The 41,210-nt window shown below is 70.8% G+C and carries 14 protein-coding genes; 1 reads left to right on the top strand and 13 read right to left on the bottom strand.

Annotated elements, in window-relative coordinates; translation table 11 throughout:
* The 13 genes from D7V80_RS18680 to D7V80_RS18625 all read right to left on the bottom strand — a co-directional run.
* On the bottom strand, positions 1-409 hold a 409-nt coding region (locus D7V80_RS18680; RefSeq protein WP_147447137.1), incomplete at its 3' end, for a hypothetical protein.
* On the bottom strand, positions 406-26,574 hold the full coding sequence (locus D7V80_RS18675; protein ID WP_120589439.1) for a non-ribosomal peptide synthetase: 26,169 nt from the start codon (positions 26,572-26,574) through the stop codon (positions 406-408). The genes D7V80_RS18675 and D7V80_RS18680, both read right to left, overlap by 4 nt.
* 316 nt (positions 26,575-26,890) lie before the next feature.
* On the bottom strand, positions 26,891-27,808 hold the full coding sequence (locus D7V80_RS18670) for a 5'-nucleotidase (protein WP_199738747.1): 918 nt from the start codon (positions 27,806-27,808) through the stop codon (positions 26,891-26,893).
* A gap of 66 nt (positions 27,809-27,874) precedes the next feature.
* Positions 27,875-28,009 (bottom strand): hypothetical protein, encoded by a 135-nt coding sequence (locus D7V80_RS43480; protein ID WP_255417389.1) that lies wholly within the window; start codon positions 28,007-28,009, stop codon positions 27,875-27,877.
* Positions 28,009-28,878 carry a tetratricopeptide repeat protein gene (locus tag D7V80_RS18665; RefSeq protein ID WP_120589438.1) on the bottom strand — a complete coding sequence of 290 codons (870 nt, stop codon included), beginning with the start codon at positions 28,876-28,878 and terminating at the stop codon, positions 28,009-28,011. The genes D7V80_RS43480 and D7V80_RS18665 overlap by 1 nt, the downstream gene beginning before the upstream one ends.
* A gap of 76 nt (positions 28,879-28,954) precedes the next feature.
* Positions 28,955-30,193 carry a protein-glutamate O-methyltransferase CheR gene (locus D7V80_RS18660; protein ID WP_120589437.1) on the bottom strand — a complete coding sequence of 413 codons (1,239 nt, stop codon included), beginning with the start codon at positions 30,191-30,193 and terminating at the stop codon, positions 28,955-28,957.
* An 11-nt stretch (positions 30,194-30,204) separates the two neighbouring features.
* Positions 30,205-31,263 carry a chemotaxis-specific protein-glutamate methyltransferase CheB gene (gene cheB, locus D7V80_RS18655; protein WP_120589436.1) on the bottom strand — a complete coding sequence of 353 codons (1,059 nt, stop codon included), beginning with the start codon at positions 31,261-31,263 and terminating at the stop codon, positions 30,205-30,207.
* Between the two features lie 81 nt (positions 31,264-31,344).
* Complete coding sequence (locus D7V80_RS18650) at positions 31,345-34,236, bottom strand: response regulator (protein ID WP_120589435.1); 2,892 nt, start codon at positions 34,234-34,236, stop codon at positions 31,345-31,347.
* Positions 34,233-36,044 carry a methyl-accepting chemotaxis protein gene (locus tag D7V80_RS18645; RefSeq protein ID WP_120589434.1) on the bottom strand — a complete coding sequence of 604 codons (1,812 nt, stop codon included), beginning with the start codon at positions 36,042-36,044 and terminating at the stop codon, positions 34,233-34,235. Before D7V80_RS18645 ends, D7V80_RS18650 begins: the two co-directional genes overlap by 4 nt.
* Position 36,045: 1 nt before the next feature.
* Entirely contained in the window at positions 36,046-37,923 is a 1,878-nt protein-coding gene (locus D7V80_RS18640) for a methyl-accepting chemotaxis protein (protein ID WP_120589433.1), read from the bottom strand.
* Positions 37,920-38,288, bottom strand: a complete 369-nt coding sequence (locus D7V80_RS18635) for a protein CrdC (RefSeq protein ID WP_120589432.1) — start codon at positions 38,286-38,288, stop codon at positions 37,920-37,922. The genes D7V80_RS18640 and D7V80_RS18635 overlap by 4 nt, the downstream gene beginning before the upstream one ends.
* Before the next feature lie 4 nt (positions 38,289-38,292).
* Entirely contained in the window at positions 38,293-38,727 is a 435-nt protein-coding gene (locus D7V80_RS18630; protein ID WP_120589431.1) for a chemotaxis protein CheW, read from the bottom strand.
* 23 nt (positions 38,728-38,750) lie between these two features.
* Positions 38,751-39,500, bottom strand: a complete 750-nt coding sequence (locus tag D7V80_RS18625; protein WP_120589440.1) for an OmpA family protein — start codon at positions 39,498-39,500, stop codon at positions 38,751-38,753.
* 176 nt (positions 39,501-39,676) lie between these two features.
* Here D7V80_RS18625 and D7V80_RS18620 point away from each other — a divergent pair, with 176 nt between their 5' ends.
* Positions 39,677-41,137 (top strand): sigma-54 dependent transcriptional regulator, encoded by a 1,461-nt coding sequence (locus tag D7V80_RS18620; RefSeq protein ID WP_120589430.1) that lies wholly within the window; start codon positions 39,677-39,679, stop codon positions 41,135-41,137.
* Positions 41,138-41,210 lie beyond the last annotated feature (73 nt).

Here is a 41,210-nt window from a genome sequence, read left to right as displayed (position 1 = left end):
CCTCCGGGGCGGCCCGCCACAGGCGCTTCGCGGTCAGGGCCATGAACACGCCCATGGTGCCGTTGAGGTACAGCCACGCGACGTGGAGGTGCTGCTTCGCGGTCCAGAACCACGCCATCAGCGCCAGGTTGAGGACGAAGACGAGCGCCACCACGCCCAGCGCGGAGAGGATGCCCGCGCGCCGCTTGAAGATGAGCAGCACGATGGTGAGCGGGTTGAGCACCGTGAACAGCTCGTTCACGACGACGAACGGCATGGGCAGCGGATCCGCCGGATCCGTCGCGAAGAGGCCGTACTTCGCCACGATGGAGATGTGGGCCAGGGAGCCCACGGAGAAGCACACGAACCAGATGGCCAGGATGATGCGGTTGGGCCACGGTGAGCCCCCGCTGGATGTTTCAACGGTCATGACTTGTCCTCCAGGGCCTCGCGCAACAGCGTGGCCACGTGCCGCACGTACGGCTCCTGCATGAGTTGATGGTGTCCCCCAGGGACATCCCTCACGTCCAGTCCCCCCCGGACGAAGGGCTCCCAGCCGCGGTGGCGGGGCACCCCGGGGGTGGGGGTCGCTTCCGTCGCGGCGAGCAGCAGCGCCGGTCCGTCGTAGGGGCTGGGGACGTAGCGGTCCATGGCGCGCAGGTTGGCCTGGTAGACGCGGAACAGGGCGCGCAATTGCTCGCGGCCCGTCGCCTCCTCCAGGAGGCCGGCCTGGACACCCACGGCGAGGAGCGTTCCCAGCATGGCTTCGTCCTCCATGCGCTCCAGGGCCTCGTCGGACACGGGCAGGGTCAGGGAGAAGGCCTGGGCCACCGTCTGGGCGAAGGCGACGCGCGTGCTGGCGTCAGGGTCCTTCCTGGGTGCGTCACCGGAAGGCGCTCCGACGCCGGGGACGAAGGCGTCCACCAGCGCCAGCAGCCCCACGGACTGGCCCTGCGCACGCAGCTGGCGGGCCATCTCGAAGGCGATGACGCCTCCGAGCGACCAACCCGCGAGGAGGTACGGCCCTTCCGGCTGCTCCGCGCGGATGGCGGCCACGTACAGGGTGGCCATCTCCTCCACGGTCTCCACCACGGCATGGCCGGCCTGGAGGCCGCGAGCCTGGATACCGAAGACGGGCTGCTGGGGCCCCAGTAGCCGCGCCAGCTCCGGATAGGCGAGCACGTTGCCGCCACCCGGGTGGACGAGGAACAGGGGCCGGCGTCCCTCGTCGCCCTTCTCCAGCGGGACGAGCGGCGACCACGTCTCCGTCTCGGCGCGCAGCAGCTTCGCCAGCTCCTCCACGGTGGGGTGCTGGAAGAGCGCGGCCAGGGGGACTTCACGGCCCAGCTGTTCGCGCAGCGCGGCCACCAGGCGGACCGCGAGCAGCGAGTGGCCTCCCAGCGCGAAGAAGCTGGTGCGCACCCCGATGGGCTTCACGCCCAGGACCTCTTCCCACACCGCCACGAGCTGGGACTCCAGCGCGTCACGGGGCGCGACGAAGCCCTCGGCCTGGGACGTGGAGACGTCCAGGTCCGGCAGGGCCTTGCGGTCCACCTTGCCGTTGGCCGTGAGCGGCAGCGCGTCCAGCACGCCCATGGCGGACGGCACCATGTACTCCGGCAGGTGCTTGCGCAGCTCCGTCTCCACGGCCTTCGGGTCGATGTTCTGGCCCGGCTTCGCGACGAGGTACGCGACCAGCCGCTTGTCCCCGCCGACGTCGCGCACCACGACCGTGGCTTCCGCCACGCCCTGCTGGCGCAGGAGCGCGGCTTCGATTTCGCCTGGCTCGATACGGAAGCCACGCACCTTCACCTGGAAGTCGGTGCGGCCGAGGAACTCCAGCGTCCCGTCTTCCTTCCAGCGGGCCTTGTCTCCCGTGCGGTACAGCCGCGCGCCGGGCTGCGTGCTGAAGGCATTCGGCACGAAGCGTTCGGCCGTCAGGTCCGCACGGTTCAGGTAGCCCCATGCGAGGCCTTCGCCGCCCACGTACAGCTCCCCGGGCACGCCCACGCCGGCCACCTCGCCGTGCGCGTCCAACACGTAGGCCGTCGAGTTCCCAATCGGCTTGCCGATGGGCACCGATGAGGTGGGCGACGTGTCACGCGTCAGCGTGTGCGTGGTGGAGAATGTCGTGTTCTCCGTCGGGCCGTACCCGTTCACCAGCACCGCGCCTTGTGGCAGGTGCTTCAGGTGTTCGCGCACTCGCTGCGCCGGCAGCACGTCGCCGCCCGCGAGCACTTGGGCCACTCCCGCCAGTGCCTCCACCTGATGCAGCGCCATCTGCTCGTACAGCGCCGCCGTCAGCCACAGCGTGCTGATGCGCTCCTTGCGCAGCAGCGCGCCCAGTTCCTCCAGCGTCTGCGCTTGCGGCGGTGCCAGCACCAGCTTCGCTCCGTGCAGCAGTGCGCCCCAGAGTTCCAGCGTCGAGGCGTCGAAGGCCACCGGTGCCAGTTGCAGCCAGTTCTCCTCCGGCCCGAAGCGCAGGAAGCTGTTGCCCATCACCAGCCGCGTGATGCCCCGGTGCGGGATGCACACGCCCTTCGGCCGGCCCGTGCTTCCCGACGTGAACATCACGTACGCCAGGTCTTCGGCGCTGATCTCCAACCGTGGTGCCGTCCGCGGCTGATGGGCGACTTCGCTCCAGGCCGTGTCCAGCGATAGCGGCCGGCCCGCGCTCGCCGGCAGCTTCTCCACCAGTGACTGCTGCGTGAGCGTCACTTCGACGCCCGCGTCCTCCAGCATCAGCGCGATGCGCTCCACCGGGTAGTTACGATCCACCGGAGCGTACGCGCCCCCCGCCTTCAGGATGGCCAGCAGTCCGACGACCATGTCGAACGAGCGCTCCACGTACACGCCCACTCGCGTGCCGCGCTTCACGCCCAGGCTCCGCAGGTGGTGCGCCAGCTGGTTCGCCTTCGCGTCCAGCTCGCCGTACGTCAGGGTCCCCTCCCCTGCTCCGAGCTTCAGCGCCACCGCGTCCGGCGTCTTGCGTGCCTGGGCCTCGAAGTGCGCGTGCACCGGCACCTCGCGGGGGTACCGCGTGGCGGTTGGGTTCAGGTCCTCCACGACCTGTCGACGTTCAACCGCGTCCAGCAGGCGGAGCCGTGTCACCAGGGCTTCCGGATGTTCCAGCACGCCCTCCATCAGCACGCGCAGGTGCTCCACCATGCGGCGCACGGTCGCGGCGTCGAACAGCTCGGTGCTGTACTCCAGCATTCCGCTCAGGCCCTCCGCGGTCTCCATGAAGAAGACGCTCAGGTCGAACTTCGACGTTCCGCCCGCGATCTCCACGGGCTTGAGCGTCATGCCCGGCAGCCGGGCTTGTCCGATGGGCACGTTCTGGAGCGCCAGCAGCGTCTGGAACAGCGGCGTGTGGCTGCGGCTGCGCTCGGGCTGGAGCACCTCCACCAGCTTCTCGAACGGCACCTCCTGGTGCTCCTGCGCCTCCAGGACCGTCTCGCGCACCTGCTGGAGCAGGCCCCGGAAGCTGGGGTCCCCGGACAGGTTCGCGCGCAGCACCAGCGTGTTGACGAAGAAGCCGATGAGGCCTTCCACCTCCGCGCGCGTGCGGCCCGCGATGGGCGAACCCACGCTGATGTCCGTCTGCCCACTGTAGCGCGACAGCAGCACCTGCCAGCCTGCCAGCAGCACCATGTACAGCGAGGCCCCTTCGCGCTGCGCGAGGGCTCGCAGGCCCCGAGCCATCGATTGCGGCCAGAGGAAGCCCTGGGTTGCTCCCGCGTTTCCTCGCACCGCGGGGCGCGGACGATCCGTGGGCAGATCCAGCACCGGCGGCGCACCGGCGAGCTGCTGCTTCCAGTAGTCCACCTCCCGCTGGAGCGTCGCGCCCTGCAACCAGCCGCGCTGCCACGCCGCATAGTCCGCGTACTGCACCGGCAGCTCCGGCAGCGGCGAGGGCTGGCCCTGCACGAACGCCGCGTAGAGCGCGCCGACCTCGCGAACCAACACCCCGAGCGACCATCCGTCCGACACGATGTGGTGCATCGTGACGACGAGCACGTGCTCACGCGCGTCGAGCTTCAGCAGGCGCGCGCGGAGGAGCGGGCCGTGTGCCAGCTCGAAGGGCCTCAACACCTCCTGCTCCACTCGCTTCTGGAGCGCGGCGGTGTCCGACGTCAGGTCATCCACTGCCAGCGTGAAGGCGCTGTCGGTCGTGGTCCGTTGCTTCGGCTCGGGGTTGCCTACGACGAACGTCGTCCGCAGGGCCTCGTGACGGCGCACGACCTCACGCAGGGCCCGCGCCAGAACCTGCACGTCCAGGTCGCCTTCCAGGCGGATGGCGACAGGGATGTTGTAGAGCGCGGTGCCCGGCTCCAACTGGTCGATGAACCACAGCCGCTGCTGCGCGAACGACAGCGGCAGCGGTGCGTCCCGTGGCACGGGCACGAGGGCAGGTGCCTTCGCACGTCCGGCCATCTCCAACCGGCCGGCGAGGGCTTCCACCGTGGGCGCTTCGAACAGCGCGCGCAGCGGCAGCTCCGAGCCCAGCTCCGCGCGCACCCGCGATACCACCTGCGTCGCGAGCAACGAGTGGCCGCCCAGCGCAAAGAAGTCGTCCTTCACGCCGACGCGCGGAACCCGCAGCACCTCCGCCCAGATGGCCGCCAGCTTCGCTTCCGTCTCCGTCCTCGGCGCTTCGTACGTATGGGCGGAGACCGGTACCTCCGGATCCGGCAGCGCCTTGCGGTCCACCTTGCCGTTGGAGTTGAGCGGCAGCGCCTCCAGCACCACCACCGCTCCGGGCACCATGTACTCCGGCAGCCGCTGACGCAGGCTCGCCTTCAGCGTCTCCGCTTCCAGCACCGCGCCTGCCTTCGGCGCCACGTACGCCACGAGCCGCTTCTCCGCGCCCTCCCCCTTCGCCACCACCACTGCTTCCTTCACCGTCTCCTGCTGGCGAAGGGCTGCTTCCACTTCGCCCAGCTCGATGCGGAAGCCTCGCACCTTCACCTGGAAGTCGACTCGCCCCAGGTATTCCAGCACGCCGTCCGCCCGGTACCGCACCCGGTCCCCCGTGCGGTACATGCGGCTGCCTTCGGGGCCATGGACTTCCGGCAGGAACTTCTCCGCCGTCAGCTCCGGCCTCAGCAGGTAGCCGCGCGCCTGGCCTTCACCGGCCAGGTACAGCTCTCCCGCCACGCCTACCGGTACGGGCTGGAGGTACTTGTCCAGCACGTACGCCCGCGTGTTGGTGAGGGGACGGCCGATGTTCGGCACCTCTCCACGTCCCACCAGCGACCATGTCGAGTACGTCGTGTCTTCCGACGGGCCGTACAGGTTGTAGAGCTTCTTCACCGTCGGCACTGCGTACACGGCCTTCGCCAGCGTCTCCGGCAGTGCTTCGCCCGCGAGGTTGATGACCTGGACCGATGGCGGCACCGCGTTCAGCCGCACCAGTTGCGCCATCGCCGACGGCACCGTGTTGATGAGCGTCACCTCCGCTTCCGGCTTCTCCTCCGCCAGATGCAGGGCGTTGCGCACCACCACCACGCTGCCTCCTCGCACCAGCGGCGCGAAGAGCTCGAAGACGGAGAGGTCGAAGTTCAGGCTCGTCGCCGCGAGCACCGCCTTCGTCTCCTCCTCCGTGAACGTCTCCGTCGCCCATGCCAGGAACGCCACCGCGTTCCGGTGCGTCACCGCCACGCCCTTCGGGCGGCCTGTGCTCCCCGACGTGTAGATGAAGTACGCCACGTTCTCCGGGTGCAGCCTTGCTTCCGGTGCCTCATTCGGCTCGGAGGCCAACGTCGCGTCTGTATCCAGGCACACGGCCTGCGCGCTGAAGGCAGGTAGCGACTCCAGCAGGTGCGAGTGCGCCACCAACGCCGGGCCCTGCGCATCCTCCAGCAGCCAGCCCAGTCGCTCCTTCGGGTAGCTTGGGTCCAACGGCACGTACGCGCCGCCGGCCTTGAGGATGCCCAGCGTGCCCACCACCACGTCCGCCGTGCGCTCCACGCACAGGCCCACGCGTGACTCGGGGCCCACACCCAGCTTGCGCAGCTTGTGCGCCAACTGGTTCGCCTTCGCCTCCACCTCCCGGTACGTCAGCCGCTGCTTGCCACTCACCACGGCGACGGCATTCGGCGTCCGCTTCGCCTGTGCTTCGAAGAGCTGCGGAATCGTTGTGTCGCGCGCGTACTCCGCCTGCTGCTGGTTCCACGACACCAACACCTGCTGGCGCTCCGCCTCCGTCAGCATGGGCAGCCGGCCCACTGCTTCCTCCGGCTTCGCCGCCACGCCTTCCAACAGCACCCGCAGGTGCTCCACCAACCGACGCACCGTCCCCGCCTCGAACAGATCGGTGCTGTACTCCACGCTTCCGCTCAGGCCCTCCGCGGTCTCCGTGAAGAAGACGCTCAGGTCGAACTTCGACGTGCGGTTCTCCAGCTCCAGCTGCTTCATCGTCAGCCCGGGCAGCTGTGCTTCACCCTCCGGCACGTTCTGGAGCGCAAGCAGCGTCTGGAACAAGGGCGTGTGGCTCAGGCTGCGCTCGGGCTGGAGCGCTTCCACCAGCTTCTCGAACGGCACGTCCTGGTGTTCGTACGCGCCCAGCACCGTGCCTCGCACCTGCTTCAGCAGCGCCCGGAAGGGCTGATCTCCATCCACCTGGGCACGCAGGACCAGCGTGTTGACGAAGAGGCCGATGAGGCCTTCCACCTCCGCGCGCGTGCGGCCCGCGATGGGCGACCCCACGCTGATGTCCGTCTGCCCGCTGTAGCGTGACAGCAGCATCTGCCACGCCGCCAGCAGCACCATGTACAGCGAGGCCCCTTCGCTCTGCGCGAGGCCTCGCAGGTCCTGGACCAGCGATTGCGGCCAGAGGAAGCCCTGGGTCGCTCCCGCGTTTCCTCGCACCGCGGGACGCGGACGGTCCGTGGGCAACTCCAGCACCGGCGGCGCACCGGCGAGCTGCTGCTTCCAGTAGTCCACTTCCCGCTGGAGCGTCGCGCCCTGCAACCAGCCGCGCTGCCATGCCGCGTATCCCGCGTACTGCACCGGCAGCTCCGGCAGCGGCGAGGGCTGGCCTCGCACGAACGCCGCGTAGAGCGCACCGACCTCGCGGACCAACACGCCGATCGACCATCCATCCGACACGATGTGGTGCATCGTGACGGTGAGCACGTGCTCGCGCGCACCGAGTTTCAGCAGCAACGCCCGGATCAGGGGACCCTTTGCCAGATCGAAGGGCCGCAGCACTTCCTGTTCGACGCGTCGCCGGACCTCGGCGGTGTTCGCCACCAGGTCCTCCACCTCCAGCGTGAAGGCGCTGTCAGACGCGGTCTGCTGGACTGGCTCGGGGTTGCCCGAGACGAACGTCGTCCGCAGTGCCTCATGACGGCGCACGACCTCGTGCAGAGCCCGTTCCAAGGCCCCTGCATCCCAGTCACCTTCCAGACGGATGGCGACCGGCACGTTGTAGAGGGCGGTGCCCGGCTCCAGCTGATCAATGAACCACAGGCGCTGCTGCGCGAACGACAGCGGCAACGCGGCATCCCCCGACACAGGCACGAGGGCCGGCGCCTGCGCACGTCCGGCCTTCTCCAGCCGACGGGCGAGGGCTTGCACCGTGGGCGCTTCGAACAGCGCGCGCAGCGGCAGCTCCGCGCCCGTCTCCGCACGCACCCGCGATACCACCTGCGTCGCGAGCAACGAGTGGCCTCCCAGCGCGAAGAAGTCGTCCTTCACGCCGACCTGGGGCACTCGGAGCACTTCGGCCCAGATGGCCGCCAGCTTCGCTTCCGTCTCCGTCCTCGGTGCTTCGTACGTGCTTCCGGCCTTGAGGGCCTCTGGCTCCGGCAGGGCCTTGCGGTCCACCTTGCCGTTGGAGTTGAGCGGCAGCGCCTCCAGCACCACCACCGCTCCGGGCACCATGTACTCCGGCAGCCGCTGACGCAGGCTCGCCTTCAGCGTCTCCGCTTCCAGCACCGCGCCTGCCTTCGGCGCCACGTACGCCACGAGCCGCTTCTCCGCACCCTCGCCCTTCGCCACCACCACTGCTTCCTTCACCGTCTCCTGCTGGCGCAGCGCGGACTCCACTTCGCCCAGCTCGATACGGAAGCCGCGCACCTTCACCTGGAAGTCGACGCGCCCCAGGTATTCCAGCACGCCGTCCGCCCGGTACCGCACCCGGTCCCCCGTGCGGTACATGCGGCTGCCTTCCGGCCCGTACACTTCCGGCAGGAACTTCTCCGCCGTCAACTCCGGCCTCAGCAGGTAGCCGCGAGCCTGGCCTTCGCCCGCCAAGTACAGCTCTCCCGCCACGCCTACCGGCACTGGCTGGAGGTACCTGTCCAACACGTACGCCCTCGTGTTGGCGAGGGGACGGCCGATGTTCGGCACCTCTCCACGTCCCACCAGCGACCATGTCGAGTACGTCGTGTCTTCTGACGGGCCGTACAGGTTGTAGAGCTTGCGCACCGTCGGCACTGCGTACATGGCCTTCGCCAGCGGCTCCGGCAGTGCTTCGCCCGCGAGGTTGATGACCTGGACCGAGGGCGGCACCGCGTTCAGCCGCACCAACTGCGCCATCGCCGACGGCACCGTGTTGATGAGCGTCACCTCCGCCTCTGGCTTCTCCTCCGCCAGATGCAGGGCGTTGCGCACCACCACCACGCTGCCTCCTCGTACCAACGGCGCGAAGAGCTCGAAGACGGAGAGGTCGAAGTTGAGCGAAGTCGCGGCCAGGACCGCCTTCGTCTCCTCCTCCGTGAACGTCTCCGTCGCCCATGAGAGGAACGCCACCGCGTTCCGGTGTGTCACCGCCACGCCCTTCGGGCGGCCCGTGCTTCCTGACGTGTAGATGAGGTACGCCACGTTCTCCGGACGCACTTCCGATGTCACGGGGCAGCAGGACTCCTCCGCCCATTCCTCTTCACGGTCCAGGCACACCGTCTGCGCGCTGAAGGCGGGCAGAGACTCCAAGAGGTGCGAGTGCGCCACCAACGCCGGGCCCTGCGCGTCCTCCAGCAGCCAGCCCAGTCGCTCCTTCGGGTAGCTCGGGTCCAACGGCACGTACGCGCCGCCGGCCTTGAGGATGCCCAGCGTGCCCACCACCACGTCCGCCGTGCGCTCCACGCACAGGCCCACGCGTGACTCCGGGCCTACACCCAGCTTGCGCAGCCGGTGCGCCAACTGGTTCGCCTTCGCCTCCACCTCCCGGTACGTCAGCCGCTGCTTGCCACTCACCACGGCGACGGCATTCGGCGTCCGCTTCGCCTGCGCTTCGAAGAGCTGCGGAACCGTTGTGTCGCGCGCGTACTCCGCCTGCCGCTGGTTCCACGTCACCAGCACCTGCTGGCGCTCCGCCTCCGTCAGCATGGGCAGCCGGCCCACTGCTTCCTCCGGCTTCGCCACCACGCCTTCCAACAGCACCCGCAGGTGCTCCACCATCCGGTGCACTGTCGCGGCTTCGAACAACTCGGTGCTGTACTCCACCGCCCCGTTCAAGCCCTGCGGCGTCTCCGTGAAGAAGAGGCTCACGTCGAACTTCGACGTGCGGCCTTCGAAGTCCACCGGCTTGAGCACCAGGCCGGGGAGCTTGGACTCCTCGGTGGGCACGTTCTGGAGCGACATCAACGTCTGGAACAGCGGCGTGTGGCTCAGGCTGCGCTCCGGTTGCAGCGCCTCCACCAGCTTCTCGAACGGCACCTCCTGGTGCTCGTACGCGCCCAGCACCGTCCCCCGCACCTGACTCAGCAGCTCACGGAAGGCCCCCTCCCCATCCACCTGCGTCCGCAGCACCAGCGTGTTGACGAAGAAGCCGATGAGTCCTTCCAGCTCCGAGCGCGTCCGCCCCGCGATGGGCGAACCCACGCTGATGTCCGCCTGCCCGCTGTAGCGCGACAGCAGCACCTGCCACCCGGCCAGCAGCACCATGAAGAGCGATGCGCCCTCCTTCTGGGCCAGCGCGCTCAGCTTCTGGGACAGCTCCAGCGGCAACATGAAGCCCAGCGTCGTGCCGGCGTTGGTGCGCACCGCCGGACGCGGACGGTCCGTCGGCAGCTCCAGCACCGGCGGCGCTCCCGTCAACGACTGCTTCCAGTAGTCCACCTCCTGCTGGAGCGTCGCCCCCTTCAACCAGTCGCGCTGCCACGCCGCGTAGTCCGCGTACTGCACCGGCAGCTCCGGCAGCGCCCACGCCTGTCCCCGCGCTAGCGCGCTGTACAGCGTGCCCAGTTCGCGGAGCAGGACCCCCACGGACCAGCCGTCGGACACGGCGTGGTGCATCGTGAGCACCAGCAGGTGGTTGCGCGCGTCCAGGCGCAGCAGCAGCGTCCGCAGCAGCGGGCCCCGCCTCAGGTCGAAGGGCTTCGCCATCTCCTCCAGCACCCGCTGTCGGGCCTCGTCCTCTCGCGTGGCCCCGGAAGCAGACAGGTCCACGGTGTTCAGCGGCACGTCCACGGACGCGTGGATGCGCTGGACGGGCTGGCCCGACTCCTCTTCGAAGGTCGTGCGCAGGGCTTCGTGCCGTTGCACGAGCGCCCGCAGCGACTGCTCCAGCGCCGCGGCGTCCAGGTCGCCCTCCAGCCGCACCACACCAGGCACGTTGTAGAGCGGGCTGCCCGGCTCCAACTGGTCGATGAACCACAGCCGCTGCTGCGCGAACGACAGCGGCAGCGACGCCGGACGCACCCCGGCGCGCAGCATGGGCACGCCAGAGCGCCCCAGCTGCGCGAGCCGTTGCGCCAACGCCTCCACCGTGGGCGCCTCGAACAGCAGGCGCAACGGCATCTCCACGCCCAGCGACGTGCGCAGCCGCGACACCACCTGCGTCGCCAGCAGGGAGTGGCCACCCAGCGCGAAGAAATTGTCCTTCACGCCCACGCGCTCCAGGCGCAGCACCTCCGCCCAGATGGCCGCGAGCTTCGCCTCCGTCACCGTGCGCGGGGCCACGTAGGCGTCGGCCCCAGTCGCTGCATCCGGCTCCGGCAGCGCCCGGCGGTCCACCTTGCCGTTCGCGTTGAGCGGCAGGGCGTCCAGCACCATCAGCGCCGAGGGGATCATGTACTCGGGCATCCCCTGTCGCAGGCCCGTGCGCAGCGTCTCCACGTCCAGCGCGTGGCCTTCCTTCGCCACGACGTAGCCGACGAGCCGCTTGTCCGCGCCGTCGCCCCGCACCAGCACCACGGCCTCGCTGACGCCGGGCTGCTGCGCGAGCGCGGTCTCGACCTCGCCCAGTTCGATGCGGAAGCCGCGCACCTTCACCTGGAAGTCCAGGCGGCCCAGGTACTCCAGCTCGCCAGTGGCCAGCCAGCGGACGCGGTCGCCCGTGCGGTAGAGCCGTGCGCCCGGCTGCGCGCCCAGGCTGTCCGGGATGAAGCGGTCCGCCGACAGCTCCGGCCGCTCCAGGTAGCCGCGCGCGAGCCCCGCGCCGCCGATGAACAGCTCGCCCGGTACGCCCACCGGGACGGGCTGGAGCTCGGGGTCCAGCACGTAGCCCCGCAGGTTGGCCATGGGCCGCCCCAGCGCCGGGCGCGGCGTGTCCGCCACGATGGGGCGCGCGGTGGCGTCCACCGTGCATTCGGTGGGGCCGTACACGTTGAAGCCCTTGAGGCCCGGGAGCGCCGCGAGCCGCGCCCACAGCGCCTCGTCCACCGCTTCGCCGCCCACGAGGACGCGCATGGGACGGCGCGTGCCGAGTCCCTCGTCCAGCAGCAGGCGCAGGTGCGCGGGCGTGCAGTCGAGCACGTCCACCTCCTGCGCCTCCAGCCACGCCGCCGTGCGGGCCACGTCCTCGCGCACGTCCGCCGGCACGATGCACAGCGCGTGGCCGTCCGCCAGCTGCACCAGCTGCTGCACCGACGCGTCGAAGGCCAGCGGCGCGTTGAAGCTCACCCGCACTGGCGCGGTGACTCCGGCGAACGTCGTCACCTTGTGCGCGGCGCGCAGGTTCATCATCGAGGCGTGCTGCACCATCACGCCCTTGGGACGGCCCGTGCTGCCCGACGTGTAGATGATGTACGCCAGGTGCGTCGGGAGGCTCACGCGGGCCGGGTTCTCCTGCGGCTGCCGCGCCAGCTCCTCCAGCGGGCCGGCGTCATCCAGGCACAGCACATCCAGCCCCTCCGGGAGCGCCCCGGCGAGCCGCCGCTGGGTGAGCACCCAGCGCGCGTTGCAGTCCTTCGCCAGCCAGCCCAGCCGTTCGGAGGGCCAGGCGGGATCCAACGGCACGTAGGCGCCGCCGGCCTTCATCACGCCCAGCGCGGCGACCATCATCTCCACCGAGCGCTCCACGAAGAGCGCCACGCGCACCTCCGGCCCCACCCCGCGCTGGCGCAGCCAGTGGGCGAGCTGGTTGGCGCGCGCGTTGAGCTGCGCGAAGTTCAGCTGGCGCGTCCCGTCCAGCACGGCGAGCGCCTCCGGCCTGAGCGCCGCCTGCGTCTCCACGCACTCGTGGAAGCAACCATCCCAGTCGACGGCCAGGGCCGTGTCGTTCCACGCGGAGACCACCTGGGCACGCTCGGCGGCGGTCAGCAGTGGCAGACGGGACACGCGCGTGTCCGGGCGCTCCACCGCACCCTCCAGCAGCGTGAGCAGGTGCGAGACCATCCGCTGGAGGGTGCCCGCGTCGAACAGCTCCGTGCTGTACTCCAGCGTGCCGGAGATGCCGTGAGGCACCTCCACGAACGTCACGCTCAGGTCGAACTTCGCGATGGGGCTCTCCACGTTCACCGGCTGGAGCGCCAGGTCCGGCAGCCGCAGCTCGCCCAGCGGCATGTTCTGCAGGGCGAGCATCGTCTGGAAGAGCGGCGTGTGGCTGCGGCTGCGCTCCGGCTGGAGGACCTCCACCAGCTTCTCGAACGGGACCTCCTGGTGCTCGTACGCATCCAGCACCGTCTCGCGCACCTGGGCGAGCAGCCTCCGGAAGGACAGACCGCCGTCCACGTTCGCGCGCAGCACGAGCGTGTTGACGAAGAAGCCGATGAGCCCCTCCAGCTCCGCGCGCATGCGGCCCGCGATGGGCGAGCCCACGCTGATGTCCTGCTGGCCGCTGTAGCGAGCCATCAGCACCTGCCACCCGGCGAGCAGCACCATGTACAGCGAGGCCCCCTCCCGCTGGGCCAGCGCCTTGAGGTCCGCGGTGAGCGACCGGGACAGGGTGAAGGTGAGCGTCGCGCCCGCGATGCTCCGCTCGGGCGGACGCGGGCGGTCCGTCGGCAGCTCCAGCACCGGCGGCGCACCGGCGAGCTTCCGCTTCCAGTAGTCCACCTGCCGCGCCAGGACGTCGCCCTGGAGCCGGCCGCGCTGCCAGGCGGCGTAGCGCGCGTACTGGATGGGCAGCTCGGGCAGGGGTGACGGCCGCCCCGAGGAGAAGGCCGCGTACAGCGCGCCCACCTCACGGATCAAGACGCCCAGCGACCAGCCGTCCGACACGATGTGGTGCATCGTCACCACCAGGACGTGCTCGCGCTCTCCGAGCGTGAACAGCCGGGTGCGGATCAACGGCCCACGACCCAGGTCGAAGGGACGGAGCATCTCCTGCTCCACCTGCCGATGGGCCTCCGCCTCGCGGCGGGCCTCGTCGACGGTCCGCAGGTCCACCCGGCCCAGCTCCAGGGACAGGGCCGGCTGGATGACCTGGATGGCCTGACCGCCGCGCTCCTCGAAGGTGGTCCGCAGGGATTCATGCCGGCGCACGACTTCGTGAAGGGCCTGCTCCAGGGCCGCCACGTCCAGCGAGCCCGCCAGCCGCACCGCCACGGGCACGTTGTAGAGCGCCGTCCCAGGCTCCATCTGGTCGATGAACCACAGCCGCTGCTGCGCGAAGGACAGCGGCGGCGCCGTGTCCATGAACGTGTCGACTTGCAGGGCGTCCTGGGCGCGGTTCGCCGACTCCATGCGTCGGGACAGGGCCTCGAGGGTGGAAGCCTCGAACAGCGCGCGCAGCGGCAGCTCCGCGCCCAGCTCCGCGCGTACCCGCGATACCACCTGCGTCGCGAGCAACGAGTGGCCGCCCAGCGCGAAGAAGTCGTCCTTCACGCCGACCCGCGGAACCCGCAGCACTTCCGCCCAGATGGCCGCCAGCTTCGCTTCCGTCTCCGTCCTCGGTGCTTCGTACGTGCTTCCGGCCTTGAGGGCCTCTGGCTCCGGCAGCGCCTTGCGGTCCACCTTGCCGTTGGAGTTGAGCGGCAGCGCCTCCAGCACCACCACCGCTCCGGGCACCATGTACTCCGGCAGCCGCTGACGCAGGCTCGCCTTCAGTGACTCCGCTTCCAGCGTCGCGCCTGCCTTCGGCGCCACGTACGCCACGAGCCGCTTCTCCGCGCCCTCCCCCTTCGCCACCACCACCGCTTCCTTCACCGTCTCCTGCTGGCGCAGCGCGGACTCCACTTCGCCCAGCTCGATACGGAAGCCGCGCACCTTCACCTGGAAGTCCACCCGCCCCAGGTACTCCAGCACTCCGTCCGCCCGGTACCGCACCCGGTCTCCCGTGCGGTACATGCGGCTGCCTTCGGGGCCATGGACTTCCGGCAGGAACTTCTCCGCCGTCAGCTCCGGCCTCAGCAGGTAGCCGCGCGCCTGGCCTTCACCGGCCAGGTACAGCTCTCCCGCCACGCCTACCGGTACGGGCTGGAGGTACTTGTCCAGCACGTACGCCCGCGTGTTGGTGAGGGGACGGCCGATGTTCGGCACTTCATTCCGCCCCACCAGCGACCACGTCGAGTACGTCGTGTCCTCCGACGGGCCGTACAGGTTGTAGAGCTTGCGCACCGTCGGCACTGCGTACACGGCTTTCGCCAGCGTCTCCGGCAGGGCTTCGCCCGCGAGGTTGATGACCTGGACCGAGGGCGGCACCGCGTTCAGCCGCACCAACTGCGCCATCGCCGATGGCACCGTGTTGATGAGCGTCACCTCCGCCTCTGGCTTCTCCTCCGCCAGATGCAGGGCGTTGCGCACCACCACCACGCTGCCTCCTCGTACCAACGGCGCGAAGAGCTCGAAGACGGAGAGGTCGAAGTTCAGGCTCGTCGCCGCGAGCACTGCCTTTGTCTCCTCCTCCGTGAACGTCTCCGTTGCCCACGCCAGGAACGCCACCGCGTTCCGGTGTGTCACCGCCACGCCCTTCGGGCGGCCCGTGCTTCCTGACGTGTAGATGAGGTACGCCACGTTCTCCGGACGCACTTCCGACATCACGGGGCAGCAGGATTCCTCCGCCCATTCCTCTTCACGGTCCAGGCATACCGCCTGCGCGCTGAAGGCGGGCAGCGACTCCAAGAGGTGCGAGTGCGCCACCAGCGCCGGGCCCTGCGCGTCCTCCAGCAGCCAGCCCAGTCGCTCCTTCGGGTAGCTTGGGTCCAACGGCACGTACGCGCCGCCGGCCTTGAGGATGCCCAGCGTGCCTACCACCACGTCCGCCGTGCGCTCCACGCACAGGCCCACGCGTGACTCGGGGCCTACGCCCAGCTTGCGCAGCTTGTGCGCCAGCTGGTTCGCCTTCGCTTCCACCTCCCGGTACGTCAGCCGCTGCTTGCCACTCACCACGGCGATGGCATTCGGCGTCCGCTTCGCTTGCGCTTCGAAGAGCTGCGGAATCGTCGCGTCCCGCGCGTACTCCGCCTGCCGCTGGTTCCACGTCACCAGCACCTGCTGGCGCTCCGCCTCCGTCAGCATGGGCAGCCGGCCCACTGCTTCCTCCGGCTTCGCCACCACGCCTTCCAGCAGCACCCGCAGGTGCTCCACCATCCGGCGCACCGTCGCCGCTTCGAACAACTCGGTGCTGTACTCCACCGCACCGCTCAAGCCCTGCGGCGTCTCCGTGAAGAAGACGCTCACGTCGAACTTCGACGTGCGGATCTCCAGTTCCAAGGGCTTCATCGTCAGCCCGGGCAGCCGTGCCTCTCCCTCGGGCGTGTTCTGCAACGCCAGCAGTGACTGGAACAGGGGCGTGTGGCTGAGGCTGCGCTCCGGCTGCAACGCCTCCACCAGCTTCTCGAAGGGCACCTCCTGGTGCTCGTACGCGCCCAGCACCGTCCCCCGCACCTGATTCAGCAGCTCACGGAAGGACCCCTCCCCATCCACCTGCGTCCGCAGCACCAGCGTGTTGACGAAGAAGCCGATGAGCCCTTCCAGCTCCGAGCGCGTCCGCCCCGCGATGGGCGAACCCACGCTGATGTCCGTCTGCCCTGAGTAGCGCGACAGCAGCATCTGCCACGCGGCCAGCAGCACCATGTACAGCGACGCGCCCTCGCGCTGCGCCAACGACTTCAGCCCCTGCTCCAGCGACGACGGCAGCACGAAGGAATGAACCGCTCCTGCGTTGCCTCGCACCGCGGGACGAGGATGGTCCGTGGGCAGCTCCAGGACGGGCGGCGCCCCGGCGAGCTTCCCCCTCCAGAAGTCCACTTCCTTCTGGAGCGTCTCTCCCTGCAACCAGCCGCGCTGCCACGACGCATAGCCTGCGTACTGCAACGACAGCTCCGGCAGCGGCGACGGACGCCCTTCCGTGAAGGCCGTGTACAACGCCCCCACTTCACGGATCAGCACTCCCAGCGACCAGCCGTCCGACACGATGTGGTGCATCGTGATGAGCAGCACGTGCTCGGTGGCTCCCAGCCTCAACAGGCTTGCCCGGATGAGCGGCCCCTGGTGCAGGTCGAAAGGCTCCGCCAGCTCCATCCCAAGCCGGCGCCGGACTTCCGCCTCCCGCTGCTCGCTGCCCAATGTCCCCAGGTCGATGTGCACCATGGGGAGGCGCACTTCGGACTGGATGCGCTGGACGGGCTGACCTTCGTGCAGCTCGAACGTCGTGCGGAGGGATTCGTGGCGCCGGACGATCTCACGCAGCGCCCAGTCCAGGGCTGCCACGTCCAGTTCGCCTTCCAGGCGCACCGCGACGGGCACGTTGTAGAGCGCGCTTCCCGGCTCCAACTGGTCGATGAACCACAGGCGCTGCTGCGCGAACGACAGAGGCGGCGGCCCACCGAGCGCGTTCACCTCCAGCGCCATGGGCAGCGGACGCGCGGCTGTCTCCAGCCGCCGGGCCAGGGCTTCAAGCGTCGGAGCCTCGAACAACGTCCGCAGGGGCAGCTCCGCGCCCAGCTCCTTGCGGATTCGCGACACCACCTGGGTCGCCAGCAGCGAGTGCCCGCCCAGCGAGAAGAAGTTGTCCCTCACCCCCACCCTGGGCGCCCGCAGGACCTCCGCCCAGATGGCCGCCAGCTTCTGCTCCGACTCCGTGCGAGGCGCTTCGTACTCGTGCTCCGAAAGGGCCGCTTCGATTTCAGGCAGCGCCTTGCGGTCCACCTTGCCGTTGGCCGTGAGCGGCAGCGCGTCCAACACGCCCATCGCCGAGGGCACCATGTACTCCGGCAGGTGCTTGCGCAGCTCCGCTTCCACGACCTTCGGGTCGATGCTCTGGCCCGGCTTCGCCACGAGCCACGCGACCAGCCGCTTGTCTCCGCCGACGTCGCGCACCACCGCCGCGGCTTCCGCCACGTCCGCGTGCTGGAGCAGAGCCGCTTCCACTTCGCCCAGCTCGATGCGGAAGCCGCGCACCTTCACCTGGAAGTCGGTGCGCCCGAGGAACTCCAGCGTCCCGTCTTCCTTCCAGCGCGCCTTGTCTCCCGTCCGGTACAGCCGTGCGCCGGGCTGCGTGCTGAAGGCATTCGGCACGAAGCGTTCCGCCGTCAGGTCCGTGCGGTTCAGGTAGCCCCATGCCAGGCCTTCACCGCCGACGTACAGCTCCCCGGGCACGCCCACGCCGGCCACCTCGCCGTGCGCGTCCAACACGTAGGCCGTCGAGTTCCCAATCGGCTTGCCGATGGGCACCGATGAGGTGGGCGACGTGTCACGCGTCAGCGTGTGCGTGGTGGAGAACGTCGTGTTCTCCGTCGGGCCGTACCCGTTCACCAGCACCGCGCCTTGTGGCAGGTGCTTCAGGTGTTCGCGCACTCGCTGCGCCGGCAGCACGTCGCCGCCCGCGAGCACCTGGGCCACTCCCCTCAGCGCGTCCACCTGATGTAGCGCCATCTGCTCGTACAGCGCGGCGGTCAGCCACAGCGTGCTGATGCGCTCCTGCTTCAGCAGCGTGCCCAACTCCTCCAGCGTCTGCGCTTGCGGCGGCGCCAGCACCAGCTTCGCGCCGTGCAGCAGTGCGCCCCAGAGTTCCAGCGTCGACGCGTCGAAGGCCACGGGCGCCAGTTGCAGCCACACCTCCTCCGGCCCGAAGCGCAGGAAGTCGTTGCCCACCACCAGCCGCGTGATTCCCCGGTGCGGCACGCTCACGCCCTTCGGCCGGCCCGTGCTTCCCGACGTGAACATCACGTACGCCAGGTCCTCTCCCGTCACCTCCACTCGCGGCGCCGTCTCCGGATGCCGGGCCGCTTCGGCCCATACCGTGTCCAGCAGCAGCGGCGTTCCCGCGCTCTCCGGCAGCTTCTCCACCAGCGACCGCTGCGTCAGCGTCACGCCCACGTCCGCATCCCCCAGCAGCAGCGCGATGCGCTCCGCTGGGTAGTTGCGGTCCACCGGCACGTACGCGCCTCCCGCCTTCAGGATGGCCAGCAGCCCCGCCACCATCTCCCACGAGCGCTCCACGAATACGCCCACTCGCGTGCCGCGCTTCACTCCCTGGCTCCGCAGGTGATGCGCCAGCTGGTTCGCCTTCGCGTCCAGCTCGCCGTACGTCAGCGTCTTCCCGTCGTGCGCCTGGACCGCCACCGCGCCCGGGGTCCGCTTCGCCTGTGCCTCGAAGCGGGCGTGCACCGACATGTCTCGGGGCAACTGCGTGGCCGTCGGGTTCCACGTCACCAGCACCTGCTGGCGCTCCGCCTCCGTCAGCATGGGCAGCCGGCCCACCGCTTCCTCCGGCTTCGCCACCACGCCTTCCAGCAGCACCCGCAGGTGCTCCACCATCCGGTGCACTGTCGCGGCTTCGAACAACTCGGTGCTGTACTCCACCGCCCCGCTCAAGCCCTGCGGCGTCTCCGTGAAGAAGACGCTCACGTCGAACTTCGACGTGCGGATCTCCAGCTCCAAGGGCTTCATCGTCAGCCCGGGCAGCCGTGCCTCTCCCTCCGGCATGTTCTGCAATGCCAGCAGTGACTGGAACAGGGGCGTGTGGCTGAGGCTGCGCTCCGGTTGCAGCGCCTCCACCAGCTTCTCGAAGGGCACCTCCTGGTGCTCGTACGCGCCCAGCACCGTGCCTCTCACCTGCTTCAGCAACTCACGGAACGACTTCTCTCCGTCTACCTGGGCACGCAGCACCAGCGTGTTGACGAAGAAGCCGATGAGCCCTTCCAGCTCCGAGCGCGTTCGGCCCGCGATGGGCGAACCCACGCTGATGTCCGTCTGCCCCGAGTAGCGCGACATCAGCATCTGCCACGCCGCAAGCAGCACCATGTACAGCGACGCGCCCTCGCGCTGCGCCAACGACTTCAGCCCCTGCTCCAGCGACGACGGCAGCACGAAGGAATGAACCGCTCCTGCGTTGCCTCGCACTGCGGGACGAGGATGGTCCGTGGGCAGCTCCAGGACGGACGGCGCCCCGGCGAGCTTCCCCCTCCAGAAGTCCACTTCCTTCTGGAGCGTCTCTCCCTGCAACCAGCCGCGCTGCCACGCCGCATAGCCCGCGTACTGCAACGGCAGCTCCGGCAGCGGCGACGGTCGTCCTTCCGTGAAGGCCGCGTACAACGCTCCCACTTCACGGATCAGCACGCCGATCGACCAGCCGTCCGACACGATGTGGTGCATCGTGATGAGCAACACGTGCTCGGTGGCTTCCAGCCTCAACAGGCTCGCCCGGATGAGCGGCCCCTGGTGCAGATCGAAGGGTTCCGCCAGCTCCACTCCGAGCCGGCGCCGGACTTCCGCCTCCCGCTGCTCGCTGTCGATTCCCTCCAGGTCGACGTCCGCCACCGGCAGGTGCGCTTCGGTCTGGATGCGCTGGATGGGCTGACCTTCGTGCAGCTCGAACGTCGTGCGGAGGGCTTCATGGCGCCGGACGATTTCGTCCAGGGCTCGCACGAGCGCTCCCCGATTCAAGGTGCCTCGCAGCCGGACCGCGACGGGCACGTTGTAGAGTGCGCTTCCCGGTTCCATCTGGTCGATGAACCACAGGCGCTGCTGCGCGAACGACAGGGGCGGCGCTTCATCGCTCGCGACGGGCTTCAGAGCCGCGAGCTGGTGACTCGCGGCCGTTCCCAGCCGCTCGGCCAGGACTTCGAGCACGGGTGCCTCGAAGAGGGCTCGCAACGAGAGCTCCACTCCGAACTCCGAGCGGATCCGTGACACCACCTGGGTCGCCAGCAGCGAGTGGCCACCGAGTGAGAAGAAGTTGTCCTTCACGCCCACCTGGGGCACCCGCAGGACCTCTGCCCAGATGGCCGCCAGCTTCTTCTCCACCTCCGTGCGGGGCGCCTCGAAGGCGGTGCCTGCCTCCTGCGCTTCCAGCGCCATGAGCGCCTTGCGGTCCACCTTGCCGTTGGCCGTGAGCGGCAGCGCGTCCAACACGCCCATGGCGGACGGCACCATGTACTCCGGCAGGTGCTTGCGCAGCTCCGCTTCCACGGCCTTCGGGTCGATGCTCTGCCCCGGCTTCGCCACGAGCCACGCGACCAGCCGCTTGTCTCCGCCGACGTCGCGCACCACCGCCGCGGCTTCCGCCACGTCCGAGTGCTGGAGCAGAGCCGCTTCCACTTCGCCCAGCTCGATGCGGAAGCCGCGCACCTTCACCTGGAAGTCGGTGCGCCCGAGGAACTCCAGCGTCCCGTCTTCCATCCAGCGCGCCTTGTCTCCCGTCCGGTACAGCCGGGCGCCGGGCTGCGTGCTGAAGGCATTCGGCACGAAGCGTTCCGCCGTCAGGTCCGAGCGGTTCAGGTAGCCCCACGCCAGGCCTTCTCCGCCGACGTACAGCTCCCCAGGCACGCCCACGCCGGCCACGTCGCCATGCGTGTCCAACACGTAGGCCGTCGAGTTCCCAATCGGCTTACCAATGGGCACTGAAGCCGTGACGGCTGTGTCGCGCGTGAGCGCGTGCGTGGTGGAGAAAGTCGTGTTCTCCGTCGGGCCGTACCCGTTCACCAGCACCGCGCCTTGTGGCAGGTGCTTCAGGTGTTCGCGCACTCGCTGCGCCGGCAGCACGTCGCCACCCGCGAGCACCTGGGCCACTCCCGTCAGCGCTTCCACCTGGTGCAGCGCCATCTGCTCGTACAGCGCGGCGGTCAGCCACAGCGTGCTGATGCGCTCCTTGCGCAGCAGCGCGCCCAACTCCTCCAGCGTCTGCGCTTGCGGCGGCGCCAGCACCAGCTTCGCGCCGTGCAGCAGCGCGCCCCAGAGTTCCAGCGTCGACGCATCGAAGGCCACCGGCGCCAGTTGCAGCCAGACCTCCTCCGGCCCGAAGCGCAGGAAGTCGTTGCCCACCACCAGCCGTGTGATGCCCCGGTGCGGCACGCTCACGCCCTTCGGCCGGCCCGTGCTTCCCGACGTGAACATCACGTACGCCAGGTCCTCTCCCATCACTTCCACTCGCGGCGCCGTCTCCGGATGCCGGGCCGCTTCGGCCCACACCGTGTCCAGCAGCAGCGGCGTTCCCGCGCTCTCCGGCAGCTTCTCCACCAGCGACCGCTGCGTCAGCGTCACACCCACGCCCGCATCCCCCAGCAGCAGCGCGATGCGCTCCGCCGGGTAGTTGCGGTCCACCGGCACGTACGCGCCTCCCGCCTTCAGGATGGCCAGCAGCCCCGCCACCATCTCCCACGAGCGCTCCACGAATACGCCCACCCGCGTGCCGCGCTTCACGCCCTGGCTCCGCAGGTGATGCGCCAACTGGTTCGCCTTCGCGTCCAGCTCGCCGTACGTCAGCGTCTTCCCGTCATGCGCCTGGAGCGCCACCGCGCCCGGCGTCTTCCGGGCCTGCTCGGAGAACAGTGCGTGCACGGGCGTGGTGCTCGCGGCATCCGCCCCCAGTCGGTTGCCTCCGCCGAGGATCCGCTGCCGCTCCTCCGCGTCCACCATCGGCAGCCGGGACACGGCGGACTCCGGACGCGACAGCGCCGCATCCAGCAGGACCCGCAGGTGCTCCACGATCCGGCGCACCGTCGTGGCGTCGAACAACTCGGTGCTGTATTCGACCGAGCCCCGCAGCCCTTCGCCCTCCTCCACGAAGAAAACGCTCACGTCGAACTTCGACGTGCGGCTCTCCATCATCACCGGCTTGAGCGCCATGCCCGGCAGCCCCAGGTCTCCCTGCGGCACGTTCTGGAGCGCCAGCAGCGTCTGGAACAGCGGCGTGTGGCTCAGACTGCGGTCCGGCTGGAGCGCTTCCACCAGCTTCTCGAACGGCACGTCCTGGTGCTCGTACGCCTCCAGCACCGTCCCCCGCACCTGCTTGAGCAACTCACGGAAGGAGGCCTCTCCGTCCACCTGGGCGCGCAGCACCAGCGTGTTGACGAAGAAGCCGATGAGCCCTTCCAGCTCCGCCCGCGTCCGGCCCGCGATGGGCGAACCCACGCTGATGTCCATCTGCCCCGAGTAGCGCGACAGCAGCACCTGCCACCCGGCCAGCAGTACCATGTACAGCGATGCACCCTCTCGCTGCGCCAGCGCTCGCAGGCGCTGCGTCAGCACGGGGGACCACTGGAAGAAGTGCATCGCTCCCGCGTTGCCGCGCACCGCCGGACGCGGACGGTCCGTGGGCAACTCCAGGGCGGCGGGCGCCCCCGCGAGCCGGCCCTTCCAGAAGGACACCTCGCGTTCGAGCGCCTCTCCCTGAAGCCAGCCACGCTGCCAGGCCGCGTAGTCCGCGTACTGGAGCGGCAGCTCCGGCAGCGTCGAGAGCTGGCCCTGCACGAATGCCGCGTACAGCGCGCCAATCTCCCGCACGAGCACGCCCAACGACCAGCCATCCGAGATGGCATGGTGCATCGTGAGCGCGAGCAGGTGGTCGTGCTCCTCCAGCCGCACCAACTGCGCGCGGACCAGCGGCCCGCGCGACAGGTCGAAGGACCGCAGCCCCTGCGCCGTCACCCGGCGGCGGGCTTCCTCTTCCCGCTCGCCCGCTTCGACGCCGCGCAGGTCCTCCACCTCCAGCGGCATCGCCGAGGGCGGATGCACCACCTGCACCGGCGTGCCTTCGTGCGACGTGAACGTCGTGCGGAGCGCCTCGTGACGGTTCACCAGCGCATCCAGGGCTCGCTGGAGCACCGCGACGTCCAGCGCACCCTCCAGACGGACCGCAAGCGGGACGTTGTAGAGCGGGCTGCCCGGCTCCAACTGGTCGATGAACCACAGGCGCTGCTGCGCGAACGACAGCGGCAGGGGCTGCTCCCGCGAGACACGCACCAGCGGCGGAGCGACGGAGCGCGTGGCGCGCTCCAGGCGGAGCGCCAGGGCCTCCAGGGTGGCGGACTCGAACAGCTCCCGCAGCGGCAGCTCCACGCCGAACCCCGCGCGGATCCGCGAGGCCACCTGCGTCGCCAGCAACGAGTGCCCACCCAGCTCGAAGAAGTTGTCCTTCACGCCCACCTGGGGCACGCGCAGCACCTGCGCCCAGATGGCCGCCAGCTTCGCTTCGGTCTCCGTGCGGGGCGCCTCGTGGACCTTCTCCGAGCGCGGGGCCTCCGGCTCCGGCAGCGCCTTGCGATCCACCTTGCCGTTGGCGCTGAGCGGCAGCGCGTCCAGCGACATCAGGACCGTGGGCACCATGTACTCCGGCAGCCGCTGCCGCAGGTGTGCCTTGAGCTCCGCCGCGTCGAGCGTCCGCTCCGGCTTCGCGACCGCATACCCCACCAGCTGCTTGTCCACGCCCTGCCCCCGCACCACCACCGTGGCCTCCGCCACATCCGGATGCAGGGCGAGCGCGGCTTCGATTTCGCCCAGCTCGATGCGGAAGCCACGCACCTTCACCTGGAAGTCGGTGCGGCCGAGGAACTCCAGCGTCCCGTCTTCCTTCCAGCGGGCCTTGTCTCCCGTGCGGTACAGCCGCGCGCCGGGCTCCGTGCTGAACACGTGGGGCACGAAGCGCTCCGCCGTGAGGTCCGCGCGGTGGAGGTAGCCCCAGGCGAGGCCCTCGCCGCCCACGAACAGCTCCCCCGGCACTCCCACCCCCGCCAGGTCGCCGTGCGCGTCCAGCACGTACGCCGTCGAGTTCCCGATGGGCTTGCCGATGGACACCGACCCTTCGAACTCCGTCCGCCCCGTCATCCGGTGGGTGGTGGAGAAGGTGGTGTTCTCCGTCGGGCCGTACGCGTGCACCAGCACCGCGCCTTCCGGAAGCCTCGCCAGGTGTTCCCGCACGCGCTGGGGCGGCATCACGTCACCGCCCGTCATCACCTGCGACACGCCCGCCAGGACCTCTCCCTGGTGCAGCACCATCTGCTCGTAGAGCGCCGTCGTCAGCCACAAGTTGCTGACGCGCTCCTGCTTCACCAGCGCGCCCAGCTCCTCCAGCGTCAGCGCGTGCGGCGGCGCCAGCACCAGCTTCGCGCCGTGCAGCAGTGAGCCCCACAGCTCCAGCGTCGAGGCGTCGAAGGCCACCGGCCCCGTCTGCGACCAGACCGCGTCCGCTTCGAAGCGCATGAAGTCGTTGCCCAGCACCAGGCGGGTGATGCCCCGGTGGGGGACGCACACGCCCTTCGGACGGCCCGTGCTGCCCGACGTGAAGATGATGTACGCGAGGTCCTCGCCGCCCACCGCCACGTCCGGTGCCGTCTCCTGTTCGCGGCGGATGGACTCCCACGCCGTGTCCACGCAGAGCGGCTTGCCCGCGCCGGCCGGCAGCTTCTCCACCAGCGACTGCTGCGTCAGCGTCACTTCGACGCCCGCGTCCTCCAGCAGCAGCGCGATGCGCTCCGCCGGGTAGTTGCGGTCCACCGGCACGTACGCGCCCCCGGCCTTCAGGATGCCGAGCAGCCCCACCACCATCTCCCACGAGCGATCCACGTACACGCCCACCCGCGTGCCCCGCTTCACTCCCAGCCCGCGCAGGTGATGCGCCAGCTGGTTCGCCTTCGCGTCCAGCTCGCCGTACGTCAGCGTCCGGCCATCCACGCCCTGCACCACCGCCACCCGGCCCGGCGCCTTGCGCGCCTGCTCCGCGAAGAGCGCGTGCACCGGCCGCTCCCGCGGATACGCCGCCTGCGTCCGGTTCCAGTCCTCGGCCAGCACGCGGCGCTCGGCGGCCTTCACCATGGGCAGCCGGGCCACGGGCATCGCCGGGTGGGCGACGGCGGACTCCAGCAGGCCGCGCAGGTGCTCCACCATCCGCGCGACGGTGGCGCCGTGGAAGAGGTCGGTGTCGTACTCCACGTAGCCGCTCAGGGTCCCATCCGCCTCCGTGAGCTGGAGGAGCAGGTCGAACTTGGCGGTCCGGGTGTCCACCTCCATCGCGTTCAGCTTCAGTCCCTGCACGGCGACCGGGCCGCGCGGCGCGTTCTGCAGCGCGAACATCGCCTGGAAGAACGGCGTGCGCCCCGAGTCACGCTCCGGCTGGAGCGCCTCCACCAGCTTCTCGAACGGCACGTCCTGGTGGTCCGTCGCGCCCACCATCGTCTCGCGCAGCTGGCGCACCAGGCCCTGGAAGGACAGCTCCGACGTGAAGCGCGCGCGCAGCACCAGCGTGTTGACGAACATGCCGATGAGGCCTTCGAGCTCCGAGCGGGTCCGGCCCGCCATGGGAGAGCCCACGCTCACGTCGTCCTGTCCGGAGTAGCGCGACAGCAGCGACTGCCACCCGGCCAGGAGCACCATGAACAGCGTCGCGCCCTCGCCCTGCGCCAGCGCCCGGAGCGCGTCCGTCAGCTCGCGAGGCCACTGGATGGGTGTGCGCGCGCCCCGGAAGCCACGCGTCGCGGGCCGGGGCCTGTCCGTCGTCAGCTCCAGCGCGGGCGGCGCGCCGGACAACTGCTCGCGCCAGTACGCCAGCTGCCGCTCCAGCGCCGCGCCCTGCAACGTCTCCCGCTGCCAGGCCGCGTAGTCCGCGTACTGCACGGCCAGCTCCGGCAGCGGCGACGGCTGGCCCTGCAGGAACATGGCGTAGAGCACCGCCACTTCACGCACGAGCACGCCCAGCGACCACCCGTCCGAGACGATGTGGTGCATCACCACCAGCATCAAGTGGTCCGCGTCCCCCAGCCGCACCAGCAGCGCGCGCATCAGCGGGCCCGTGGCGAGGTCGAACGGACGCAGCGCCCCTTCCCGCACCCGGCGCCAGGCTTCGGCCTCGCGCGCTTCCGCCGCGAGCGCGCTCACGTCCGTGCGCTCCAGCTCCAACACGGGCGCGTCCGCGAAGTGCTGCACCGGCCCGCTCTCCGTGCCCTGGAAGGTCGTGCGCAGCGACTCGTGGCGCCGCACCACCTCGCGCAGCGAGCGCTCCAGCACCGCCACGTCCACCGCGCCCTCCAGCCGCACCGCCACGGGCACGTTGTAGAGCGGGCTGCCCGGCGCCAGCTGGTCCATGAACCACAGCCGCTGCTGCGCGAAGGACAGCTCCGCCGGCTTCGACCGGTCCCTCAGCGGGAAGGCCGCCCGCGCCGGAGTCCCCGCCGCCTGCTTCTGCGCCGCCATCTTCTTCAGCAGCTCCGCGCGCTTCTCCGGAGACAGGTTCGCGATCCGCTTCGACAAATCACCGCTGCTGCTCATCGAAATGACTCCGAACTCTGGGCGCGACACGGCCCAGAGGGACGCCCGGAAGATGGGACGCGGAGCCCTCGGTCAGTGCCGGCAAATGTCGATCACGCGAGGCCCGCCGCTCGTCGCGCGAGCAGCGTGGGGGAGGCCAAAAACCTGTTGATCACATTATTCGGTCGAAGAGCGGCCTGCCATGCGTTCCATGCCCCCGAGCCTGCCTGCTCTCCAGCAGGGCTGGAACGGGCGTGACACATCCCGCGACAGGGAATGAAACAGGTGTTTCAGCCCCCGTCCCAGGATGGACGGGGTGGGGTCCGCGCGCGGGAGTTCAGTGACCCGCGGAGCCGGGCGGCTCGACGCGCTCCACCTGCTTCCGCACGGCGGCATCCGACGCCACGTCCGCGCCCAGCTGCAGGTAGGTGAGCTGGTACGTGCGCCCTGTCGCCGGGCCCTGCGCCGCCGCCGTGCGGGCCAGCGCGTCGCGCCGCGCTTCGAAGGAGGTCAGCGTCTCCTGGAGCGAGCGGCGCGCGTCCTCGTTCTTCTCCGTCTTCAGGCGCTCCTGCACCCGCGCGATGTTCGCCTCCACCATGCGCTGGCTCTCGCGGGCGCGGTTCGCCTCGGATAGGTCCGCGAAGGGACCGGTGCCCTCCACGGACAGCTCCAGCTTCGCGACCTGGCGGCCCCGCTCACCGGGCGGCACCAGCGTGGACACGCCCTGGCGCTGCGCCATGCCCACGCCCCGGCCGTCGTGCGACTGCACCACGAAGTCCACGCCCTCGGCGCCCTGGGCCAGCTTCACGGCCTCCACGTAGGGCACCGCCGCGAGCAACACCACCAGCGACACCTGCTCCTTCTGGCGCAGGCGCTTCACCTCGGAGGTCACCGCCGGCCCCACCGGCAGGCCCCGCACGCCCGCGGGCAGCACGGCCGCGCCGTCCGCCGACTCCGGGGACACGCCGAGGATGCCCACCTTCAGCCCGCCCACCGTCGTCACCACCGACGCGGGGAAGAGCGGCTGCCCCTTCGCGTCCACGAGGTTCGCGGACACGAGCTTCAGCTTCGCGCCCTTCGTCTTCTTCTTCAGGAAGTCCACGCCCAGCACGAGGTCGCGCTGGCCCACGGCCATGGCCGCGTAGCCCTGAGCGTCCAGCTGCTCCAGGAGCAGCTCCGCGCGAGGCTTCGCGTCCTGGCCATCCGCCAGGGTCTTGAAGAGCGCGTTGCCCGCGTCCAGTGCGAGCACCGGCACGCCCTTCGCGCGCTCCTCGTTCAGGACCGTCTTTCGTCTGGCCAGACCGCCAGACGGGTTGTGGCGTCAACCACAGGGGGCGACTTCGCCCCCATTGTCTCCGGTGAAGAGCAGCACGAGCTTCTTCGGCGCGGCCCCCGCCACCAGCGGCAGGAGCAGCAGGAGCGCCAGGGCGGCGAGCTTCGGGGCGCGGAGGCGCATCACTTCTTCGCCTTCTTCGGCGCGGGGGCCGGCGCGGCCTTCTTCTCCAGCTCCGCCAGCTTCGTCTTCGCCGTCTTGGCCGCTTCCGACTTGGGGTAGCCCTTCACCAGCTCCTCCAGCGCCAGCTTCGACTCCTCCTTCATCTTCAGCTTCAGGAAGCAGTCGGAGGAGCGCAGGTACGCGTCCGGCGCGGACGGCGTCTTCGCGAAGTCCTGCACCACCTTGCCGTACTCGAAGAGGGCCTCGCGGCACTTGGACTCGGTGAAGTACGTCTCGCCCAGGCCGAAGTGGGCCTCGCCCACGAGCGCGTCCTTGGGCCACTTCTTCACGAACTCGTTGTAGAGCTGGCGCGCGATCAGCGCGTCGCCGGCCTTCGCCTTCTCCTGCGCGAGCGCGAGGAACTCCTTCTTGTCCGTGGGGCGCTGGAGCTCCTCGGCCTTCTTCCTGGCCTCGGCCTCCTTCACCGCCTCCGTGCCCTGGAGCGCCAGGAGCCGCTGGTTGGTCTCCTCCGTGCTCTTGCCGAGCGCGGCCTCCAGCTCACCAATCTTGTAGAGGTACGTCTCCACCTGGCCGCGCAGCTGCGCCAGGTCCTCCACCGTCTTCTGGAACTGCACGCCGATGTCCGCGTCCTTGCGGCGCGCGGCGGTGTCCAGGCTCTGAAGGGCCTGCGTCACCTGGGCGATCTTCTCATCGAGCTTCGGCTGGGTGACGGCGAGCTGGTCGCGCGCCTCCTTCAGCTCCGCGGCCAGCTTGGCGTTGTCCGCGCCCAGCCGGTCCACCTTGGCTTCGAGGGCACGGCCGCGGTCGGCGGGGTAGAAACAGCCGGGAACGGCGGCGGTCAACAGGGCGAAGAGCACGAGCCTGCGCATGGGCCGCGCATCCTAGGTCCAAAGTGCCCCGCGCGCCGCTTCTGTTTCCTCCCGCGCCCGGCCGCCCCCCTGCCCCTCAGCGCGCCCCTTCCGCCTCCAGCCGCTCCACGGCCCGGGCGCAGGCCACCCGGAGCCGGGGCAGGTTGAGGAAGAAGGGCACCGGCCGTGCCCGCCCGGACTCGACCGCCCGCAGGGCCCGCCGGTAGGCCTCCAGGGCGGCGCCGGGCTGGCCGCACTGCTCCAGGAGGAGCCCCAGCAGGTAGCGGGCGGCGACGTGGTCCGGATCCAGGTCCAGGCACCGGCGCAGGTCGCGCTCGGACTTCTCGTCCGGGACGCCCGTGGAGGCCCCATCCAGCACGCACGAGAAGAGCCAGTCCGCCTGTGCCATCGCGGTTTCGTCCGGAGCCGATGGCGGAGCCGAGGGCGGGGGCGTGGCGGGCCCACTGGCTCCGGTGAGGCTCGGGAACCGGCCGGAGTCCCGCTTCGGCCGGACAGGCTCCGCGGGCACGGCGTCCTCGCGCACGTAGAAGAACGCGTGCTCGCTGGGCAGGAGCCGCAGCTCCGGGGGCACCTGGAGCAGGGGCTCCGCGGCGGACAGCACCAGCACCCCGCCGGGCGCGAGCCGCTCGCCCAGGCTGCGCACCGTGCGCTGGAAGGCCTCCGGGGTGAAGTAGATGAGGACGTTGCGGCAGAAGATGATGTCGAACCCGCCGCCCCCGGGGGCCTCCGGATACGGGGCCTCCATCAGGTTGTGGCGCCGGAACTCCGCCTGCGCGCGCAGCGACTCCACCAGCACCTGGCGCCGGCCCTTCGGCTCGAAGTAGCGCGAGCGCGCGGCGTCTGGCACGCGCCGGAGCGCATCCGCCGGGAAGCTCAGCTCCCGCGCCCGGGTGAGCACCTGCCCGGAGATGTCCGTGCCCAGCACGCGGCTGGCGGGATCCGCGCCCTCCTGCGCCATCAGGAGGAGCAGCGTGGCGACCTCCTCGCCCGCCGCGCAGCCCGCGCTCCAGACGCGCAGCGGTGACCTGGAGCGCTGCACCCGGGGCGACAGCACGTGCTCGCGGAAGGCGGACAGCTGCACCTCGTCCCGGAACACCTCCGAGGTGTGCACCGCCACCGCGTCCACCAGCCGCGCCAGCTCCTCCGCGCCCGCCGGCGTGCGCAGGTGCGCCACCAGCCGCGCCGCGTTCTGGTCGTGTCCCAGCGCGTCCAGCCGCGCGTCCAACCGCCGCCGCTGGGCCCCGCTCAGCGCCATGCCCGTGTGCGCCTGAAGCCAGGCGTGGACGGGAGTCCAGCGCTCGGAGGAGGACGTCATGGCGCGCGAGGTCAGCGGCTTGCGGCCAGCGACTCTCCGCGCGCCAGACGCGACAGGGTGGCGGCGACGTCATCGCCGTGGATGAGGTGGTCCACCGCCTTGCGCTCCACCGCCGCGCCCGGCATGCCGAACACCACGCAGGACTCCTCGTTCTGCGCCAGCGCCAGCCCACCGCCCTGCTTGATGGCCAGGAGCCCGTCCGCCCCGTCCGCGCCCATGCCGGTGAGCACCACGCCCACCGCGCGCCGGGCGTAGACCTTGGCCACGCTCTCCAGCAGCACCGTGCCGCTGGGCATGTGCCCGTCGCGCTCCACGCCGGACTTGAGCGCCACGCGGCCTCGCACGGGCACCACCATGTGCTGATCCGGCGGCGCCACCAGCACCAGCCCCGGCTGAAGCGTGTCCCCGTCCACCGCCAGCCGGACCTTGAGCTTGCTCGCGTTGGCGAGCCAGCTGGCCAGCGACTCGGAGAAGGCGGCGTTGATGTGCTGGACGATGACGATGGGCGCCGGGAAATCCGCCGGCAGCTCCGACAGCATCCGGTAGAGCACCTGCGGGCCGCCCGTGCTGGCGGCCACCGCGACGATGCCCATGGAGGCCGCGGGCAGCGCCGGCACGGGGGTGTGCGGCATCCCCGGCGCGCCGCGCTTCTGGCCGCGCACGTGGCGGATGACGCGCACGGAGGAGATGAGCTTCACCTCCTTGGTGAGGTTCCACGCCTCCGGCCCCGCGTCGATGGAGGGCTTGATTTGGAGCGCCAGCGCGCCCAGCTCCAGCGCGCGGTACGTCAGCGCGGGGGCCTGCGAGCGCGGATCGCCCGTCAGCACCAGGATGGGCGTGGGGCACTCGGCCATGATGTGCTCCACGGCCGTGAGCCCGTCCATGACGGGCATGTCCACGTCCATGGTGATGACGTGGGGGCGCAGCTCCTTCGTGAGGGCAACGGCCTCCTGGCCGTTCGCGGCGGTGCCAACGACCTGGATGTCCGGGTCGTCGCTCAACGCCGCGCTGATGAGCTGACGGCAGATGACCGAGTCATCCACCACCAGCACCGTCACTTTCTTGCCCATGTCCGTTCAATACCCCGTACGCGCCGCGGGAGTATAGCAATGCGATGGCCCCCGGGCGTCTCTCCTAAGTCTTCGGGGACTTCAGGCCAGGAGCCGCCCCACGACGTCCACCAGGTCCTGGCGGACGAGGTCGCCCTTGGTGATGTAGCCGTCCGCCCCGGCCGCCAACCCACGCGCCCGGTCCGTCTCCCCTCCCCGGGTGGTGAGGATGACGACGGGCAGCCCGCGCCGGGCCGGGTCCGACTTCAGGCGTCGGGTGAGCTCCACGCCGTCCATCTCCGGCATCTCCAGGTCGGTGACGACCAGCTCCACCGGGGGCCCCTCCTGCCCCAGCTGCTCCAGCGCCGAGGGGCCGTCCGCCGCCCGGAGGGTGTCGTACCCCACCGCCTCCAGCAGGTTGGCCACCAGCTCCCGGGTGAGGGGCGAGTCGTCCACCACCAGGATGCGGCGGCGGCGCGGCGCGGGGGCCCGCACCGGGGGCCGGGCGAGCTTCAGGGGCGCGGTGCCGTGCACGCCCGCCGCCAGCGCGGCCGCGGACAGCACCATGGCCAGCCGCCCGTCCGCGAGCGACGTGGCCCCGGTGAGGTGCGTGTAGCGCGCGAGGATGCCCTTCAAGGGGAGGATGGCCTGGACGCGCTCCTCCAGGACGCGGTCCACCGCCAGTGCGGCCTCCATGCCCTGGCCCTTCACCACCAGCACCAGCTCGCCCTCCCGGGCGGGGCGCTCGGTGGCGAGCCCCAGGAGCGACGCCAGCGAGGCGAAGGGCAGCACGCGCCCCTCCATGCGGAGGGTGGGACGGCCGGCGACCTCTCCCACCTCGGAGGCGTCCACCTTGAGGGCGCGGGAGACGTGGACGGCGCTCAGGGCGAGCGTCTCGCCGAAGACCTGGACGAAGAGCAGGGGCGCCACGGTGAGGGACACCGGGACGCGCAGGGTGAAGATGGTGCCCCAGCCGGGCGCGGACTCCACGCCCACATCGCCGCCCAGGGCCTGGAGCGAGGTCCGCACGGCATCCAGCCCCACGCCCCGACCTGACAGGTCGGTGACCACGTCACGCGAGGTGAAGCCGGGCAGGAAGACGAGCTCGCGCGCGGCGGCGTCGGACAGGGCGTTGGCGGCGGGCTCGTCCAGGACGCCCCGGCGCACGGCGACGCGCCGGAGGAGCGCCGGATCCATGCCCGCGCCGTCGTCCTCCACGCGCAGGATGATGCGGCTGCCCTCGCGGGCGGCGCGCAGGGTGAGGCAGCCCCGGGGGTGCTTTGCGGAGGCGACGCGGTCCACGCGCGTCTCCAGGCCGTGGTCCAGCGCGTTGCGGACCAGGTGCATGAGGGGTTCGCGCAGGGCCTCCACGACGGAGCGGTCCGCGCGGGTGTCCTCGCCGTCCACGACGAGCTCCACCTCCTTGCCCAGCTCCCGCGCCAGGTCGCGGACCATGCGGGGATAGGGTTCGAAGAGGACGGAGAGGGGCAGCATGCGCAGGCCCTGGATCTCCTCCGACACCTGATCCAGGTCGCGCAGCTCCGCGTTGGCAAGCAGCTTGGCCTCGCGGTGCAGGGTGGCAGCGAGTTCCTTGGCGCGGCCCAGGCGCTCCGCGAGCGCGACGCCCGCGGGGCCCAGGTCTTCCGCGGTGCGGGCCAGCTCGCTCAGTTCGCGCACGAGCTCCAGGCGGCGCGCGGTGGCCAGCTCGCGGCGGCGGGCCACCTGGCCCAGGTTGGTGACCGCGCTGGTGAGCATGTCCAGGCTGGCCACGCCGATGCGCACGGCCGTGTCCATGCGGACGTCGCCGGTGCGCACCGTGGCGGTTGCGTGCTTCGGCGCGGCGGGCGGGCGCGAACGGGCGGTGTCGACCATCCGCGTGCCGGCCGACGCGGCAGGGCTCGCTGGGTGCGTGTTCGAGGACGTGCCCGGCGCGGGCCCCACGAGGTGCGGGCTCCCCGGACCGCCAGCGGCGCCGCCCAGGTGCGCCCCCGGGCTTCCGGGAGCGGACGCCACGAGGTGTGCGCTGCCCGGGCCTCCCGCCACCGGAGCGACGAGGTGCGAGCCGCCCGGGCCTCCTGTCACAGGGGCCACGAGGTGCGAGCTTCCCGGGCCTCCCGCCACCGGGGCGACAAGGTGCGAGCCCCCCGGACCTCCGCTCATCGGGGCCACGAGGTGCGACTGGCCCGAACTACTCGGATGGAGACCGTGCGAGCCGGGCGTGGCTCCCGCGATCTGACCAGTACCTGGACTCCCGTGCGCCGCCCCTGGTGCCGCTCCGAGACCTGGATGGACAGCGTGCGCGCCCGGCGTTGCGCCAGTGGCATGGCCAGGATGAGCGCTCCCGAGCGCGGTGCCCGGTGCGCCCCCCGCGGTGGACGGCTCCCCGTGCGTTCCCGCCGGACTCCCGGGTGTCTCCGTCCGAAGTGCCGTGGCGAGGAACTGCGCTGCGCCGGCTCCTGGCGATGCGGCTCCCGCCGACGCGTCCGGGCGTGATGCGGGCGCGCTCCAGTGCGCGGGGACCACCACGGCCGCGGACGGCTCCCGGCGGTCCGTCACGATGAGGTGCGACGCTCCCTCCCCCTTCGAAGGCCGTCCGCCCTCTGCCGGACGCGCGGACTCCGCGATGACCCGCTGCTGCAGCGTCGCCACCAGCGTCTCCACCGCCAGCAGCGGCTCACCCGCCTGGAGCGCGCCCGACAGCGCGAGCACCGTGTCCGCCGTGGCGAGCAGCGCGTCGGTGGACTCCGAAGACAGCCGGTAGCGCTGCGGCTCCGCGCACCGGACCAGTTCCTCCATCTCGTGCGCCAGCGTGTTGATTTCGCTGAAGCCCATCATCCGGGCCTCGCCCTTGAGCCCATGCAGCTCGCGCAGCACCCGCTGCCCGGCCTCCAGGTTGCCCCCGGACTCCAGCTCCATCAGGGAGCGGTTGATGCGCTCCAGACGGACCGTGACCAGGTCGCGGAACTGCTTGAGGAGCCGTTCGCTGGGGTTCACCCGCCGCCCCCCTTGCGCAGGGTCGCCTGGTGGATCTGGAAGCGCTCCACCACGCCGCGCAGGTCCTGCGCCAGCCCCAACAGGTCCCCGTTCGCCGCGCCCACCTGCTTCGTCGCGTTGAGGCTCTGCTGGGTAATCCGCAGGATGTCCGCCATCGTCTCCGCGAGCTGATCCGTACCCGCCTGCTGCTGCTGCGTGGACCGGGAGATGATCCGCACCGAGTCCGACGTCCGCCCCGCCAGGTCGACAATCTGCCGAAGCGACTCGGACACCTGCTCCGCGAGCCCCGTCCCCGTCTCCACCGCGCGCACGCCGCCGCCCGTCACCGTCACCGCCGCGGCGGAGGCCTCGCGCACCTCCTCGATGAGCCCCTCAATCTCCTTCGTGGACTCCAGCACGTTCTCCGCCAGCCGGCGCATCTCCGCCGCCACCAGCGAGAAGCCCCGCCCTACCTCGCCCGCCTTGGTGCCCTCCAGCTCCGCGTTGAGCGCCAGGAGGTCCGACTTGTCCGCGACGCCGTTGATGAACTCGACGATCTTCCCGATCTGCTGCACGCGCTTGTCCAGCCGCCCCACCGCCGAGCCAATGGCCTGGTTGTCCTGGCGCATGCGCGACATGGCCCCCAGGAAGGACTCCGCGCTGCGCTGTCCGCCCTGGGCCGCCGCCAGCGTGCGCTGGGCGATCTCCGCCACCGAGCTCGCGTTCTCCGCGATCTGCTTCGCCGAGCGCGCCAGTTCCTCCGTGGTGGCGCTCGTCTCGTCCAGGCTGCTGGCCTGCTCCGCGGCGCCGGCCTCGTAGCGCCCGGAGGTGCTGAGGATCTCCTCCGTGGTGGCCGAAATCTGCGAGCCCGCGCGCTGAAGCTCCGCGAGCACGTCCGCCAGGTGCGTGCGCATCGTGGTGAAGGCCGCGGACACCGCCCACACCTCATCCTCCGCGGGCACCAGCCGGGGGCTCGCCAGGTCACCCGCGGCGATGCGGCGAGCCTCGCCCGACAGCTCCCGCATGGGCCGCCCCAGCAGCGTTCCGCCCAGGTACGCCGTGGCCAGCGCCAGGCCGAACACCACCGCGCACAGGAGCGCGCTGGACGTGTACGCGTCCACCAGCACGCCCTGCGCGACCGGGCTGTCCGCGCCCACCAGCCGGTCGAAGAGCCGGTCCGTCAGCGCCGTGACGACCTGCGCGCACATCACCGCGGGCGTCACCACGCAGATGGCGGTGAAGGCCACCAGCCGCGCGCGGATGCGCGAGCGCCGGGGCAGCGCGGCGATGACCTGCGCGTGCGTCAGCCCCTGCTCCGCCACCCACAGCACGCCGCGCCGAGCCCTCAACGTGACGAGCCCGTACACGAGCAGCGACGAGAGCGGGCCGAACAGCGCCCCCAGCCCCGCGACCCGCAGGGTGTCCTTCCACGCCAGGGCCATGGACGACCAGAGCGCCATCGCCACCACGCCCGTGGTCAGCACCCACAACCCCAGCGAGCGGAAGAACGCCTCGCCCGGCGCGCGCGCCACCTCGCCCACCGCCTTCGCCAGGTGCTCCGGCGTGGGCGGCAGCGCTCCGCGCTCCAGGGCCCGCAGCTGGGGGAAGCGGCGCAGGGACACGCCCACGCCCAGGAGCATGTGCAGCGCGCTCACGCCCACCACCAGGACGACGAGCCCCCCCAGCTCCTGGGCCAGCTTGCCGCCCACCACGAGCGACGCGAAGTGCAGCCCCAGCGTGGAGCCCACCAGGTTCGCCAGCGGCACGGGGAACATCAGCTGCTGGCTGAAGGCGGCCCGCCGGGAACCCGAGCGCGAGAAGCGGTCCATGTCACCCGACTCCCGTCGCGCCAGGCGTGCCGAAAGCTCCGCCAGAAGCTCCGCCGGAAGCTCCGCCAGAAGCTCCGGCCAACTCGCCGCCGGCAGCCTCGACATGGAAGCGCTGCACCACGTGCTGCAGGTCCGCCGCCAGGGTGGACAGGTCCGCGTTGGCCGCCACCATCTGCTTGGTGGCCGCGGCGTTCTGCTCGGTGACGCGCAGGATGTCCCCCATGGCCGCCGCGAGCTGATCCGTGCCCGTCTGCTGCTGCAGCGTCGCCAGCGAGATGCTGCGCACCGCGTGCGACGTCTGCCGCGCCAGCTCCAGGATGAGGCTCAGGCTGTCGTCCACCTGCGCCGCCAGCAGCGTGCCCAGCTCCGTCGTCTTCAAGCCCGCCTCCGTGGCCATCACCGCGCCGTTCGTCGCGTCGCGGATCTCCCCGATGAGGCCTTCAATCTCCTTCGTGGAGCGGATGACGTTCTCCGCCAGCCGGCGCATCTCCGCCGCCACCAGCGAGAAGCCCCGCCCCACCTCGCCCGCCTTGGTGCCCTCCAGCTCCGCGTTGAGCGCCAGGAGGTCCGACTTGTCGGCGATCTCGTTGATGAACTCCACCACCTTGCCAATCTGCTGCACGCGCTTGTTGAGGCGCACCACCGCCTCCGCGATGGCCTCGTTGTCCTCCCTCATGCGCTGCATGGCGCCCAGGAAGGCGGTGGCGCCGCGCTGGCCGGACTGCGCCGCGCCGAAGGTCGTCTCCGCGATGGCGGACACGGACTCCGCGTTGTCGGCGATCTGCTGCGCGGACCGGGCCAGCTCCTCCGTGGTGGCGCTGGTGGCGTTGAGCGCCCCGGCCTGCTCGTCCGCGCCCACCTCCTGCTCCGTGCTGGTGGCCACCAGCTGCTCGGTGGTGGAGGAGATTTGAATGCCCGCCCGCTTGAGCTGCGACAGGGCCTGCACCAGCTGCACCTGCATCTGGGTGAAGGCCGCGGAGGTGGCCCACACCTCGTCCTCGGCGTGGATGACGCGCGGGGGCCGCACCTCGCCGCGCGCGATGCGCGTCGCGTCCTCCGTGATGGCGCGCAGGGGCTCCGACAGCGCCGTGCCCGCGAGCGCCGCGGTGCCCAGGATGAGCAGCGTGACGAGCCCCGCGATGAGCCCCAGGGGCGGCCCGTCTCCCTCGCGCGCCCGCGCCATCACCTTCGCGCGCGCATCCGGCGTGGTGGCCTGGGTCCACGCGTCCACCACCGTCACCGTGCGCGTGAAGGCCACGTCCAGGATGAAGAGCGACGGGCTCAAGACGGCGATGGCGGTGAAGACCACCAGCCGGCGGCGGATGTGCATGCGCCGGGGCGGCAGCGCGGCCAGCACCTCCAGCGGCGCCGGCCCCAGCGACACCAGCCGGTCCAGCGTGGCCCGCGCGCGGCGCACCACCATCAGGTAGGTGAGCATGGCGCTCAGGGGGCCAATGGACAGCCCCAGCACCATCACCCGCACGCCCTCCGTCCACGGCACGTCCGCCAGGAGCGGGAAGGCCAGGGCCACCGTCAGCGTGCCGCCCAGCCAGCCCTGCATCACGAACCAGAAGCTGCGGCCGGGGATGGCCGCCACCTCCTGGACCGCCACCAGCAGGTGCTCGGACGTGGCGGGCAGCCGGCCCTCGCCCAGCGCGAAGAGCGTGCGCAGGGCCCGCGTGTCGCGCGCGTACCCCACGCTGATGAACAGCACGAGCGCGCAGAACATCAGCCACGTCAGCGGCGTGCGCCCGGCCTCCGGCAGCGTGTGCGACAGGTGGATGTGGAGGAACGCGATGCCCACGCCCAGGCAGCTGCCCGGGATGCGCGGCCGCGTCGTCCAGCGGCCCAGGGCGCGAAGCTCCGGCGGCGCGATCATGCGCCCTCCCCGTCCAGCCCGCGCAGGTAGCGCTGGAAGGCGTCCAGGCTGAGCAGCGGCCAGAGCACCCCGCGGGTAATCACGAAGCCGCGCAGGCTGCCTCCGGAGGCCCCCGCCACCACCGGCGAGGGCGGCAGCACGGACAGCACCTCCGAGTCGATCTCCAGCCCGTCCACGCCCACCGTCTCTCCGGTGGCCGTCACCAGCACGCGCTGGGCGCCCCCCGCTCCCAGGAAGGCCCGGTGGGCGGACACGGTGCCCGCGTCCGGCGCGGCGATGGAGGCCACCTCGCCCGCCTCGAAGGCGATGCGGTGCGGCCCCACGTGACACAGGAGCGTCCCCTCGACCCGGCCTGAGGGAAACATGGGGCTAGCCGCCCTGGCTGAGGTGGTCGAAGAGGCCTTCCGGGTCGATGACGGCCACGTCGCGCGAGCCGCTCTTCACGGGGCCGCGCAGGTGGACGTGCACGCCCGAGGGGCCCAGGGGCTCCAGCGGTCCCATCAGCGCGGACACGCCGGCGACGCTGCTGGCGGTGAGGGCGAGGGTGCCACGGGCCAGCCGCACCAGGACGGCGCGGCGGGACCCGGCGGTAACCCCGCCCACCAGCAGGCTCATGTCCACGACGGGGATGACTTCACCCCGGTGCGCGAACACACCCAGCAGGTGGGGCGGGGAACCCGGTACCCGCGTCAGCTCGGGGAAGGTGACGACCTCCGCCGCGGCTTCCGCGGGTACCGCGTACCAACTGCTTCCACACGCGAAGACGAGGTAGGACTGGCGTGTTTCCGACTCTAGGGCGGCCATGCGCGCCAGAGCCTACCCCAGAACTAGCGCTGGAACTCCACGCGGCGGTTCTCCGCCCAGCCTTCCTCGGTGCCGGCGCTGGACAGCGGGCGGGTCTCACCATAGCCCACCGTGGACAGCCGGTTGGACGGCACGCCCAGGTCGACCAGGTAGCGCTTCACGGCCGCGGCGCGGCGGTTGGACAGCTGGAGGTTGTACTCCTCCGTGCCGCGCTCGTCCGCGTGGCCGCCCAGGGTGATCTTGCCCTGGCTGGCCTTGATGCAGGCCGCCAGCTCGCCCAGGCGCGACTGCGCGCTGGAGTCCAGGGTGGACTCGTTGAAGCCGAAGGGCACCGGCGAGTAGTCGCACTTGGAGCTGGCGTCGGCGGTCACGCACTTGCCGGACTGGCACTCCTGGCCCTCACCGCAGTCGGTGTTGGCGGAGCAGGTGTCGCGGGGCGCCTGGCAGCGGCCGGCCTGGCACTTGCCGCCGTTGCACGCGGAGTCGTCCTTGCACTGGGCCTCGGCGCACTTGCCGGCCTCGCAGATGCGGCCGGAGCCACAGGCCGCGTCCGTGGTGCACTCAGGGGGCTTGGGCGCGCACTTGTTGGCCTGGCAGGTGAAGCCCTCGCGGCAGTTCGCGTCCGTCGCGCACTCCTGGCACTGGCCCTGGACGCAGACCTCGCCCTTCTCCTGGCACTGCTCGTCGTTGTTGCACTTGGGGTAGGTGGGCGGGCACCCGGTCAGCACGGCCACGGCGAGGGCCAACCCGGCCCAAAGCGAAATCCGGCGCATCATTCCTCCGACAGCAACCACGGGAAAAGAGAGGCCCACAGGGGGTGGGCCAGACTGTCCGCGTGTAGTCGGACCCACCGGGGAGAGTCAAAAGATTTGTCTTTTCCTCGCCCCTCCGGGCAGCACGAGACCCTTGATGCCCCGATTATTTCCGTGAGAGTGTGAACGGTTTGCCCATGCCCGCTGCGGTCCTCATTGTTGATGACGAAAAGAACATCCTCCTCACCCTGAGCCAGTCGTTGCAGCTGGCCGGCTACCGCACCGAGCTGGCCAGCAGCGGGCAGGTGGCACTGGACGTGGTGAGCGCGCGGCCGGTGGATGCCGTATTGATGGACGTGAAGATGCCGGACATGGACGGCCTCACGGTGCTGGCGCGGCTCACGGAGCTCAAGCCGGACCTGCCCGTCATCATGATGTCCGGCCACGGCACCATCGACACGGCGGTGAAGGCGACGCAGCTGGGGGCGCGCGACTTCCTGGAGAAGCCGCTGGCGCGGGACCGGCTGCTGGTGGCGCTGCGCAACGCGCTGAAGCACCAGGCGGCGATGGAGGAGCTGCAGGAGCTGCGCGCGCAGCTGGGCCGCTTCGACATGGTGGGCGGCGGACCCGCCATGCAGCGCATCTTCTCCCTCATCCAGCGAGCAGCGCCCAGCGAGGGGCGCGTGCTGATCACGGGTGAGAACGGCACCGGCAAGGAGCTCATCGCGCGGGCGCTGCACCAGAACTCCAAGCGCAAGGGCGGCCCGTTCGTGAAGCTCAACTGCGCCGCGGTGCCGCACGACCTCATCGAGAGCGAGCTGTTCGGCCACGAGAAGGGCGCCTTCACCGGCGCGGTGAGCGTGCGGCGCGGCAAGTTCGAGCTGGCGCACGAGGGCACCCTCTTCCTGGACGAGATTGGCGACATGCCGGCCGCCATGCAGTCGAAGCTCCTGCGCGTACTCCAGGAGGGAGAGCTGGAGCGCGTGGGCGGCGCGGAGACGCTCAAGGTGGACGTGCGCGTCATCGCCGCGACGAACAAAAATCTAGAGAAGGAGATCGCCGCGGGGCGCTTCCGCGAGGACCTCTACTACCGCATCAACGTCGTGCAGATTCACTCGCCGCCGCTGCGTGAGCGCCGCGAGGACCTGCCGGACCTCATCGACACGTTCCTGCGCGAGGCGTGCGCGAAGAACGGGCGGCGGCCGCTGGCGCTGTCGCCGGACGCGCTCGCGGTGATGAGCGCGTACGACTATCCGGGCAACGTGCGCGAACTGCGCAACCTGGTGGAGCGGCTGGCCATCCTCTGCGAGGGGCCGGTCGTCTCGCGCACGGACGCGCTGGAGCTTTTGCCCCGGGGCCGTCCCCTGCCCCCCATGCCCGAGCCCACCGTGGGCGGTGACGTGCCCGTCGCGCAGCCGGCCCCGGTGGTGACGACGCCCGCCGAGCCCGCGCCTTCGAACCCGGGCGGGTGGAAGCCGCGCGTGGATCAGACCTTCCGCGAGCAGGTGGAGGACGCGGAGCGGGAGATCATCCAGCGGGTGCTCGCCCACACGCATGACAACGTGACGGAGGCGGCGCGCATCCTCGACCTGGAGCGGGGTCACTTCTACAAGAAGATGAAGGCCCTGGGCCTGCGCCGCGGACAATCTGACTCGTAAGTGCCTGCATTTGCTGCTCCTTTTTGAAGGTACTGCCCCCACGGACCGCCCCATGGCTGGTCCGTGTGCTTGC

The organism is Corallococcus sp. CA054B (assembly GCF_003611625.1).
In the GTDB taxonomy this organism is placed as follows: domain Bacteria; phylum Myxococcota; class Myxococcia; order Myxococcales; family Myxococcaceae; genus Corallococcus; species Corallococcus coralloides.
The sequence above is the reverse complement of the archived record's forward strand: the minus strand, read 5'-3'. Positions and strand labels throughout refer to the sequence as shown.

Coding starts and splice junctions, on each gene's coding strand:
- D7V80_RS18620 (WP_120589430.1), top strand. CDS start 39,677: ATGCCCGCTGCGGTCCTCATTGTTGATGACGAAAAGAACATCCTCCTC.
- D7V80_RS18675 (WP_120589439.1), bottom strand. CDS start 26,574: ATGAGCAGCAGCGGTGATTTGTCGAAGCGGATCGCGAACCTGTCTCCG.
- D7V80_RS18660 (WP_120589437.1), bottom strand. CDS start 30,193: ATGACGTCCTCCTCCGAGCGCTGGACTCCCGTCCACGCCTGGCTTCAG.
- D7V80_RS18625 (WP_120589440.1), bottom strand. CDS start 39,500: ATGCGCCGGATTTCGCTTTGGGCCGGGTTGGCCCTCGCCGTGGCCGTG.
- D7V80_RS18645 (WP_120589434.1), bottom strand. CDS start 36,044: ATGGACCGCTTCTCGCGCTCGGGTTCCCGGCGGGCCGCCTTCAGCCAG.
- D7V80_RS18635 (WP_120589432.1), bottom strand. CDS start 38,288: ATGTTTCCCTCAGGCCGGGTCGAGGGGACGCTCCTGTGTCACGTGGGG.
- cheB (WP_120589436.1), bottom strand. CDS start 31,263: ATGGGCAAGAAAGTGACGGTGCTGGTGGTGGATGACTCGGTCATCTGC.
- D7V80_RS18640 (WP_120589433.1), bottom strand. CDS start 37,923: ATGATCGCGCCGCCGGAGCTTCGCGCCCTGGGCCGCTGGACGACGCGG.
- D7V80_RS18630 (WP_120589431.1), bottom strand. CDS start 38,727: ATGGCCGCCCTAGAGTCGGAAACACGCCAGTCCTACCTCGTCTTCGCG.
- D7V80_RS18665 (WP_120589438.1), bottom strand. CDS start 28,878: ATGCGCAGGCTCGTGCTCTTCGCCCTGTTGACCGCCGCCGTTCCCGGC.
- D7V80_RS43480 (WP_255417389.1), bottom strand. CDS start 28,009: ATGCGCCTCCGCGCCCCGAAGCTCGCCGCCCTGGCGCTCCTGCTGCTC.